The following is a 42460-nucleotide window of genomic DNA, read 5'->3' on the forward strand; positions in this document are numbered from 1 at the left end:
ACGTGGCCCACCCGGGCCTGGTCCGTGTCGACGGCGCCGCCGGGCACCATGCGCGGTGCGTGCGCGTCGCGGAGCTCTCTCTGGATGGAGTGACGGTCTGATGAGCCTGCTCGAGGTCGAGGGCCTCACGAAGTCGTTCAGCTCCGGCCGGGACTGGCTCGGCCGGCGTACGAAGTGGTCGCACGCGGTCAAGGGGGTGAGCTTCACCCTGGAGCGCGGTGAGTGTCTCGCGGTCGTCGGTGAGTCCGGCGCAGGCAAGTCGACGGTCGGGCGCATGGTGCTGCGCCTCATCGAGCCGGACTCCGGGTCGGTGACCTTCGACGGGATCGACGTGCTGGCCACGAAGCCGAAGCAGACGCGCGAGCTGCGCCAACGGATGCAGATGATCTTCCAGGACCCGTACAGCTCGCTCGACCCGCGAATGACGATCAAGGACGCGGTCGCCGAGCCGTTCCTCGTGCACACCGACAAGGACCGGGTCACTCGTGAGCGGGAGGCCGTCGAGCTGCTCGACAAGGTCGGCATCGGCTCGCGTTACCTGGGGCGCTATCCGGCGGAGCTGTCCGGCGGGCAGTTGCAGCGGGTCGCGATCGCCCGGGCGTTGACGATGAAGCCGAGCCTCATCGTCTGCGACGAGCCGGTCGCGGCGCTGGACGTGTCGGTGCGGGCACAGGTGCTCAACCTGCTCCGGGACCTGCAGGAGGAGCTGGGCCTGGCGTACCTGTTCGTCTGCCACGACCTGGCTCTCGTCGAGGTCATCGCCGACCGGGTCATGGTGATGGCCTCCGGTGAGATCGTGGAGACGGACACGACGGAGCAGATCTTCGCCAACCCGCGGCAGGAGTACACGAAGAAGCTGCTCGCGGCGATCCCCGTGCCGCTGCCGCGCGACAGGCAGGGCAATCGGCTCGTCGCGCCGGGAAAGGTGGGCTGAGCGGTGACCGGCGCGACGGGACCGACCCGGACGCAGCTGTTCGCGCGGTTCGCGACGACGCGCGACGAGGACATCCCCGAGTCGGTGCGCGAATACGGCAAGCTCGTCCTTCTCGACTCGCTCGTCTGCGGGCTGGCGGCGGTGCGGTTGCGGCGCAGCCGCATGGTCCAGCGGGTCGCCGCCCGGTTCGGCGGCCCCGCCGAGGCGACGGTGTTCGGGCTGGGGCAGCGGGTCGCGGCGATCAACGCCGCGCACGCCAACGCGGACATGATGAACGCGTTGGACGCGGACGACACCTTCTTCAACTCGGCGCACTTCGCGGTGTTCGGGGTCGCGGCCGGACTGGCCGAGGCCGAGCGGCTGCACGCCGACGGGGCGAGCCTGTTGCGCGCGAGCATCATCGCCTTCGAGATCAACGCGCGGCTGAACCTGTCGACCTCGCTGATGGCCTTCGAAGACGGGCAGTTCCGCTGGTCGCCGCTGTCGTCGCACGGGTACGCCTCGATGGGCACAGCCGCGGCGTGCGCCGTCGTCGGCGGCTGGGAGCCGGAGCGCCTGACCCACGCGCTCGGCCTGGTCGCCTGGCTGGCCCCGCCGGCCAAGAACTCCTACATGGCCGAGCGGCGCTCGTTCAACGCGTTCAAGTACGGCCCGTACGGCGCGATCGCGCACGCCGGGATGCTCGGCGCGGCGCTCGCCGAGGAGGGCTACACCGGCGACCTGGACGTGCTGGACCGCACCCCGGGCTTCATCGAGGCGATGGGCTTCCTCGGCGGTGAGCGGCACGAGATGGTGGCCGGCCTGGGGTCGACGTGGTGGATCAGCGAGACGTCGCTCAAGCCGTACCCGACGTGCCGGTTCACCCACGCCGCGCTCGACGCGATCCGCGCGTTCCCGGACACGCACGGGGTGCCGGTGTCGCAGATCGAGTCCATGGAGATCCGGCTGAGCCCGGCGGCCTACCGGACGTTGCAGTTCCGGGAGCCGGCCACGCAGATCCCGGACACGCTCGTCGCGCCGCTGGACGGTGCCTTCAACATGCCGTACGCCGCGGCGCTGGCGTTGCTCGGGCACGCTCCGGGGCCGCAGTGGTACGACCCGCAGCGGCTGGCCGACCCCGCGGTGTGGGACCTGGCGCGCCGGATCACCACGGCGCCCGACCCGGTCCTCGACGCCGAGTGGGAGGCCGACCTCAGGGAGCACCCGGGAGGTCAGATCCGCCGGACGCGGGGCGCGCTGACGATCCGGGCCGGCGGCCGGGAGTACGTCGTCGAGTCGGACTTCGCCCAGGGCGACCCGTGGGACGCCGCGACGCGGGCGGACTGGGACTTCGTGGTCGGCAAGCTGGCCACGTTCTGCGACGGGATCCTCGACGCGGGCACGCAGGAGCAGCTCGTCGAGGTGGTCCGGGGCATCGAGGACGTCGCCGACGTCGCCGGGACGCTGTCACCGTTGCTGGCCCGGGCGCGATGAGCCGGCGGGACAGGATCGGTGCGGAGACGAGGTCGTTCGCCTCGTACGGCCGGCAGTGGCTGATCGTGATCCGGGGGCCGCGCGGGATGGCGTTCGACCGGTTCCTGGTGCGCAGGACCGGGTTCTCGCTCGTGTCGTTGCAGTACGCGCTGGCGGGCCGGTTCCCGTACCACCCCACGCTGCTGCTGACGACGGTGGGCCGTCGGTCCGGGCAGCTGCGCGACGCGGCGTTGCCGTACGTGCCGCACGGGCCGGACCTGGTGGTCGTCGGCTCCAAGGGGGGCGGCCCCACGGACCCGGCCTGGGTGGTCAACGCGCGTCACCACGAACTCTGCTGGATCGTCCTGCGGCGCAGGACGATCGCGGTGCGGGCGCGGGTGACCGACGGGGAGCGCGACCCGGAGCTGTTCGCGCACGTCGTGGCGCAGAAGCCGAACGTGGGGCGGTACGCCGAACGGGCCGCGGGCTTCGGTCGGCAGATCCCGCTCGTCGTCCTGTCCGCCGTGTCGGGGGAGTCGCTCACCTAGCTAGGCGGAGGCGGCGTCGCCGGGCCGGACCAGCCCGCTCTGGTAGGCGACCACGACGAGTTGCGCGCGGTCGCGGGCACCGAGCTTGGTCATGGCGCGGTTGACGTGGGTCTTGGCGGTCGACGGTGACAGGTGGAGGCGGGCCGCGATGTCGTCGTTGGATAGGCCGAGGGCCACGAGTGCGACGACCTCACGTTCGCGGTCGGTGAGCGCGTCGAGCACGGTGGCGTCGGGCGGCGGCCCGGGTCTGCCGGTGGTGAGGAAGCGAGCGATCAGCGTCTGGGTGGCCTTCGGTGAGAGCAGGGCGTCACCGTTGGCGACGGTGCGGATGCCATCGAGCAACTCGTCGGGGGTGGCGCCCTTGCCGAGGAATCCGCTGGCCCCGGCGTGCAGCGCGCGCAGCACGTACTCGTCGAGCTCGAAGGTGGTCAGGATGAGCACGCGGACCCCGGCCAGGTCGTCGTCGGAGGTGATCAGGCTGGTGGCCTGGAGACCGTCGACGTCTGGCATGCGGATGTCCATGAGTACGACGTCGACGCGTGCGGTGCGGGCGAGTTCGACGGCTTCGCGGCCGGTCACCGCCTCGCCGACGATCTCGAGGTCCGGGGCGGACTCGATGATGCCGCGCAGTCCGGTGCGGATGAGGGCCTGGTCGTCGGCGATGAGTACGCGGATGGTCATGACATGCCTTCGGGCTGGGTGGGCGCGGGGAGCACGGCGCGGACGTGGAAGCGGTGGGGGGCGCCCGCTCCGGCGGTGAGGGCGCCCCCCACCGCCAGCGCCCGCTCGCGCATCCCGGTCAGCCCGTGGCCGATCTTCTCCGGCTGTGCCGTGAGGTCGCTGGTCGGGTTGCCGAGGTCGAGCACGATCGTGTCCGGTCGGTAGTCGATGCGCAGCTCGGCGGTGCCGCCGGTGCCGTGCTTGTGGGCGTTGGTCAGTGCCTCCTGCACGATCCGGTACGCCGCCTGGTCGACCGCCTCGGGCAGCGGGCGGGCCGAGCCGAGCTGGTGGAGGTCCACGCGCAGTCCCGCTGCGGCGAGTGAGTCCAGCAGCTCACCCAGCCGGGCCAGCCCCGGCACCGGGTCGGTGGGCGCGTCGGTTTCCCCGCTCTGGCGGAGCATGGACAGGATCATGGCCAGTTCGTCGAGCACGGTCTGGGCCGCCTGGCGTACGTGGCGTACCGAGGTTTCGGCCTGGTCCGGCCGGGTGCGGATGGTGTGACCGGCCAGGCCGGCGTGCACGTTGATGACGGCGATGTGGTGGGCGACGACGTCGTGCAGGTCGCGGGCGATGCGGATTCGTTCCTCGACGACCCGGCGGCGGGCCTCGTCCTCCCGGGTCTGTTCGGCTCGGCGGGCGCGTTCCTCGACGGCGGCGATGTACGCGCGGCGGCTGCGGGTGGCGTCGCCGACGGCGGCGGCCATCCCGATCCAGGCCACCACGCCGACGGAGGGGCCGAGCAAGCCCTCTCCGGACCAGATGATGATCGCCGCGTACACCGCGACGACGACACCGGCACTGGCCAGCCACGCGGTCGCCCGGCTGGTCCGGGTCGCCACGGTGTAGGCGGCGACGGTGGTCGCCAGGATGGCCGCTCCCAGGCTTCCGGTCCAGGCGGTGTGGCCGACCGCGAGGACGGTCGAGAGGGCGAGGACGGCGGGCGGCCAGCGCCGACGCAGCAGGACCAGCCCGAAGATGGCGGCGGCGACGAGGGCGTCGCGCCAGGTCAGCGCCCGGCCGGTGGTGTCCGGGTCGCCGACGACCACCGCGATCAGCGTCACGATCGCGAGCGCGGACGCGAAGAGCACGTCGAACAGGTTCGGGAACGTCGACGCGCCTGCGGTCGACGGCCGGGCGCTGTCCGGTTCGTCCACGAAGATCACGCTACCTGAGCCGGGCCGCCCCGGCGTCGGCCTCCAGCGGTATGTGTGCCTACCGCGGTCGTGGTAGCGGAGTGACCGCGGTTGGCCGATGTCAGCGACCGGCCGGCTTGCGAACCTTGGGACAAAAGGTCGGGGCACGCGAACCGTCGAAGCGCCCCGTTGGAGGAGAACCTGACATGTCGTTCCTCGCCCGGCTGAGCTTGAAGAACCGGGGGCTGGTCGCGCTCATCGCGATCATCACCCTGGGCTTCGGCGCGATCGCGATCCCCTCGTTGAAGCAGCAACTGCTGCCGTCGCTGTCGTTCCCGGCCGCGTTCGTGGTCGCACCCTTTCCGGGTGCCGCGCCGGACATCGTCGAAGAGCAGGTGACCAAGCCGATCGAGGGCGCCCTTCAGGGTGTGCCCGGGCTGGAGTCCATCACCTCGACCTCCGGCGAGGGCGCGGCGACGGTCACGGTGTCCTTCGAGTTCGGCACCCCGATCGACGAGATCACCAACAAGATCCAGACCGCGGTCAACCGGATCGACGCCCAGCTGCCCGAAGGGGTCGACCCGCAGGTGGTCGCGGGCTCGACCGACGACCTGCCGGCCATCGTCCTCGCCGCGACGAAGTCGGGCGACCAGGACGCCCTCGCCGCGCAGCTCGACACCATCGTCGTGCCCGCGCTTCAGGGCGTCGAGGGTGTCCGCTCCGTGGACGTCACCGGCGTCCAGGACAAGAACGTCACCATCACCCTGAACCCGCGCGAGGCCGGTCCGGCCGGGGTCAACGCCCAGACCGTGACGGCGGCGCTCAAGGCCAACGGCGTGTCGATCCCGGCCGGTACGGTCGACGAGAACGACGAGGCGCTGTCGGTGCAGGTCGGCGGGACGCTCACCGGGCTCGACGACCTGAGGAAGCTGAACGTCACGCCCGCCACCAGGCTCGGTGACGTGGCCACGGTCGCCCTCACCACGGTCGAGGCCACCTCGATCACGAGGACCGACGGCAAGCCCAGCCTGGGCATCCAGGTGACCGCCTCGCCGGACGGCAACGCGGTGCAGATCAGCAACGAGATCAGTAAAAAGCTCGCCGGTCTCCAGCAGCAGCTCGGCGGCGACGCGGCACTGGTGACGATCTTCGACCAGGCGCCGTCCGTCGAGAAGTCGATCAAGAGCCTGACCACCGAGGGCGCGCTCGGTCTGCTGTTCGCCGTGATCGTGATCCTGGTGTTCCTGCTGTCGGTCCGCTCGACGGTGGTGACCGCGGTGTCCATCCCGCTCTCCGTCGTCGTCGCGCTCATCGCCCTGTGGATCGGCGACTACTCGCTCAACCTGCTCACCCTCGGCGCGCTCACCATCGCGGTCGGACGCGTGGTCGACGACTCCATCGTCGTGCTGGAGAACATCAAACGCCACCTCGAGTACGGCGAGGAGAAGCGCACCGCCATCCTCACCGGCGTGAAGGAGGTGACCGGCGCGGTCGTCGCGTCGACCCTCACGACGGTCGCGGTGTTCCTGCCGATCGCCCTGGTCAGCGGCTTCGTCGGGCAGCTGTTCCGGCCGTTCGCGATCACGATCACCGTGGCGCTCCTCGCGTCCCTGGTGGTCTCACTGACGATCATCCCGGTCCTGTGCTACTGGTTCCTGCGCCCGCCCAGGCACGGCGTGAAGACCCAGGCGCAGGTCGAGGCCGAGGCGTTGGAGAAGGAGAAGCGCAACCCACTGCAGCGGGGGTACCTGCCGGTGATCCGCTTCGCCACCCGGCGGTGGTGGGCGACCGTGCTCGCCAGCGTGGTCATTCTCGGGCTGACCATGTTCGCCGGTAGCTTCCTGAAGACCAACTTCCTCGACCAGGAGGGCCAGACGGCGTTCCGGATCACGCAGGAGCTGCCGGTCGCGACCAACCTCGCCACCACCGACGCGGCGGCAAAGCAGGTCGAGGCCATCCTCGACCGGCACGACACCGTCAAGGCGTACCAGATGACGATCGGTTCGTCGGGCGGCATGGGCTTCGGCAGCGCCCAGTCGACCAACACCGCCGCCTTCGACGTCACCGCCACCGACGACGCCGACGTCGAGCAGCTCATGGAGGACCTGCGCGAGGAGACCGCCGCACTGGCCGACGCGGGCACGATCAAGGTCGGCTCCAGCGCCGGCCCGGGTGGCTCGACCGACCAGCTGGAGGTCGTCGTCCAGGCCAACCAGCCCGAGGACCTCGCCGCCGCGACCAAGCTGGTCGAGGACGCGATGAAGGGCACCGCCGGCATCGCCGACGTGGAGAGCAACCTCGCCGCGAGCGCGCCCCGGGTCGACGTCAAGGTCAAGCGTGACGTCGCCGGTCGGTACGGGTTGACCGACGCCGCCGTTGGTCAGATCGTCGCCGCCGCCGAGCGGGGACAGACGCTCAGCCAGCTCACCGTCGACGGTCAGCAGCGGGACGTCGTACTGCGCTCCGGCGCGGCACCGAAGAACATCGCCGAGCTCCGGGGGCTGCTCATTCCGGTGCAGGCCGCGTCGCCGCCGGGCGGCACGGGCACCGGCGCCGCCGCGCCGACGTTCGTCCGGCTCGACCAGGTCGCCGAGGTGACCAGGAGCACCGGACCGCTGCAGATCACCCGGATCGACGGCGAGCGCAGCGCGTCGGTCACCGGCCGGGCCACCGGCTCGGACGTCGGCGCCGCCTCCGCCGACTTGCAGAAGCGGCTGGACACACTCACCCTGCCCGCCGGTGCCACCTTCACCCTCGGCGGCGTCACCGCCGAGCAGACGGAGGCGTTCGGTCAGCTGGGTCTGGCCATGCTCGCCGCGATCGCGATCGTCTTCCTCATCATGGTCGCGACGTTCCGTAGCCTGGCCCAGCCACTGATCCTGCTGGTGTCGATCCCGTTCGCGGCGACCGGCGCGATCGGGCTGCTGCTGGCCACCGATACGCCGCTGGGCGTACCGGCGATGATCGGTGTACTCATGCTGATCGGCATCGTGGTCACCAACGCCATCGTGCTCATGGACCTGATCAACCAGTACCGCGAGCAGGGCATGAGCGTGCGGGACGCGGTGATCGAGGGTGGCCGGCGACGGCTGCGCCCCATCCTGATGACCGCCGTCGCGACGATCTGCGCGCTGCTGCCGATGGCGCTCGGAGTCACCGGCGAGGGCGGATTCATCTCGCAACCGCTCGCGGTCGTGGTGATCGGCGGTCTGATCAGCTCGACGCTGCTGACCCTGGTCCTCGTGCCGGCGCTGTACACGATGGTCGAGGGCCGCAAGGAGCGGAGGAAGCTCAAGCGGGAGGGCCGGCACGCCAGCCCCGAGCCGGCCCTGGTCGGGCAGCACGTCGACGACCCCCAGGTCGCCGGTACCCAGTGACCCGCTGACGGTGGGGCCCCTGTTCTCCGAAAGTGGCGGAGCAGGGGCCCCGCTGTCGTCCCGCGTCGCTGCGACGACCCCTCTCCGCCCGCAGACCGGCTCGGCGGCCACCACCGCCCCACCTCGGCCCCGCTCAGCCGGTCGTGAGGACGATCCGCCCGACGAAGTCGGAGGCCTCCAGCCGGTCGTGCGCGGCCGCGGCCTGTTCGAGCGGGTATATGGCGGCGACCGCGGGGGCGGCGGCGACGGCCGAGAGGGTGAGGGCCTCGCGTAGCTGGCGGGCCACCGCCTCGGGTCCGGGCCGGCCGATGCCGCGCAGCGTCCAGCCCTTGACCATGAGTCGACCCAGGTGCAGGTGGGCGTGGCTGTCGGCGGTGACGCCGCAGGTGACCAGCCGCCCGCCGGGGGCGAGGACCTTGAGCACGTCGGACCACAGGGTGCCGCCGACCGACTCGACGACGACGTCGGCCTCGCCGCCGGGCAGGGCGGCACGCAGGGACTCGACGACGTCGGGGCGGTAGTGGTCGACGACGTCGAGGGCGCCGAGGGCGCGTACGGCGTCAGCCTTCGCTGGGGCGCTGGTGCCGACGACGCGGGCGCCCAGGTGGTGGGCGTACTGGACGGCGAAGGTGCCGACCGCGCCCGCGGCGGCGACGACGAGGACCCGGTCGCCGGGGCGTACGCCGGCGAGGTTGACGACCGCGTCGTAGGCGGTGCGTCCGGCGGTGGGTACCGCCGCGGCCCGGACGGCGTCGAGCGCGGCCGGCCGCGGGAAACAGTGCGTGGCCGGGACGACGGCGAACTCGGCGTGGGTGCCGGTGGTCAGCCCGACGACCGCGTCGCCGGGAGTGAAACCGGTGACGCCGGGACCGGTCCGCACGACGGTGCCGGCGACGTCCCGGCCGAGGATCGCCGGCCCGGTGACCGCCATCCCGTGGGTGCCGCGCCGGATGTACGTGTCGACCCGGTCCAGGCTCGCCGCCTGGACCCGCACGAGCACCTGACGGGCGCCGGGCGTCGGGGCGTCGAGCTGACCGAGACGCAGGCTGTCGGGGGAGCCGGAGTCGACGACGTAGCTGGCGAGCACGGGGTTCCTCTCAGGGCAGGGCGAGGGTGGCGGAGGCGATGACGTGGTCGCCGAGGCTGTTGGTGCCGCGGACGTCGACGGTGACGTGCGTTCCCCCGGTGGCCCCGGGCGCCGGCTCCAGGCCGGTGACGACACCGTCGAGGGTGCAGGTGTCGCCGGGGTGGTTCTGCGCGGCGAGGCGGGTGCGGAAGTCGACGACGCGGGCCTCCGGCCCGGCCCAGTCGGTGAGGTAGCAGTTGACCAGCGCGCTTGAGCCGAGGATGTTCATGTAGACGTCGCGGGCGCCCCGCTCGAGGGCCGCGTCGCGGTCGAGGTGCACGTCGTTGAAGTCGAAGGTCGCGGTCGCCAGCGCCGCGATGGACAGCTGGGTGACGGGGACCGGCCAGGGGGCGAGGCGTTGCCCCGTGCTCACCTCGGCCCCGGTGCGGGTGCTGGTGCGGCGTTCGGGCCGCGGGGCGGTGAGTACGGGCAGGACCTGGCCGTCGCGGGTGCGCCGGTGGGCCACGACGACCGGCATGCCGTCGTGCACGAGGTCGGGGCGCAGGTCAACGACGTCCGCACTGAGCCGGGTCCCGTCGGCGAGTTCGGCGGTGCCGACGAGGTAGGGGCGCTCGTCGAGGGGGGCGGCGGCGTAGCCGGGTTGCAGGTGCGCGGTCAGGGTGCCGGTGCTGCCGGCGGGCGGCAGGTCGGTCGGGGCGGCACCGACCGGGCGCACCGGCCGGGCGAGGCGGTCCCCGGGCGTCGCCGGGACCTCGGCCCGGGTCGCCGGGTTCCAGCGGAGCATCCGCAGGACGACGCGGCCGACCGGCTCGCCGTCGAGGGTGCGGTAGTCGCTGACGAGGTCGACGAAGTGGCCCCGGCCGAGGCGGGTGGACTTCTCCGGGGAGACCGCACCGATGGAGGGGAACTGCTCGAGGTGGTCGCCGGGGCGCAGCGGGCGTACGTAGGTGTGCTCCGTCTGCACGGCGGCCACCGAGGTGAAGCCGCGCTCGGCGAGGACCTCGTTGACCCGGTCGAGGCTCTCGGCGTGGCGGTGGCTGCGCCGGTTGCCCGGCAGGGTCCACATGTTCAGCGAGGTCGCCGGGGCCACGATGCCGCCCCACGCGGAGCGGGCGGCCCACCGCGGGTCCTGGTAGGCGGGGTTCTCGTCGCCGACGGCGTCGCACCAGATGCGGATGGCCGCCTCGGTGATCGCGTCCTTGGCCCGGCGCGGCGGGTCGATGAGGCCGATCAGGGCGTCGAGTCGGGCGCGGAAGTCCGCGTCGCTGGCGGTCATGGGACTCCTTTGCGGACACGTATGTCAACCAAGCGCTTGCTTGACGCTAGTGCTGGTGCGGCCCTAGGGTCAAGGGTCAGCGCCCCACCCCGTGGAGAGGGCCGAGATGATCCCGAGCACCCCCGAGACCGCCACCCGCGCCTTCTTCTCCTTCCCGCAGGTGACCGACCCCGCCCGCCATCGCGACTACAACGCGTGGCACCAGCTCGACCACCGCCCCGAGAACCTCGCCCTGCCCGGCGTCGTCCACGGCGACCGCTGGGTGCGTACCCCCGCGTGCGAGCGGCTCGGCAGCTACCCCGACCTCGCCCTCGCCGGCAGCCAGTACATGGCGATGTACTGGTTCGCCGAGCCGGCCGCGGACTCGATCGCCGAGTGGAAGGACCTCGGCGACCGGGCGATCCACCAGGGCCGGCGTCCGGAGCTGGCCTGGACCGAACGGCCGATGACCCGGATGTTCCGCCCCGTCCGGGGCTACGTGGCCCCCCGGGCCCTCGTGACCCAAGCCGCGCTGCCGTTCCGGCCGCACCGCGGGGTGCACGTCGAGGTCAGCCGGATCGAGGCCGCCCAGCATCCCGAGGTGGCCGACCTGTCCCGGTTCGAGCACGAGAACCAGGTGCCCGACCTGCTCGCGCGTGACGGCGTCGCGGGCGTGTGGACCTTCCGCAGCGCCCCGAGCCGCGGTGACACCGACGGACCGGTCACGCGGATCCGTCTCACCTACCTCGAGGCCGACCCGGTCGAGTTCACCCGGGCCCTGGCCGCGGACCCGCTGCCCGCCCCGCCCGCGGCGCTCGCCAGCGCGGCCACCCCGCTGCTCACCGGGCCCCTGGCCACCATCACTCCCTGGGAGTGGGGCTGGTTCGACGAGCCGGCCGCCGGCGCGGACAGCGTGGCAAGGGCATGAGCGAGGCCACCGGCGTGACCGGCCTGCGCGAGCGCTACGGGCCCTGGGCCCTGGTCGTCGGCGGTTCCGAGGGGGTCGGCGCCGCGTTCGCCGAGCAGCTGGCCCGGGCCGGCCTCGGCATCGTGCTCGTCGCCCGCAGGCCCGAGGCCCTGGAGGCGGCCGCCAACCGGGTCCGGGCCCACGGAGCCCCGTGCCGAGTGCTCGCACTGGACCTGCTCGACGCGGACGCGACCGCCCGGATCGTCGAGGCCGTCGCCGACCTCGACCTCGGCCTGCTCGTCCTCAACGCCGGCGCGAACACGTACCGCAGCCGCTTCGTCGAGGCGGACCTCGCCCGGGTCCAGGCCGTCATCGATCTCAACGTCACCCGCCCGCTCGAACTCTGCCGTCAACTCGGTGCCCGGCTCGCCGCACGCGGCCGTGGTGGCATCCTCGTCGTCGGCTCCTCGGCCGGCTACCTCGGCCACGCCGACATCGGCGTCTACGCCGCGGCCAAGGCCTTCGCCCGGATCTTCACCGAGGGCCTGTGGCTCGAACTCGGGCAGGTCGGCGTCGACGTGCTGCACCTCGTACTCGGACTGACGGCCACCCCCGCCATGGAGCGGGCCGGCCTCGATTTGACCGGAGCGGCCGACCCGGCCGACGTCGCCGCCCAGGGGCTGGCAGCCCTGGGCGCCGGCCCGGTACACGTCGTGCGCCAGCAGGCCGAGGTTGCCGCGCGGCGCTCCGGCCCGGACCGGGCCGCCCTTGTCGCGGGCAACTACGGCGGGATGCGCGCGATGCTCGGCGAGTCGAGCCCCGACCCGGGCTGACGGCCCGATCCGGTGGCTAGGCACCCGGGCCGTCGGGCGGCCACGGGCGGCTGACCGGGTCGGACCCGTCGCGGGCTCCTCGCAGCGAGGCCTCGGGGAGCGGCCACTGTCCGGCGAGGTCGTCGACCCGCTGCCACTCCGAGACAGTCAGACGTTCCTGCACCCGCCACTCGCCCGCGCGCCGGGTGACGAGGTCGACGTAGCGGAACCCGCTCACGATGTTGCCGTGCGGCGGCTCCGACGCGCTGCGCTGCAACGCGATGCCGTACGTCTCGGCCCGGGCCCGGTCCGGGTCGGCCGGGTCGAGCTCGACCAGGACGTTCGTCAGGTAGTGCATCGTCATGGTGCGCCGCGCCACGAGCGCGAAGACCACGTCCAGCGTCGTGTCCCGGTCGGCCACGGTTCCGCCGAGGGTGATCCGGGCGTCCGGGTGGAAGGCGCTCGCGGCGAGGTTCCGGTCCATCCGGTCGACCCCGCGCGCGTAGCGCAGCAGGGCCCGCTCGACGGCCCGCTCGGCGAGCAGCGCGTCCAGCCCGACCGAGCCGGACGGTACGGACCGGGGCTGCTCAGACACCGAAGCCCCCGTCGACGTCCAGCTTCTGCCCGGTGACGAAGTTGGCCCGGTCGCTGGCCAGGAAGCAGGCGGCCTCGGCGACGTCGAGGGCGGCACCGAACCGCCGCAGCGGGGTCGAGGACCGGGCGACGGCCAGGGCGCGTTCGTCGAGGTCCCCCGAGGAGATGAGCCGTTCGGCCATCCCGTCGGTGAGCATGCCCGGCCCGACGCAGTTGAACCGGATGCCGAAGCGGCCCTCCTCGTTGGCGAAGGCCCGTACGAGCGCCTCGACCGCCGCCTTCGGCGCGGCGGAGAGGCCGTCGCGGACGGGGTAGCGCGCCGTCGCCGCGGTCGTGATCGCCACGACGTTGCCGCGGCTCTCCCGCAGGGCCGGCAGGCAGGCCGAGACCAGCGTGAAGAAGGCGGTCGTGTCGTTGGCCACCTGCGTGGCGAACTGTCCGGGGCTCACCGTCGACAGGTGCCGCATGGGCACGTGCGGCCCGGCCGCGTGCACGATCGTGTGCAGCGGACCGCGGCTTCCGACGAGTTCGGTCACGAGCGCGACGGTGGCCCCGGCGTCGGTGAGGTCGAGCTGGTGCGCCGAGTGCGTGCCGGACGCGACGGGCGGCAGTTCGTCGAGCACCTGCCGGGCCGCCTCCGCGTTGCTGCGGTAGGTGATCGCCACCGCCGAGCCCCGGCGGGCCAGCTCGAGGGCGACGACCCGGCCGATGCCACCGCTGCCGCCGGTGACGAGCGCGACACCGGTGCGGTGGGCGAAGTCGGCGGGCACGGGCAGCGCCGCCGCGGGTGTGGTCGGAGAGGACTGGTCGGTCACGACGAACTCCTGGAAGGGGGCGGTGGGGTCAGCAGGAGGCAGGAGGGGCCGGGCGGTCATGTCGCGGACAGCAGGGGGTCGCCGCCCCCGCGGCGCAACCGCACGAGCACCGTGGCCGCCGTCGCCAGGCACGCGGCGGCGTACAGCAGGAAGGCGGTCGCGGAGCCGAACCACGTGCTCAGCCCGCCGAGCAGGAGGGCACCGAACGGCATGCCGCCCCAGCCGAGGAAGTAGAGGCTCATCGCCCGGCCGCGCTGCGCGTCGTCGACGACCCGCTGGACGACCGTCTGCAGGATCACCATGGCGCCGATGCTGAACGAGCCGCACAGCAGCGCGGCCCCCGCGAGCACGGGCACTGTCGTCGCCACCCCGAGCAGTGCGGTGCTCACGGCGAGCAGGCCGAGGGTGACCGCGGCGTGCCACACGGTGGCGACGCGCCCGGAGAGCCGGGCCACGACGAGGACCCCGAGGAACGAGCCCAGCCCGGTCAGGGCCACGAGCATGGGGAAGACCGTGTCCGGGTGGTCCGAGGTCGAGGCTGCCCGGACGGCGAGCTGGGTCGTGAAGGCGCACCCGAAGAACGCGTTGACCCCGACGATGACCAGGCAGAGCGCGGCCGGGGGCCGCTCCCGGGCGTGCCGGATGCCGGCGCGGACCTGCGCGGCCAGGCTCTCGCGGACCGCGGGGGTGGCCGGCGGGACGCGACGGGTGCGGACCGCGATCGCGGCGGCGACCGCGGCGAGGCTGAGCGCCGCGTACATCACGAACGTGCCCAGCGGTCCCCAGGGCACGAGGATCAGCCCGGCGACCGCGGGGCCGATCGAACGGGCGAGGTTGAGCCCGGCGGCCTGGATCGGGACGGCGTGGCCGAGCGCCTCGGCCGGGACGGTGTTGGCCACGAGGGCCTGGGTCACCGGGGACAGGAAGCTGATCCCGGTGCCGGCGAGGAAGGCGAGCGTGAGCAGCACGGGCAGGTCGACGATCCCGGCCGCGACCGTCGCCGCGCAGATCCCGGCCAGGGCGCTGATCGACAGGAGCACGCCGATCTGCAGCCGCCGCCGGTCGTACGCGTCGGCCAGCACCCCGGCCGGGATGGAGAAGAGCGTGAACGGCACGAGCAGGCAGAAGAAGAGCGCGCCCATCGTCGCCGGGGTGCCGTCGACCTCGGTGAGCACCGACTGGAAGGCGATGTTGCAGCCCCAGTAGCCGGCCTGGGACAGCACCAGGGTCAGGAGCACGAAGCGGAAGTCTCGGAATCGCAGGGCCGAGAACATCGTCACGTCGTTCGCCATCCTTTGTCGTTTCCGGCACCCTACCAAGCGCTTGCTTGCATCGCCAGTGCCGGATGTGGTTTTCTGGCCGCACCACGAGTGAAAGGGCGTGTCGTGAGCGGCTTCTGCGTAGGACGAACGGTGATCGTTACCGGTGCGGGACAGGGGCTGGGCCGGGTCCACGCCCTCGAGTACGCCCGGCAGGGCGCCGACGTCGTCGTCAACGACATCGAGAGCAGCCGGGAGGCGGCCCAGGCCGTCGTCGACGAGATCCGCGCAGCGGGCGGTCGCGCGGTCGTCAGCACCGGCGACGTCAGCGACTGGGCCTACGGGGAGCGCCTCGTGCGTGAGACCGTCGAGACCTTCGGCGGGCTGCACACCCTCGTCAACAACGCCGGCATCAACCGCGACCGGATGCTTGTCAACATGAGCGAGCAGGAGTGGGACTCCGTCCTGCGGGTCGACCTCAAGGGCCACTTCGTCCCGATGCGCCACGCCGCCGCCTACTGGCGCGACGAGGCCAAGGCCGGCCGCCAGGTCGCCGCGCGCGTCGTCAACACGTCCTCCGGCGCCGGGCTCATGGGCAGCGTCGGGCAGGGCAACTACGGCGCCGCCAAGGCCGGGATCGCCGCCCTGACCCGGATCGCGGCCGTCGAGTGGGCCCGCTACGGCATCGTCGTCAACGCGATCGCCCCCTCGGCCCGTACCCCGATGACCGAGGCCGTCTTCGCCGAGGCGATGGCCGCCCCCGAGACGGGCTTCGACGCGATGGACCCGGCCAACGTCTCCCCCCTCGTGGTCTGGCTCGGTTCCGACGCCGCGCAGGCCGTCACCGGAGCCGTCTTCGAGGTAGCCGGCGGCGAGGTCTCGCTCGCCGACGGCTGGCGCCACGGGCTGGCCGCCACCAGGGGCGAGCGGTGGAAGCCGGAGGAACTCACCGCCGCGATCGCCGACCTCGTCGCCCGCTCCGCGCCGCCGACCCCCGTCTACGGCGCCTGACATGGCTACGGACGCGGCGCAGGCCACCGGCGCGCCGGTGAGCGACGAGCAGTTCCGGGCCGAGATCCGCGGCTGGCTCCACGACGCCCTCACCGGGCCGTTCGCCGAGGCCGTCGGCACTGGCGGCGAGGGACGCGAGCACGAGGCGCACGAACTGCGCCGCGAGTGGGAACGCCACCTGGGCCGGGCCGGCTGGATCGGCCTCGGCTGGCCCACCGAGTACGGCGGTCGCCCCGCGACCCTGGCCCAGCAGGTCATCTACCACGAGGAGTACGCCCGTGCCGGCGCCCCCGGGCGGCTCGGGCACATGTCCGAGCAGCTACTCGGCCCGACACTGCTGGCGTTCGGCACCCCGGAGCAGAAGGCGCGGTTCCTGCCCGGCATCACCAGCGGCGAGGACATCTGGTGTCAGGGCTACTCCGAGCCCGACGCCGGCTCGGACCTCGCCGGGGTACGCACCCGCGCCGAACGCCGGGGCGACAGCTACGTCATCACCGGGCAGAAGGTGTGGACCTCGCTCGCGCACCTGGCCGACTGGTGCTTCGTGCTGTGCCGCACCGACCCCGACTCGACCCGGCACGCGGGCCTGTCCTACCTGCTCGTGCCGATGGACCAGCCCGGCGTCACGGTGCGCCCGATCACCCAGCTGACCGGCACGAGCGAGTTCAACGAGGTCTTCTTCGACGGGGCCGTCGCCGCCGTCGAGCACCGCGTCGGCGCCGAGGGCGAGGGCTGGAAGGTCGCCATGGGCACCCTGGGCTTCGAGCGCGGCGTGTCCACCCTCGGCCAGCAGATCGGCTTCCGTCGGCGTCTCGACGCCGTCATCGCCCGGGCCCACGAGAACGGCGCCTGGCAGGAGCCGGCGCTGCGCGACCGCCTCGTCGAGGCCTACATCGGGCTCGAGGTGATGCGGCACTCGGCGGTGCGGCTGCTCGCGTCCGCCGGTGCGGGGCTGTCCGGCCTGGAGGCGTCGATCTCCAAGCTGCAGTGGGCCACGTGGAACCGCTCGCTGGGCGAGCTCGCGGTCGACGTCGAGGGCGCCGGGGCGCTGCTCACCGGGCCCGGGTACGAGCTGGACGACGCCCAGACCCACTTCCTCTTCAGCCGCGCCAACACGATCTACGGCGGCTCCAACGAGATCCAGCGCAACATCATCGCCGAGCGCCTGCTCGGTCTGCCCCGATGAGGTGAGGACGATGACCGAAGCGAGCGCCGGCCCCCCGCCCGTGGCCGAGGCGTTGCCGCCCGAGGCGGCCGAGGAGGTGGCCCAGGTCCGCGCCTCCGTCGCCGAGGTGCTCGACGAGCAGGCTGACCTGCGCCGCACCCACGAGCTCATGGTCGGGGCGCAGGGCCACGACCCGCGGCTGCACGAGTTGCTCACGGCCGAGCTGGGCCTGCTCGGCCTCGTCGTGCCGGAGCACCTCGGCGGGCTCGGCCTCGACGTGTCCGCCGCGACCGCCGTCATCGAGGAGCTCGGGGCCCGGCTCGTGCCCGGCGCGCTCGCGACGAGCCTCACCGCGATCCTCGCCGCCCGCGCCCTCGGCCCGAGCGCCGAGCCCCTGCTGGCGCGCGTCGTGGCCGAACAGCTGACCCTGGCCAGTGCCCTCGCCGAGGACGGCGCGGGCTGGGACCTCGGGCAGACCGCGACCCGGGCCACCGGCACCGGGGACGAGTGGGCGCTGACCGGTACCAAGACCCTCGTCGCCGGAGTCGAAGCCGCCCGGGTCGTCCTCGTCACCGCCCGGGACGGAGACGGCGAGCTCGGCGTCCACGCCGTCGACCTGGCCGCCGACGGGGTGGACGTGCGGACGCACATGACGCTCGACCAGACCCGGCGGCTGAGCACGGTGCACCTCCGCGAGGCCGCCGCCACCCGGGTCGACGCCCCCGGCGGCGAGGGGGCCCGGGTGCTGCTCGACCACGTGCGCGCCATGCTCGCGCTGGAGTCGGCTGCCGCCGCCCGCGCCTGCCTCGACCGCACCGTCGAGTACCTCAAGGTCCGCGAGCAGTTCGGCCGCCCGATCGGGTCGTTCCAGGCCCTCAAGCACCGCTGCGCCGACCTCGCCGTGGCGGTCGCCGGAGCGCGGGCCACGGCCGACCACCTCGTCACGACACTGCGCACCGGGGCCGCCACCCGCTCGCACGACGCGGCACTGGCCAAGCTCGTGTGCACCGACACGCTGATGACCGTCGCCGCCGAGGCGATCCAGTTGCACGGCGGCATCGGGTTCACCTTCGAGCACGACGCCCACCTGTTCTTCAAGCGCGGCAAGTCGGCCCAGCTGCTGGCCGGTTCCCCGGCGGCGGTTCGCGCCGAGGTGGCAGCGCTCGCCGGTCTCTGAACCGCCCGCCGACAGCGCATGACGAAGGGGTCCGCACCGGCCGGTGCGGACCCCGCTGTCGTACGTGCCCGGCGGGCTCAGCCGAGCGGACCGGTGCCGGGCGGCTGGGCGGCCAGGTGCCGCGCCGGGATCTCACCGCCACCGGCGACGACGATCTCCGTGCCGGTGACGTAGCCGGCCAGCGGCGAGGCGAGCAGCAGGCAGGCCGCGGCGATGTCGGCCGGGGTGGCCATCCGCCGCATGGGGATCGTCCGGGCCACGCGGTCCTGTCCCGCCTCGTCGCCGTAGTAGAGGTGCGACAGTTCGGTCTGCACGAGACCCACCGTCACCTGGTTGACCCGCACGGCTGGCGCGAAGTCGAGCCCGAGGCACCGGGTCAGCATCGTCAGGCCAGCCTTGGCGGCGGCGTACGCGGCGGTGTCCGGGGCCGGGTTGGTCCCGGCGACCGAGCCGATGTTGATGATCGTCCCGTTGCCCTGCCGCTGCATGACCTCGTTGGCCTGCTGGGCGACGTAGAACGGGGCGAGCAGGTTGAGCGTGACGATCGCCGAGACGAAGCGGGGGGAGACCGTCGCGGTGTCGGCGCTCGGCGCGCCACCGGCGTTGTTGACCAGGATGTCGAGCCGGCCGAACCGGTCCACCGCCGCGGCGACGAGGGCCCTGGCCTGTTCCGGGTCGCGCACGTCCGACTGGACGAAGTCGGGCGTGCGTCCGTCGACCTCGGGTAGCCGCTCGGGCTCGTTGCGGCCGCACACGAGCACCCGCGCCCCGGCCCTGAGGAAGGCGCGGGTGATCTCGGCGCCGATGCCACGGGTGCCTCCGGTGACGATGGCGACCTGGCCGGTCAGGTCGACGCCCTCAGGCGTGGTGGGGGACTGCGGCATCAGAGCCTCTCGATGATCGTCACGTTGGCCTGGCCGCCGCCCTCGCACATCACCTGCAGGCCGTAGCGGCCGCCGGTGCGTTCGAGTTCGTGCAGCAGGGTGGTCATGAGCCGGGCGCCGGTGGCGCCGAGCGGGTGGCCCAGGGCGATCGCGCCGCCGTTGACGTTGACCCGCTCCGGGTCGGCCCCCGTCTCCCTGATCCAGGCGAGCACGACCGAGGCGAACGCCTCGTTGACCTCGAACAGGTCGATGTCCTCGATCGACAGCCCGGTGCGCCCGAGCGCGTGGGCGGTGGCCGGGATCGGGGCGGTGAGCATCCACACCGGGTCGTCGCCGCGTACCGACAGGTGGTGGATCCGGGCGCGCGGGGTCACCCCGTGCTCGGCCACGGCCCGCTCGCTCATCACGAGCAGGGCGGCCGCGCCGTCGCAGAGCTGGCTCGCCGCGGCGGCGGTGACCCGGCCGCCCGGGGTGAGCGGGTGGAGACCGGCCATCTTCTCCAGGCTCGTGTCGGCGCGCGGACAGGTGTCGGTGTCGACGTCGCCGACGGCGCGGATCTCGCGGGTGAAGCGGCCCTCGGCGATGGCCCGCAGGGCCCGCTCGTGGCTGCGCAGGGCGAAGCGCTCCATGTCCTCCCGGCTGATGTCCCACTTCCCGGCGATCATCTCGGCCGAGCGGAACTGCGAGATCTCCTCGTCGCCGTAGCGCTCGCGCCAGCCGCTGGACCCGGAGAAGGGGTTGTCGAAGCCGTACTGCTGACCGGTGAGCATCGCGGCCGAGATGGGGATGGCGCTCATGTTCTGCACGCCTCCGGCCACGACGACGTCGTTGACTCCGGCCATGACCGCCTGGGCTGCGAAGTGCACCGCCTGCTGGCTCGAGCCGCACTGCCGGTCGACGGTGACCCCGGGTACGTGCTGCGGGAGGCCGCCGGCGAGCCAGGCGGTCCGGGCGATGTCACCTGCCTGTGAGCCGATGGTGTCGACGCAGCCGAACACGACGTCCTCGACGGCGTCGGGGTCGACCCCCGAGGAACTCATGAGGCTGGTGAGCGCGGCGGCGCCCAGGTCAGCGGAGTGGATGCCCGCGAGCGCGCCACCGCGGCGCGTGACGGGAGTGCGGACGGCGTCCACGATGTATGCCTCTGCCACCGGGTTCCCTTCCTGCGGATGCCTCGCCGGTCGGTGCCGGACGTCGGATCGGTCGAGTCTGCGCGGCTCGCTGACGGTGTAGCCGCCGTTGCCACGCTAGTCTAGCAAGCGCTTGGTTGGTAGTCTGTGATCCGCGCCAGACAAGTGACCGGCTCCGCGTGAGGAGATGTGCGTGAGTGACGTGTTGACCACGATCCCCGCCCTGCTACGGCGGGCCGCGCAGGACGCCGCCGAGATCGAGGCCCTGGTCGACGGTGACGTACGGATGACCTTCGCAGAACTCGACGCGGCCGTCACCCGGTTCGCCCGGGCCGCGGTCGCGCACGGCCTCGAGCCGGGGGACCGCGTCGTCGTCTGGGCCCCGAACAGCGCCGACTGGGTCGTCAGCGCCCTCGGCGTACTGGCCGCCGGTGGCGTGCTCTGCCCCGTCAACACCCGCTTCCGGGGAGCGGAGGCGCGGTACGCCATCGCCAAGGTCCGGGCCACGATGGTCATCCTCGACGACACCTTCCTGCGCGCCAACTACCTGGCCGCGCTGCGCGGCGACGGGCCACCACCGGCCGTCGGGCGCCCCGTGCCGCTGCTGCCCTCGGTGCGTACCGTCGTCGACCTGTCCGCCACCGCCGACCGCGAGCAGGCCGGTGACGGCGTGTGGTCCCTGGCCGGCTTCACCGCGCTGGCCGACGAGGTCGACCCCGCCGTCGTCGACGGACGGATCGCCGCCCTCGACCCCGCGGGCATGGCCGACATCCTGTTCACCTCGGGCACCACCGGCTACCCCAAGGGCGCGATGGTCTCGCACGCCTCGAACCTGCGCGTCGACCTGCAGTGGGCCCGGCTCGTCGGGCTGCGGCGCGGCGACCGCTACCTCATGGTCAACCCGTTCTTCCACAGCTTCGGCTACCGGGCCGGCATCCTCGCCTGCCTGCTCATGCGCGCCACGATCATCCCGGTCGCCGTGTTCGACGTCGAGGCCGTACTGCGTCTCGTCGAGCGGGAACGCGTCACCGTCTTCCCCGGCGCGCCCACCGTCTACACCTCCCTGCTCGAGCACCCCGACTTCGGCGCGTACGACGTCAGTTCGGTGCGCCTGGCGGTCACCGGGGCCACGATCGTGCCGGTGCCGCTGCTGCACCGGATGCGCGAGGAACTCGGCTTCCGCGACGTCATCACCGCCTACGGTCTGACCGAGACCTGCGGCACCGCGACCGTGTGTCCGCCCGACGCCGACATCGAGCGGATCTCGACCAGCTGTGGACGGGCGATCCCGGGCACCGAGCTGCGGATCGCCGGTCTCGACGGACGGGCGCTGCCGGCCGGTGAGTCCGGCGAGGTCCTCGTGCGTGGCTACAACGTGATGCTGGGCTACTTCGAGGACCCGGTCGCCACCGCACAGGCCATCGACGAGGACGGCTGGCTGCACACCGGTGACGTCGGCTGGGTCGACGAGGACGGCTACCTGCGCATCACCGACCGGATCAAGGACGTCTACATGGTCGGGGGCTTCAACGTCTATCCCGCCGAGGTCGAGCGCGTGCTGTGCGAGCACCCCGCGGTCTCCGACGCCGCCGTCGTCGGGGTCCCCGACGTGCGGATGGGCGAGGTCGGCAGCGCCTTCGTGCAGACCGTTCCCGACTGGGGTGGGGACGAGTCGGTGCTCGTCGACGAGCTCGAGGCGTGGTGCCGGGACCGGCTGGCCAACTTCAAGCGCCCCCGCAGCTTCAGCGTCGTTCCGACCCTGCCCCGGACCCCGAGCGGAAAGATCCAGAAGTTCAAGCTCACCGGGGCCAGCAGACCCGACACCCCCGACCAGACCTGACACCGACGGCACCGCCGTCACGGGCACCGGCCCGAAAATCGGAGGACACCATGCAGGACGCAGTCATCGTCGCCGCGGCACGCTCGCCGATCGGCCGGGCCTTCAAGGGGTCGTTGGCCTCGATGCGGGCCGACGACCTGGCCGCCCAGACGGTCCAGGCGGCCCTGGCCCAGGTGCCGTCGCTCGACCCGACCCAGATCGACGACCTCATGCTCGGCTGCGCGCAGCCGGCCGGCGAGCAGGGCTGGGGCCTCGGGCGCGTCGTCGCCGTCGAGCTCGGGCTCGACCGGGTCCCCGGGACGACGGTGCAGCGCTACTGCGCCTCGAGCCTGCAGACGACCCGGATGGCGCTGCACGCCATCCGTGCCGGTGAGGCGGACGTGCTCGTCTCCGCCGGGGTCGAGGTCGTCTCGCACTTCGCCGCCGGCAAGTCCGACGGCATGCCGGACACGAAGAACCCGATCTTCGCCGCGGCGGGGGAGCGCACCGCCGCCCGCGCCCAGGGTGGCGCCGGCCCGTGGACCGACCCGCGCGACGCGGGCGAGCTGCCCGACGTCTACGTCGCGATGGGCGAGACCGCCGAGAACGTCGCGAGCCACCGCGGGGTGAGCCGCGCCGAGCAGGACGAGTGGGCCGCCACGAGCCAGCAGCGGGCCCAGGCCGCGATCGAGTCGGGCTTCTTCGCCACCGACATCACGCCGGTGACCCTCGCCGACGGCACCGTCGTGGCCACCGACGACGGACCCCGCGCCGGGGTGACCGTCGAGTCGCTCTCCGGCCTCAAGCCGGTCTTCCGGCCCGACGGTACGGTGACCGCGGGCAACTGCTGCCCGCTCAACGACGGCGCGGCCGCCCTCGTCGTCATGTCCGCCCGCAGGGCCGCCGAACTCGGCGTCACGCCGCTGGCCCGGATCCTGTCCACGGGCGTCTCGGCGATCTCGCCGGAGATCATGGGGCTCGGCCCGGTCGAGGCCTCGAAGCAGGCCCTCGCGCTGGCCAAGCTCTCGATGGCCGACATCGATCTCGTCGAGCTCAACGAGGCGTTCGCCGCGCAGGTCGTCCCCTCGATCTGGGACCTCAAGGCGAATCCCGAACGGGTCAACGTCCACGGTGGCGCGATCGCCCTGGGCCACCCGTTCGGCCAGACCGGAGCGCGGATGACGACGACGCTCATCAACGGGCTGCGGGCCCGCGACGGCCAGTTCGGTCTCGAGACGATGTGCACGGCCGGCGGCCAGGGCATGGCGATGGTCATCGAGCGGCTCTCCTAGCGAGGTGGGACCGGATGCGGTATTCGCCGCAGCGATCTCACGGACGTCAGGGGCAGGCGTTCGACCTACGATGTGTCCCGGCTCGGGCCGCCTGCCCGTCGAGCGCGTTCAACTCCTTGGAGGTGCCGTGAAGCTTCTGCTGACGTCCGGCGGTGTGACGAACCCAAGCATCCACTCGGCGCTCGTGCAGCTTCTCGGTAAGCCGGTCTCCGAGTGTCGGGCCCTCTGCGTTCCGACAGCGCAGTGGGGTCACCCGATGTGTGGACCGGCATCGGTGCAGGGCTTCCTGGCCGCCGACCCCGCTTCCGATTGGCGGTACCTGTCCGGCCTGGGCTGGGCTTCGCTCGGTGTCCTCGAGCTCACGGCGCTGCCCGGCATCGGCGCGGAGCGATGGATTCCATGGGTCCGGGAGACCGATGTGCTGCTGGTCGACGGTGGCGACGCGACGTACCTGTGTCACTGGATGCGAGAGTCCGGGCTGGCCGATCTGCTGCCCTCGCTGCCCGACACCGTCTGGGTGGGGGTGAGCGCGGGAAGCATGGTGATGACACCCCGGATCGGGTCGTACTTCGTCGAATGGCCGTCGGCGCCGGACGACCGAGCTTTGGGAGTCGTCGACTTCTCGATCTTCCCGCACCTGAACCTCTTCCCCACGAACACCCTGGCCGACGCCGAGCGGTGGGCGGCCGACATAGGCGTCCCTGCCTACGCCATCGACGAACAGACGGCCATCAAGGTCGTCGACGGCTCCGTCGAGGTGATTTCTGAAGGGCATTGGACAAAATTCGGGTAATTGCCACTCGGCGGCCATCCGGATCTGCCGCCGTCCGAGCGCTCACCGTCGGCCACCTCGGTCAGTCCGTGGCGAGTGTCAGGTGCGCCGTCAGTCGACCATTACGGCGAACACCGACGACACCGGCACCGGCCCGGCACACCGGGAGTCGTTCGACCGGGCGCGGCTATCGCCCATGACGAAGACGGAGCCGGCCGGCACGGTGACCGCGGCGAACCTGCGCGGCCCGCAGTAGTTCGGGTTCGGCGGCTCGTCGAGCGACGCGTCCTCAGCCACATACGGCTCGGCCAGTGGCTTGCCGTCGACCGTCACCATGCCGGAGGTATCGCAGCAGGCGATGGTTTCGCCGCCAACCGCGACGACGCGTTTGAGCAGCGGCGCCTCACCGTCACCCCAGAGACCGCCGGGGGAACGGAACAGGACGACGTCGCCGCGCCGTGCCTCGTACGTGCCGGTGACTGTTCGTGTGGTGACAACCTGGCCGGCCTTGACCGTCGGCGCCATACTGACGCCGCCCTGGGTGAACTGTTCGGTGGCTCCCGTCTCGGTGGCGTCACCGTCGCCGCAGCCGGCAACAGCCATCACGAGAAAGAGCACCATCAGTCTGCGCATCCGACGGATCCTGCCAGAAGCAGCGGTGCCGTGCGGTCCGCCGGGCGCGGTGCCCCGGCATCGCTGCCCCAAGGTCACATGCGCTGTCATGCCGCGATCCGCGTGACGGCCCAGAGGCCAGGAGCCTCGCCGGCAGTTGCCCGCCGTGCAGGATCGGGCTGCCCGGCCGGCGGCAGGATGCCCAGTTCGCCGGCCCGCCGCGGGTGACGGGACCGGCGTCCGCAGAGTCGGCACGACGCTGTCGAGCTGCCCCACGCGTGCGACCGGCCGGCGGTCACACCCCTGCCCCGCCCGTAGGGGCAGCTCGACAGCGCGACTGACCCGGCACCGCACCGCCTCGCCGCCGGCAACGACCCACCTCCCCATCGACTCTCACTGGCGGCCCGGGATGGGGTCGGAGGTGCCGGGGTGGACGGGTCCGTGGCCGGCGCGGGTCAGCGCCGACGCAGCGCCGCCGCGAGGGACGCGGCCCGGCCGGCGACGGCGGCCGACTGCTCGGCGAACGAGGCCGCGGTGCGGTCGCCACCGCTCATCGCGCCCTGCGCGACCCTGGTGTGCACGCCCTCGACGATGCACGCGGTCTTCCACCAGTTGTAGGCGACGAAGTAGTCGATCCGGGCCAGGTCGGTGCCGGTGGCGAGGCAGTACCGGGCGAGCAGCTCGTCCCGGCTCGAGAAGCCGGGCAGGACCGTGGCCGGGTCGTGCAGCGCACGGGCCTCGTCGTCGGCCTGCGCCCAGTAGACGAGCAGTTGGCCGACGTCGGCCAGGGGGTCTCCGACCGTGGTCAGCTCCCAGTCGAGCACGCCCTGCACCCGCCACCGGGAGTCGAGCATGCAGTTGTCGAGGCGGAAGTCCCCGTGCACGATCCCCGAGCGGGACTGCTCGGGAGCCGCGGCCACGAGATGCTCGTACGCGGTCTGCAGGTCGGGCAGGTCTCGGATCCTGGTCCGGCGCCAGTTCCCGTGCCAGCGCCCGAGCTGGCGGGTGAGGTAGTCGCGGCGACGGGCCAGGTCCCCGAGCCCGATGACCTCCGGCTCCAGCCCGTGCAGGGCCACGAGGGCGTCGACGATCGTGGGACCGATGAGCGCGCGGTCGGCCTCGGTGGTGAGCCGCTCGACGTCGGCGGGGCTGCGCAGGATCGTGCCGTCGAGGTGTTCGAGCACGACGAGAGGGGCGCCGGCCACCTCGCCCGTCTCCTCGACGGCGAGCACTCGCGGTGCCGGAAGGTGGCCGTGCAGCCCGCGCAGGATCCGCGCCTCGCGCAGTACGTCGTGCGCGGTGGCCGGGTGGTCCCCGAGCGGTGGGCGTCGCAGCACGACGACGTGGCCGGCCGCGTCGGTGGTCCGGTAGGTGAGGTTGGAGCGCCCCCCGGCGATGAGTTCGTGTCGCAGGTCCCCCTGCAGCTCGGGCACGGCGCGGCCGAGCCAGGCGTCGACCCCCGCCGGGAGCCCGGCGGGTCGGGGCGTGCCGCTCGGGGTCGGACCGGTCCGGGCGTGACCTGCTGCCGTCATGGGAGCGCCTCCTCCTCGCCGCGGGCGAGAATCCCGTCGAGGTACACCGAGACGAGATCGTCGGCGAAGGTCGCCAAGGAGTACGACGGGGTCGGCTTGAACCAGCGGACCGAGAGCCACAGCGAGTCACGCAGCATGCCGTGCAGCACGCGCACCGGGATGTCGCTGCGGAAGTCGCCGCTGGCGATGCCGGCTTCCAGCACCTGGATCCAGGCCCGCTGGATCGACGTGGCCGACTCGCGGATGTGCTCGTAGCCCGCGATCGTGGGCAGGTAGGTGCTCGAGTTCTGGTAGATCTCGGTCGCGTGCGGGTGGGCCTCGATGTTGGCCAGCGAGCTCGTCACGAGCTTGCGTAGCTGGGCCGCCGGGCTCTCCCCGGACGCCAGCACCTTGGCGTAGCGGTCGGTCAGGTCGGTCAGGTAGTCCGAGATGATCGCGTCGACCATCTCGTCCTTGGACTTGAAGTGGTGGTAGAGGCTGCCCGAGAGGATGCCGACCGAGTCGGCGATCTCGCGGACGGTCGTGGCGCCGATCCCCTTGGCGGCGAACAGGTGCGCGGCGTTGTCGAGGATGACCGAGCGGCGGTCCTGGGTCGTCGTCATCTGGGATGCTCCCGGTTCCTCGAGCGTTGTCGGCCAAGCGCTTGTTTATACCACTCGACACCGCCTGCGGATGGTGGAGTCGAGGATCTTCCTTGACCGGAGGGGGCGCGGCGCCTATCGTACGGCCAACCAAGCGCTCGTTAGGCTACGTGGGTCCACGCTCCGGACCCGATCCGCCGAAAGGGGCTGCCCGCATGTCCGACCCGAGGACCGGTCCGATCCCCACCGTCCTGCCCGGCCGCGAACCCGTTCGTCCACCCGTCGCCAGCCCTGACGAGGGGGACGGCCTGCTGGCCGGCCGCGTCGTCATCGTCACCGGCGCCGCCAACGGGTTGGGGGCGGCGTACGCGCGCGGCATCGCCGCGGCCGGGGCCCACGTGGTCGCCGTCGACGTCGACGAGCAGGGACTCGAGCGGCTCGGCGGGCAGCTCGCGGCGGCTGGCGGCCGCGGCTCGATCAGGGTCGCCGACGTCGCGGACTGGGCGACCGCGCACGACCTCGTGCGTGACTGCCTCGCCGAGCACGGCCAGCTCGACGGCCTCGTCAACAACGCCGGCGTCTTCGCCATGGCGCACGCCGGCACCGAGTCCGAGGCCACGGTGCGCCGGATGCTCGAGGTCAACGTGCTCGGCACTGTCGCCTGGGGCGACGCCGCGATCGCGGCGATGCGCACCCAGGGCCACGGGGTCCTGGTCAACGTCACCTCGGGCGAGCAGATGGGCCGTGCCGAGACGGCCGTGTACGGGGCGACGAAGGCCGCGATCGCCACGCTCACCTACGCGTGGGCGGCCGAGCTCGCCGAGGCCGGGATCCGCGTCAACGCGATCTCCCCGAACGCGCAGACCCGGATGGCCGAGGTGCTCGAGCAGTTCCGCGGTGCCCCGAGCGGGCAGAACGCGGGGATCGCGCCCGAGGTCAACGTGCCGCTGCTGCTCTATCTGCTCTCGGACCTCAGCGCCGAGCTCACCGGCCAGGTGCTGCGCTCCAACGGTCCCGAGCTCATGCTGACGACCCACCCGGCGCTCGCCGACCCCGTGCTGCGGCACGCGTCGTGGACCCCGGAGCGGATCGCCGAGGCCGTCACGGCGCGGCTGCGGCCGCACCTGGCGCCCCTCGGGGTACGCCGGGTGCGCATCGAATACCTCGACTGACCCGACGTCCGACACCCGAACCCGACAGGGGCCCGATGTCCGCCACGATCAACCCGCTCTGCGTCAGCGGCATGGCCGCGATGTCCTGGGCCCTGCCCGGGGAGATCGCGATGTACCGGCGTACCGGCACCGAACTCGTCGGCCTGCAGTGCGGCAAGGTGGCCGCCTTCGGCGTGCCGGCCGTCGGCGACCTGCTCGCCGAGCACGACGTACGGCTCGGCTACCTCGTGCACAGCTTCACCGCCCATCCGGACGACGAGCCGGGCTGGGCACAGCAGGTCGCGGCGCTGCAGACCGGCGTCGTCGACGCCCGTACGCTCGGGGCCGACCTCGTCTACCTCACGTCGGGCCCCTCGGCGCACCTGACGTGGGAGGAGGCGGCTGACCGGTTCGCCGAGCGGATCACCCCGGTGGTGGCCACCGCCCGTGAGCACGGGGTGCGCCTCGGCGTGGAGAACACCCTGCCGGTCAGGTGCGATCTCAGCTTCACGCACACCGCGCGGGACGCCCTCGCCCTGGCCGACCTCTGTGGCGTCGGCATCTGCCTCGACCTCTACTGCTGCTGGCAGGAGCGCGGCCTGACCGACCTGGTCCGCGAGCGGGTCGGGCAGATCGAGATCCTGCAGGTGTCCGACTTCCGGGTCGGCACCTCGACCTTCCCGAACCGGTGGGTGCCCGGGGACGCCGACCTGCCGATTGCCGGCCTGCTGGGGAGCGTGCTGCGGGCCGGCTACGCCGGCATCGTCGACGTCGAGCTGATCGGCCCGGCCATCGAGGCCGAGGGGGCCGAGTCGGCGGTGACCCGCTCGATCACGTGGTTGCGCGAGCAGATCGCGGCGGCACGTCCCTGAGCGCTCAGGGCACGTCCGCCCACCGCGGCGCGCGCCTGGCGACGAACGCGGCGGCGCCCTCGGCGGCGTCCGGCCCGGCCAGCAGTTCGAGGGTCGCGAGTCGGTTGACCGCGGCGAGGTCGCCCGCGCGGGGGTCCAGGCTGAGGTGCATGAGCCGCTTGGTCGCCAGCACCGCCGCCGGCGAGTGGGTCGCGATCCGGGCGCCGAGCGCGAGCGCGCGCGGGAGGACCTCGCCGGCGGGGACCACGGCGTTGACCAGGCCCAGCTCGTGAGCCCGGGCCGCCGGAAGCGGGTCGGTCGTCAGCCCGAGCTCGAGGGCGACGGCCACCGGCAGGCGACGGGGCAGGTCGGTGCCGCCCTCGGAGGCGGCGATGCCGCGCCCCACCTCGGGCAGCGCGAAGTAGGCGTGCTCGGCCGCGACGACGAGGTCGCAGGCGAGGGCGAGCTCGAAGCCGCCGCCGACGGCGGGCCCGTTGACCGCGGCGATGACCGGCTTGCGGTAGCCGCCGCGCAGCAGCGTCAGCGGACTGCGGGCCACGTCGACCAGGCGACCCTCGGCTGCGGCACGCAGGTCCATCCCGGCGCTGAAGGACAGCTCGCCGGTCCCGGTCAGCACGACCGCGCGTACGCCCGGGTCCGCGTCGTAGCCGAGCAGGGCGTCGGTCATCGCCAGGAGGGTGTCGGGGTCGAGGGCGTTACGCACCTGCGGCCGGTTGATCCTGATGACACCCACCGCGTCGACGCGGTCGCACACCACCGTGCCCATCGTCCCACCCTCCTGCGCGTCAGGGTCTTGACCCGATCCCGATGGCTGTTAGTCTACCAACCAAGCGCTTGCTACGTGATGGCCCGGCCGCGAATGCCCGGCACGCGACTCGCCTTTCGCACCGCTCGCCACCGCGCTCGAGCAGTGCCCCGAGACGGAACGATGAGGGACGCATGGCCGACAAGACTCTGACAGCCCGCGATGCCGTGTCGCGGCTCGAACCCGGGATGACCATCGGCATCGGGGGATGGGGCTCGCGGCGCAAGCCCATGGCCCTCGTACGCGAGATCCTGCGCTCCGACCTCAGGGACCTGACCATCGTCAGCTACGGCGGGCCGGACGTCGGCCTGCTCTGCGCCGCGGGCAAGGTCAGGAAGGTCGTCTTCGGTTTCGTCTCGCTCGACAGCATCGCCCTCGACCCGCACTTCCGCGCCGCGCGGCAGCGGGGCGCCGTCGAGGTCGCCGAGTACGACGAGGGCATGCTCCAGTGGGGGCTGTACGCCGCCGGCATCCGCCTGCCCTTCCTGCCGACCCGCGCCGGGCTCGGGTCGGACGTCCTGAAGCACAATCCGGACCTCAAGCTCGTCCAGGACCCGTACGGCACCGAGCAGCTCGTGGCCATGCCGCCGCTGCGCCTCGACGCGGCCCTCGTGCACATGAACCGCGCCGACGCGCAGGGCAACGGCCAGTTCCTCGGGCCCGATCCGTACTTCGACGACCTCTACTGCCTCGCCGCCGACCAGGCCTTCATGTCCTGCGAGCGGATCGTGCCCACGGCCGAGCTGAGCGCCGCCGGGCACTCGGCGACCATCAAGATCAACCGCCAGCTCGTCGCGGGCGTCGTGGAGACCCCGAACGGCGCGCACTTCACCTCCTGCGCCCCCGACTACGAGCGCGACGAGGCCTTCCAGCGCGAGTACGTCAAGGCCGCCGGCGACCCGCAGGCCTGGGCCAAGTTCGAGAAGCGGTACCTGTCCGGTACGGAAGATGACTACCAGGCGGCCGTCGCCGCCCGAGCCGAGGAGGTCGCATGAGCAGCACCGTCACCGAGTCCGCGGACCAGCCCACGGGCAGCGCCACCACTGCCGACGCGCCGGTGACCCGGGCCGAGTACTGCGCGGTCGCCGTGGCGGACGCGTTCGCCGGTGACGGCGAGTCCATCGCCAGCGCGTTCGGCACGATCCCGGCCATCGGCGTCCGCCTCGCGCGGCTCACCGTCGCCCCCGACCTGCTGCTCACCGACGGCGAGGCCCACTTCGTCTCCGGCACCTGGCAGATCGGCGCGGACCCGCACGCCACCGAGGGCGTCGTCGTCGAGGGCTGGAGCCCGTTCCGTACGATCTTCGACCTCGTCTGGCACGGCAAGCGGCACGTCATGATGATCCCGGTCCAGATCGACGGGCACGGCAACACCAACATCTCGGCCATCGGCGACTACGCCCAGCCCAAGGTCCAGCTGCTCGGCGTGCGCGGCGCCCCCGGCAACAGCGTCTACCACCCGACCAGCTACTGGGTGCCCAACCATTCGACGCGCACCTTCGTCCCGACCGTCGACATGGTCTCCGGCGTCGGCACCGACAGCGCCCGCGCCGCCGGCCCGGCCGCGAGCGCGTACCACGATCTGCGCCGGGTCGTCACCAACCTCGCGGTCCTCGACTTCGGCGGCCCCGACGGCGCGCTGCGCCTGCTCAGCCTGCACCCCGGCGTCACGCTCGAGGAGGTCCGTGCGGCCACCGGCTGTGACCTGCACGTCGAGGGCGAGGTCCCGGCCACCCGCGAGCCGAGCGCCGAGGAGCTGCGCCTCATCCGGGAGGTCATCGACCCCCGCTCGCTGCGCGACCGCGAGATCCCGGCATGAGCGGGGCCGAGGGACCGCACCCGAGGCTGCGTACCCGGGCGACCGACCTGTTCGGGGTGCGGTATCCGATCGTCCAGACCGGCATGGGCTACGTCTCCGACGTGCGCCTGACCACCGCGACGGCCAACGCCGGCGGGCTGGGCATCCTCGCGGCCGGCCTGCTGTCCTACGACGAGCTCGTCGTGGCCATCGAACAGATCCAGGCTGGCACGGACGCGCCGTTCGGCGTCAACATCCGCGCCGACCAGCCCGACGTCGTCAAGCGCATCGACCTGCTCATCTCGGCCGGCGTCAAGGTCGCCTCCTTCGCGCTGGCCCCCAAGCGGGAACTCCTCGCCAGGTGCAAGGACGCCGGCCTCGTCGTCGTCCCGTCGATCGGCGCGCGCCGCCACGCCGAGAAGGTCGCCGCGTGGGGCGCCGACGCCGTCATCGTGCAGGGCGGTGAGGGTGGCGGCCACACCGGCGGGGTGCCCACCAGCCTGCTGCTGCCCCAGGTCGTGGACGCCGTCGACATCCCGGTCATCGGCGCCGGTGGCTTCTTCGACGGCCGCGGCCTCGTCGCCGCGCTCGCCTACGGTGCCGAGGGCATCGCCATGGGCACCCGCTTCCTGCTCACCAGCGACTCGCCGGTCCAGCCTTCGGTCAAGGACGTCTACCTGGCCAAGACGGTCAACGACACCGTCCTGACCCTGCAGGTCGACGGCGTGCCGCAGCGCGTGTTGCGCGCCGGAACGGTCGAGAGGCTGGAGCGCACCTCCGCCTCCGGCCGGCTGCTGCGGGCCGTGCGCAACGCCGTCGCCTTCCAGAAGCTGTCCGGCACGCCGTGGGGCGACATGGTCCGCGAGGGCCTGGCCATGCGCAAGGCTCACGACCTGACGTGGAGCCAGGTCGTCATGGCGGCCAACGCTCCGATGCTCTACCGGTCGGCCCTGCTCGAGGGCCGGACCGACGTCGGCGTCATGGCCACCGGCCAGGTCGTCGGACTCATCGACGACGTCCCGAGCGTCGCCGAGCTCATCGACCGCATCATCGACGAGGCCACCCGGACCCTCGACCGACTGGGCGTTCCCGCGCCGGTCGCGTCGGCCCCGGCCGCGCCCGAGGAGGACTAGTCATGGGAGCACTGCACGGACGGGTCGTCGTCGTCACCGGCGCCGGCCGTGGCCTTGGCCGTGAGCACGCGCTGCTCGCCGCCGCCGAAGGTGCCTCGGTCGTCGTCGCCGACACCGGCGCCGCCGCCGACGGCACCGGCAGCGACCCCTCGGTCGTCGAGGCCGTCGCCGCCGAGATCACGACCGCCGGCGGGCAGGCCGTGGCCAGCACCGCGGACGTCGCCACCACCGAGGGCGCCCGCGAGCTGCTCGCGCTCGCCCGCGACACCTACGGACGCGTCGACGGCCTCGTCAACAACGCCGGCATCCTGCGGGACCGGATGTTCGTGAACATGAGCGAGGACGACTGGGACGCGGTGATCCGTGGCCAGCTGCGCGCGACGTTCGCGCCGTGCCGGGTGTTCGCCGACCACTGGCGCACCGAGTCGAAGGCCGGCAACCAGCCGGTCGCCTCGATCGTCAACGTCTCCTCGACCTCAGGCCTCATCGGCGCCGTCGGGCAGACGAACTACGGCGCGGGCAAGGCCGGCATCGCCGCCCTCACCGTCATCCTCGCCCAGGAGATCGGCCGCTACGGCGTACGCGTCAACGCGGTCGTCCCGGTCGCGCGCACCCGGATGACCCAGGACCTGCCCGGCATCGGCGAGATCGTCGCCGCCCCGGCCGACCCCGCCGCGTTCGACGTCTACCACCCGGGCAACGTCTCCCCGCTCGTCGCCTGGCTGCTCACCGCCGGCGCGCCGGTGACCGGCGAGGTGTACTACGCCAAGGGTGGCGAGATCCGGCGCTTCGCGCCGTGGAGCTACGACTGGACCCTCGACAAGGGCGCCCGCTGGAGCGTCGAGGAGATCGCGAAGGAGATGGCCACCCGTGTCTGACACCGCCCACACCAGCGCCGCCGACTGGGCCGGCCCCGCCCACGGGCTGCTCTCCGGGCGCTCGGTGCTCGTCACCGCCGCGGCCGGCACCGGCATCGGCTTCGCGACGGCGCGCCGCGCCGCCGAGGAAGGCGCGCGTGTCGCCGTCAGCGACCGTCATGAGCGCCGCCTCGCCGAGTCGGTCGACGAGCTCGAACGCCTCACCGGGACCCGGCCGCTCGGGGTGCCCTGCGACGTCACCGACCAGGCTCAGCTCGACCACCTCATGGACACCGTCGCCGCCGAACTCGGCGGCATCGACGTGCTCGTCAACAACGCCGGCCTCGGCGGCACCGCGGCCGTGCAAAACATGACCGACGACCAGTGGGACGCCGTCCTGTCGGTGACCCTGACCTCGACGTTCAAGGCGACCCGGTCGGTGCTGCGGCACATGATCCCGGCCGGTAAGGGGGTCATCGTCAACAACGCCTCCGTCATCGGCTGGCGCGCGCAGAAGGGGCAGGCGCACTACGCCGCGGCCAAGGCCGGCGTCATGGCGCTGACCCGGTGTTCGGCTCTCGACGTCGCCGAGCACGGCATCCGGGTCAACGCGGTGTCCCCGAGCATCGCGGTGCACGCCCACCTGGCCAAGGTGACAAGCGACGAGCTGCTCGCCCAGCTCTCGGCCCAGGAGGCCTTCGGCCGGGCCGCGACGCCGTGGGAGATCGCCAACGTCATCGTCTTCCTCGCCAGCGACTACTCGTCGTACATGACCGGCGAGGTCGTGTCCGTGTCGAGCCAGCACCCGTGACCACCCGGTGCAGGCCGGCGACCCCCGCGCCGGCGCGCACCGACGAACGAAAGGAGCCCGTCGTGGCCAACCCCGACGCGCAGGGCGTCACCGGCGCCCCCTTCCGGCTCGATGTCGAGCGCGGCAAGATCCGCGAGTTCGCGCTGGCCACCGGAGCGGCCGACGCGGCCTACCTGCGGGAGGAGGACCCGGTCGTACAGCCGACGTTCCTCACGACGACCTTCTTCTGGCAGGGCGAGGACGCCAACCCGTGGTCCGCGGTCGAGCTCGACCAGCAGCGCGGCCTGCACGCCGAGCAGCAGTACACCTTCTTCGGTGAGCCGCCTCGCGCCGGCACCAGGCTCACCTGCCAGTCGCGCATCGGCGAGATCTACACCAAGGTGGGGCGCCGCGGCGGTGAGCTGACCTTCGCCGTGATGTACACGGACTTCCGCGACGAGACCGGCCGTCTCGTCGCCCAGGCCAAGCTCACCGGTGTCGAGACAGCCCGCCCGCCGGACACCGGGGCCGCGACGCAGGACGGAGCCTCCGCATGAGCGACACGACCGCCACCACCCGGCCCGGCACGACCGAGGTCAGCCTGCCCGTCCCGGCGGCCCCACCGGCGCGTACCCACGGCCCGGTGACCCGCACCGACTTCGTCCGCTACCAGGGCGCCTCGGGTGACATGAACCCGATCCACCACGACGAGGTCTTCGCCCACGCCGCCGGGTTCCCGAGCCCCTTCTCGGTGGGTATGTGGCAGGCCAGCCTGCTCGGCACCTACGCCACCGACTGGCTCGGCGGCCCTCACGTGCGGGACTTCCGCATCCGGTTCCTGGCCCAGGTGTGGCCGGGCGACACCCTCACGCTCGTGGGCGCTCCGCTGCGCACCTACGTGATCGAGGGTGAGGACGGTCGTGAGGGCCGCGTGGACGTCGAGCTGACCTGCCGGCGCCAGACGGGCGAGACGGCCGTCACCGCGTGGGCGACGTTCGTGCTGCCCGATACCGCCCCCGACGCCGCGACACCCGGGACCGGCGAGCAGCCCGAGACCACCGAGGAGCAGGGATGACCCCCACGACCCACCCGTCCGTGACGACGACCACGCACCCCGACGGGATCGCCGAGATCGTCGTGGACAACCCGCCGGTCAACGCGCTGCCCGTGGCCGGCTGGTTCGCACTCGCCTCCGCCCTCGACGCCGCCGGTGCCGACGAGTCGGTGCGGGTCGTCGTGCTGCGCGCCGAGGGCCGTGGCTTCAACGCCGGCGTCGACATCAAGGAGATGCAGCACACCGAGGGCTTCACCGCGCTGCTCGGCGCCAACCGCGGCTGCTACGCCGCGTTCAAGGCCGTCTACGAGTGCCCCGTCCCGGTCGTCACCGCCGTCAACGGCTTCTGCCTCGGCGGCGGCATCGGCCTGGTCGGCAACTCCGACGTCATCGTCGCCTCCGACGACGCCACCTTCGGCCTGCCCGAGGTCGACCGTGGCGCCCTCGGTGCCGCCACCCACCTGTCCCGGATGGTGCCCCAGCACCGGATGCGCGCCATGGTCTACACCTCGGCCACGGCCACCGCCCAGGAGCTGCACGCGTACGGCTCGGTCCACAGCGTCGTACCCCGCGCGCAGTTGCGCGCGGCGGCGTTCGCCGTCGCGACCCAGATCGCCGGGAAGGACCCCGTCGTCATCCGGGCCGCCAAGGCCTCGCTCAACGGCATCGACCTGTGGGACGTCAACCGCAGCTACCGCTTCGAGCAGGGCTTCACCTTCGAACTCAACCTCACCGGGGTCGCCGACCGGATCCGCGACGAGTTCGCCGGCACCGACAAGGCGGCGCGCCCGGGCAGCGAGGGCTGAGCCGTGCGTGCGATGGTGGTCCGTGAGCTCGGTGGCCCCGAGGTGCTCACGCTCACCGACGGGCCGCAGCCGCGGCCCGGCCCGGGGCAGGTGCTCGTCGACGTCGTCGGCGCCGGGGTGAACTTCCCCGACGGTCTCATCGTCGCCGGCACCTACCAGACCAGGCCGGAGCTGCCGTTCGTGCCCGGCTGCGAGGTCGCCGGCACGGTCGCGGCGCTCGGCGCCGGGGTGACCGGCCCGCCCGTCGGCACCCGCGTCACCGGCTTCTGTGGCATCGGCGGCTACGCCACGCAGGTGCTCGTCGACGCCCGCATGGTCCACCCGTTGCCCGCGGGCGTCGACCTCGTCGAGGCCAGCACGATTCCCGTCGTCTACGGCACGTCCTACCACGGGCTCGTCGACCGGGCCGGCCTCGCCGCCGGCGAGACGCTGCTCGTGCTCGGCGCCTCCGGCGGCGTCGGCCTCACCGCCGTGCAGATCGGCAAGGCCCTCGGCGCGACCGTGATCGCCGCCGCGTCGAGCGAGGACAAGCGCGAGCTGTGCCTGGCACACGGGGCCGACCACGCCATCGGCTACGACGACCTGACGGCGACGGTGCGCGAGCTGACCGGCGGCGCCGGTGTCGACGTCGTCTACGACCCCGTCGGCGGCGACGCCGCCACCGCGGCGCTGCGTACCCTCGCGTGGGCCGGGCGGTTCCTCACCGTCGGCTACGCGGCCGGCGACATCCCGCAGGTCAAGCTCAACCGGCTGCTCCTCACCGAGGGCGCGGTGCTGGGGGTCCTCTGGGGCGCCTGGGCCAAGCGCAACCCGCAGGCGAACGCCGCGAACATGACGACGCTGCTCGGGTGGATCGCCGCCGGCCGGCTGAGGCCACACGTCAGCGAGGTCCTCCCGCTGGAGGAGGCGGCCCGCGCGCTCGGCGCGGTGCTGAACCGTGGCGCCCGCGGCAAGATCGCCCTCCGGATGAAAGCAGGCAGGGAATGAAGGTGGCTGACGCGAGCGAGCTGACCCAGATGGATCTCGGCCCCGGACCGCGCTCGCGCGAGCTGCTCGCGACGTTGCGCACGTTCATGGCCGAGCACGTCTACCCCGCCGAGAAGGTGTACGCCGCCGAGCTCGGTGCCGCGGCCCGCGAGAACGGGGGAGTGTCCCACGTCCTGCCGCCGGTCGTCGAAGAGCTGAAGGAGACGGCGCGCAGGCTGGGGCTGTGGAACCTCTTCCTGCCTGACCTGTCGGGCCTCACCAACCTCGAGTACGCCTACCTGGCCGAGGAGACCGGACGCTCGCCCTACCTCGCCCCCGAGGCGCTCAACTGTGCCGCGCCGGACACGGGCAACATGGAGTTGCTGCACATGTTCGGCACGCGCGAGCAGAAGCAGCGGTGGCTCACCCCGTTGCTCGCCGGCACCATGCGCTCCGGCTTCGCGATGACCGAGCCGGACGTGGCCTCCTCCGACGCACGCAACATCGCCACCTCGATCGTGCGCGACGGCGACGAGTACGTCGTCAACGGACGCAAGTGGTGGACGACCGGCGCGGCGGACCCGCGCTGCGACATCCTCGTGCTGATGGGCAAGACGGACCCGGAGGCAGCCGTCTACCGGCAGCAGTCCATGCTTCTCGTGCCGGTCGACACCCCCGGGGTGACGATCGTGCGCTCGCTGCCGATCTTCGGCTACCACGACCAGCACGGCCACTGCGAGATCCGGTTCGACGACGTACGGGTGCCGGTCACGAACCTGCTCGGCGGCGAGGGCGACGGTTTCGCGATCGCCCAGGCCCGCCTCGGCCCGGGCCGCATCCACCACGCGATGCGCTGCCTCGGCATGGCCGAGCGGGGCCTCGAACTCATGGTGCGCCGGACGATGGCCCGCGAGGCGTTCGGCGGCCCGCTCTCCGAGCAGGGCGTGGTGCGCACCTGGATCGCCGAGTCCCGCCTGGAGATCGAGCAGGCCCGCCTGCTCGTGCTCAAGACGGCCTGGCTCATCGACCGGGTCGGGGCCCAGGGCGCGGCGACCGAGATCGCCGCGATCAAGGTCGTCGCGCCGCGGGTCGCCCGCAACGTGCTGGACCGCTCGATCCAGGCACACGGCGGCGGTGGGGTCACCGACGACTTCCCGATCGCCCGGATGTGGGCCAGCGCCCGGATCCTCGGCATCGCCGACGGCCCGGACGAGGTGCACCTGCGCACGGTGGCGCGCACCCAACTACGCCGCTACCGGGACACGGCGCCGACGGGCGCCGCCGAGACGGGGGAGGGCTGAGATGGACCTGACCTGGTCGGCGCAGGACGAGCAGTTCCGGGCGGAGGCCCGCGACTGGCTCGCGACGAACGTGCCGCGGCAGCCGCTGCCCTCCGGGGACACCGCGGCGGGCTTCGCCGCCCACCTGGAGTGGGAGCGGGCGCTGCACGCGGACCGGTGGTCGGTCGTGTCGTGGCCCGAGGCGTACGGCGGCCGCGAGGCCTCGATATGGCAGTGGCTCATCTTCGAGGAGGAGTACTACCGGGCCGCTGCGCCGCAGCGGGTGACGCAGAACGGCATCTTCCTGCTGGCCCCGACGATCTTCGAGTTCGGCACGAAGGAGCAGCAGGACGAGCTGCTGCCGCGGATGGCGGCGGCGCGGGACCTGTGGGCCCAGGGCTGGTCGGAGCCGGGCGCGGGCAGCGACCTGGCGGGGATCCGATCCCAGGCGGTGCGGGACGAGCAGGCCGGCGGGTGGCGCCTGAGCGGGCAGAAGACGTGGTCGACCCGGGGCGCGTTCTGCACCCACCTGTTCGGGTTGTTCCGCACCGACCCGCAGGCCGCGCGGCATCGGGGACTGACGTACTTCCTCGTGCCGCTGGACACCCCGGGCGTGACGGTGCGCGGGTTCGACCGGCTCGACGGCGACGAGGGATTCGCCGACGTGTTCTTCGAGGACGCGTTCGTGCCGGACTCGGCGGTTCTCGGCGGCGTCGACCAGGGCTGGTCGGTCGCGATGTCGACGACCGGGTCGGAGCGGGGCCTGACGCTGCGCTCGCCGGGGCGTTTCCTCAAGGCGGCCGACGCGCTCGTGGCACTCGCAGGCGACCGGGCCGAGGCGGCGACCGATCTGCTCCGCGACCGGGTGGCGCGCTCGTGGATGCAGGCGCACGCCTACCAGCAGTTCACGCTCGCGCAGGTCACCGACATCGTCGAGGGGCGCCCGGCCGGCGCGCGGTCGAGCCTCAACAAGGTCTTCTGGTCCGAGCTGGACATCGCGTTGCACGAGACGGCGCTGGAACTGCTGGGTCCGGACGCGCTCGTCGACGGCCCCTGGACCCGCGGCTACCAGTTCTCGCTGTCGGGCCCGATCTACGCGGGCACCAACGAGATCCAGCGCAACATCATCGCCGAGCGCCTGCTCGGTCTGCCGAGGAGGTGACCAGGCGTGCGTTTCGCTCCGAGTGACGAGCAGCGTGAGCTCGCGGCGGTCGTCCGTCAGGTGCTCACCGAACGGTGCCCGCCGGCGACGGTGCGCGCCGGAGCCGGGTCGGCGCAGGTGGCCTCGCTGGCCGAGAGCCTGGCGGGCCTCGGCGTGGCGGGGCTGCTCGTGACCGAGGACGACGGGGGGCTGGGCCTGGACGAGAACCATCTCGTGTCGGTCTTCGAGCAGATCGGGTACGCCGCCGCTCCGCTGCCGCTCACGGCGACCCTGGCGGTGGCTCCGGCGGTGCTCGTCTCGGGCGCCCCGGATTTGCTGGCGGGCCTGGTCGGGGGGTCTCTGACGGTCGGTGCCGACCCTGCGGCGACCGGGCGGGTCGCGTTCGGTTCCGGTGTCGACGTGGTGCTGAGCGGCGGCTTCGGCGGGACCGGTCGGATCGAGGTCTTCGACGTGTCCGAGGCGACGGCCTCGGCGTCGCCGTCGGTGGACTTCGCGCTGGACCTGACCGGGTACGCGGACGCGCGGCTCGTGGCGACCGTGGACGACCCGCAGGTGGTGAGGCTGGCCTGGGAGCGGGGAGTGCTGGCGGCCTCGGCCGAGCTCATCGGGCTGTCCCGACGGATGCTCGATCTCACGGTCGAGCACGTGCGCACCAGGGAGCAGTTCGGGGTGCCGATCGGCAGCTTCCAGGCGGTCAAGCACCACCTCGCCACGGCGCTGCTGCAACTGGAGTTCGCGGCGCCGGTGGTGGCGACGGCCGGGTTCGAGCTGGCCGCAGGCGTCCCGGGCCGGCTGCGTTCACTGGCGACGGCCAAGGCGTTGGCGTCCGAGGCGGCGCACGTCGTGGGCCGGGCCGCCCTGCAGTGCCACGGCGCGATCGGCTACACGACCGAGTACGACCTGCAGCTGTTCCTCAAGCGGTCGTGGGCTCTGGAATCGTCGTGGGGCAGCTCCGCCTGGCATCGGGCGGCTCTGCTGGCGGACCTCGGTGTCGGCCTGACCGGCGCGCGCCCCGCGTCCTGACCGCTTGCCCGGCAGGCCCGCACCGGCGGCCCACGACCCTCACGATGTGCACCCGAACCGGGGCGAGAAGGAGATCCAGATGAGCGAGACCAGCGACGCGGCGGTGGAGGTCGTCCGGTACGAGACGCGGGGGCCGGTGGCCGTCGTGACGATGAACCGGCCGGAGTACCGCAACGCGCAGAACTCGGCGATGACCTATGCCCTCGACGACGCGTTCTACCGCGCGGCCGCCGACGACGAGGTGAAGGTCATCGTCCTGGCAGGTGCGGGGAAGCACTTCTCGGCCGGCCACGACATCGGCACGCCGGGCCGTGACATCGACTCGTCGTTCGACCGGCGGGCCGGCCTGTGGTGGGACCATGTCGGAAAGGCCGGAGTGGACAGCAGGTTCGCCCGGGAGTCCGAGGTGTACCTCGGGATGTGCCGCCGCTGGCGTGAGCTGCCCAAGCCGATGATCGCCATGGTGCAGGGAGCGTGTGTCGCCGGTGGCCTCATGCTCGCCTGGTCATGCGACCTGATCGTCGCTTCGGACGACGCGTTCTTCGCCGACCCGGTCGTGCGCATGGGGATCCCCGGGGTCGAGTACTTCGCCCACCCGTGGGTGCTGGGTCCGCGGTTCGCCAAGGAGTTCCTCTTCACCGGCGACCGGATGCCGGCGGCGCGCGCGGCCGAGCTCGGCATGGTCAACCGGGTCGTCGCCAGGGACGATCTCGAGGCGGAGGTCATGGGGCTCGCCGCACGGATCGCACAGATGCCGCGGCTGGGTCTTGCACTGACCAAGAAGGCGGTCAACCAGGCCGAGGACCTCATGGGCCTGCGGGCCGGGATGGATTCGGTGTTCGGGCTGCACCACGCGGCCCACGCGCACAACGCCGAGGTGGGCAACGATCCCCTCGGTGGCCAGGACGCCCGGAGCATGCGTGACGCCGCGAGAAGGGAAGAGGCGCGATGAACATCGTCGTACTCGTCAAGCAGGTGCCTGATTCGGGCGCGGACCGCAGCCTGCGTACTGACGACAACACTGTCGACCGCGGTTCGGCGAACAACGTGATCAATGAGATGGATGAGTACGCCATTGAGGAGGCGTTGAAGGTCAGGGAGGCTCACGGGGGTGAGGTCACGGTTCTGACGATGGGTCCGGATCGGGCGACGGAGTCGATCCGTAAGGCGTTGTCGATGGGTCCGGACAAGGCGGTGCATGTGGTGGACGATGCGCTGCACGGGTCGTGTGCGGTGGCCACGTCGAGGGTGCTCGCTGCTGCGCTCGGTCAGTTGAACGCGGATCTGGTGTTGTGTGGTAGTGAGTCGACTGATGGTCGGGTGCAGGTGTTGCCGCACATGATTGCTGAGCGGTTGGGTGTGGCGGCGTTGACGGGTGCCCGCAAGTTGACGGTTGATGGTGTGACGTTGACGGTGGAGCGGCAGACGGAGGAGGGCTACGAGGTGGTGACCGCCACCGCTCCTGCTGTGGTGTCGGTGTGGGACACGATCAACGAGCCGCGGTATCCGTCGTTCAAGGGCATCATGGCGGCGAAGAAGAAGCCGGTGCAGACGCTGTCGTTGGGTGACCTGGGTGTCGCCGCGGGCGAGGTGGGTTTCGAGGGTGCGACGAGTGCCGTGTTGGAGCACAGCAGGCGTCCGCCGCGTTCGGGTGGTGCGAAGGTCACCGATGAGGGCGAGGGCGGCGTGAAGTTGGTCGAGTTCCTTGCTGCCGAGAAGTTCGTGTGAGGGGTTGGGTCATGTCTGAGGTTCTCGTCGTCGTCGAAGCCACTCGGGAGTTCGGCGTCAAGAAGGTCACTTTGGAGATGCTCACCCTCGCTCGGGAGTTGGGTACGCCGAGTGCGGTGGTGCTCGGTGGCCCTGGTGCCGTGGAGGCGTTGAGCGCCAGGTTGGGT

The 42460-nt window shown here is 72.5% G+C and carries 42 protein-coding genes and 1 pseudogene (1 of these 43 running past the window's edge); 30 read left to right on the top strand and 13 right to left on the bottom strand.

Going from position 1 to position 42460, the window contains the following annotated elements; genetic code table 11:
• The 4 genes in view from ABZ809_RS08325 to ABZ809_RS08340 are tightly spaced (at most 3 nt apart) and all read left to right on the top strand, a layout consistent with a single transcriptional unit that may run on beyond the window.
• On the top strand, positions 1-101 hold the final stretch of the coding sequence (locus ABZ809_RS08325; protein ID WP_357561774.1) for an ABC transporter ATP-binding protein. The gene continues 967 nt to the left of window position 1, outside the view; only the last 101 of its 1068 coding nucleotides appear in the window; its start codon lies beyond the left edge, outside the window; its stop codon occupies positions 99-101.
• Positions 101-934 (top strand): ATP-binding cassette domain-containing protein, encoded by an 834-nt coding sequence (locus ABZ809_RS08330; protein ID WP_357561775.1) that lies wholly within the window; start codon positions 101-103, stop codon positions 932-934. The genes ABZ809_RS08325 and ABZ809_RS08330 overlap by 1 nt, the downstream gene beginning before the upstream one ends.
• A gap of 3 nt (positions 935-937) precedes the next feature.
• Positions 938-2407 carry an MmgE/PrpD family protein gene (locus tag ABZ809_RS08335; protein WP_357561776.1) on the top strand — a complete coding sequence of 490 codons (1470 nt, stop codon included), beginning with the start codon at positions 938-940 and terminating at the stop codon, positions 2405-2407.
• Positions 2404-2934 (top strand): nitroreductase/quinone reductase family protein, encoded by a 531-nt coding sequence (locus tag ABZ809_RS08340; protein ID WP_357561777.1) that lies wholly within the window; start codon positions 2404-2406, stop codon positions 2932-2934. The genes ABZ809_RS08335 and ABZ809_RS08340 overlap by 4 nt, the downstream gene beginning before the upstream one ends.
• Here the strand turns inward: ABZ809_RS08340 and ABZ809_RS08345 are convergent, their stop codons facing one another.
• Together ABZ809_RS08345 and ABZ809_RS08350 are read right to left on the bottom strand one after the other, a co-directional pair.
• Positions 2935-3615 carry a response regulator transcription factor gene (locus ABZ809_RS08345; protein ID WP_357561778.1) on the bottom strand — a complete coding sequence of 227 codons (681 nt, stop codon included), beginning with the start codon at positions 3613-3615 and terminating at the stop codon, positions 2935-2937. It abuts the gene before it with no gap.
• A complete protein-coding gene (locus ABZ809_RS08350; protein WP_357561779.1) occupies positions 3612-4808 on the bottom strand; it encodes a histidine kinase in 1197 nt (398 codons plus the stop codon). The genes ABZ809_RS08345 and ABZ809_RS08350 overlap by 4 nt, the downstream gene beginning before the upstream one ends.
• A gap of 185 nt (positions 4809-4993) precedes the next feature.
• Between ABZ809_RS08350 and ABZ809_RS08355 the strand changes: the two genes are divergently transcribed.
• Positions 4994-8164: an efflux RND transporter permease subunit gene (locus ABZ809_RS08355; protein ID WP_357561780.1), complete on the top strand. Its 3171-nt coding sequence runs from the start codon at positions 4994-4996 to the stop codon at positions 8162-8164.
• 133 nt (positions 8165-8297) lie between these two features.
• Here ABZ809_RS08355 and ABZ809_RS08360 read toward each other — a convergent pair whose 3' ends face one another.
• Positions 8298-9251 (bottom strand): zinc-binding dehydrogenase, encoded by a 954-nt coding sequence (locus tag ABZ809_RS08360; RefSeq protein WP_357561781.1) that lies wholly within the window; start codon positions 9249-9251, stop codon positions 8298-8300.
• 10 nt (positions 9252-9261) lie between these two features.
• Positions 9262-10527 (bottom strand): MaoC family dehydratase N-terminal domain-containing protein, encoded by a 1266-nt coding sequence (locus ABZ809_RS08365; protein ID WP_357561782.1) that lies wholly within the window; start codon positions 10525-10527, stop codon positions 9262-9264.
• Positions 10528-10633: 106 nt separating this feature from the next.
• On the opposite strand from ABZ809_RS08365, the gene ABZ809_RS08370 reads away from it, so the two are divergent.
• Positions 10634-11434, top strand: coding sequence for a hypothetical protein (locus ABZ809_RS08370; RefSeq protein WP_357561783.1), 801 nt, complete (start codon positions 10634-10636; stop codon positions 11432-11434).
• Entirely contained in the window at positions 11431-12246 is an 816-nt protein-coding gene (locus ABZ809_RS08375; RefSeq protein WP_357561784.1) for an SDR family NAD(P)-dependent oxidoreductase, read from the top strand. Before ABZ809_RS08370 ends, ABZ809_RS08375 begins: the two co-directional genes overlap by 4 nt.
• A 16-nt stretch (positions 12247-12262) precedes the next feature.
• On the opposite strand, the gene ABZ809_RS08380 is transcribed toward ABZ809_RS08375, so the two are convergent.
• The 3 genes from ABZ809_RS08380 to ABZ809_RS08390 are packed head-to-tail and all read right to left on the bottom strand — an operon-like array spanning position 12263 to position 14926.
• Entirely contained in the window at positions 12263-12820 is a 558-nt protein-coding gene (locus ABZ809_RS08380; protein WP_357561785.1) for a nuclear transport factor 2 family protein, read from the bottom strand.
• Positions 12813-13634, bottom strand: coding sequence for an SDR family oxidoreductase (locus ABZ809_RS08385; protein ID WP_357561786.1), 822 nt, complete (start codon positions 13632-13634; stop codon positions 12813-12815). The genes ABZ809_RS08380 and ABZ809_RS08385 overlap by 8 nt, the downstream gene beginning before the upstream one ends.
• Positions 13635-13690: 56 nt before the next feature.
• Positions 13691-14926, bottom strand: coding sequence for an MFS transporter (locus ABZ809_RS08390; RefSeq protein ID WP_357561787.1), 1236 nt, complete (start codon positions 14924-14926; stop codon positions 13691-13693).
• A 93-nt stretch (positions 14927-15019) separates the two neighbouring features.
• Between ABZ809_RS08390 and ABZ809_RS08395 the strand changes: the two genes are divergently transcribed.
• Genes ABZ809_RS08395 through ABZ809_RS08405 form a run of 3 tightly spaced genes read left to right on the top strand, consistent with a single transcriptional unit; the run spans position 15020 to position 18246 of the window.
• Positions 15020-15904, top strand: coding sequence for an SDR family oxidoreductase (locus ABZ809_RS08395; protein ID WP_357561788.1), 885 nt, complete (start codon positions 15020-15022; stop codon positions 15902-15904).
• A 37-nt stretch (positions 15905-15941) separates the two neighbouring features.
• Complete coding sequence (locus tag ABZ809_RS08400) at positions 15942-17090, top strand: acyl-CoA dehydrogenase family protein (RefSeq protein ID WP_357561826.1); 1149 nt, start codon at positions 15942-15944, stop codon at positions 17088-17090.
• 10 nt (positions 17091-17100) lie between these two features.
• Positions 17101-18246, top strand: coding sequence for an acyl-CoA dehydrogenase family protein (locus tag ABZ809_RS08405; RefSeq protein WP_357561789.1), 1146 nt, complete (start codon positions 17101-17103; stop codon positions 18244-18246).
• 77 nt (positions 18247-18323) lie between these two features.
• On the opposite strand, the gene ABZ809_RS08410 is transcribed toward ABZ809_RS08405, so the two are convergent.
• Both ABZ809_RS08410 and ABZ809_RS08415 read right to left on the bottom strand, forming a co-directional pair.
• Entirely contained in the window at positions 18324-19130 is an 807-nt protein-coding gene (locus ABZ809_RS08410) for an SDR family oxidoreductase (RefSeq protein WP_357561790.1), read from the bottom strand.
• Positions 19130-20281, bottom strand: coding sequence for an acetyl-CoA C-acetyltransferase (locus ABZ809_RS08415; RefSeq protein WP_357561791.1), 1152 nt, complete (start codon positions 20279-20281; stop codon positions 19130-19132). The genes ABZ809_RS08410 and ABZ809_RS08415 overlap by 1 nt, the downstream gene beginning before the upstream one ends.
• Before the next feature lie 181 nt (positions 20282-20462).
• On the opposite strand from ABZ809_RS08415, the gene ABZ809_RS08420 reads away from it, so the two are divergent.
• The 3 genes from ABZ809_RS08420 (at position 20463) to ABZ809_RS08430 (ending at position 24164) form a co-directional block, all read left to right on the top strand.
• Positions 20463-22100: an AMP-binding protein gene (locus tag ABZ809_RS08420; protein WP_357561827.1), complete on the top strand. Its 1638-nt coding sequence runs from the start codon at positions 20463-20465 to the stop codon at positions 22098-22100.
• Positions 22101-22150: 50 nt separating this feature from the next.
• A complete protein-coding gene (locus ABZ809_RS08425; RefSeq protein WP_357561792.1) occupies positions 22151-23371 on the top strand; it encodes an acetyl-CoA C-acetyltransferase in 1221 nt (406 codons plus the stop codon).
• 127 nt (positions 23372-23498) lie between these two features.
• Positions 23499-24164, top strand: a complete 666-nt coding sequence (locus ABZ809_RS08430; protein ID WP_357561793.1) for a Type 1 glutamine amidotransferase-like domain-containing protein — start codon at positions 23499-23501, stop codon at positions 24162-24164.
• 90 nt (positions 24165-24254) lie between these two features.
• Here the strand turns inward: ABZ809_RS08430 and lepB are convergent, their stop codons facing one another.
• The 3 genes from lepB to ABZ809_RS08445 form a co-directional block, all read right to left on the bottom strand.
• A complete protein-coding gene (gene lepB, locus ABZ809_RS08435) occupies positions 24255-24776 on the bottom strand; it encodes a signal peptidase I (protein WP_357561794.1) in 522 nt (173 codons plus the stop codon).
• Between the two features lie 434 nt (positions 24777-25210).
• Positions 25211-26287 (bottom strand): phosphotransferase family protein, encoded by a 1077-nt coding sequence (locus tag ABZ809_RS08440; protein ID WP_357561795.1) that lies wholly within the window; start codon positions 26285-26287, stop codon positions 25211-25213.
• Positions 26284-26889 (bottom strand): TetR/AcrR family transcriptional regulator, encoded by a 606-nt coding sequence (locus tag ABZ809_RS08445; RefSeq protein ID WP_357561796.1) that lies wholly within the window; start codon positions 26887-26889, stop codon positions 26284-26286. The genes ABZ809_RS08440 and ABZ809_RS08445 overlap by 4 nt, the downstream gene beginning before the upstream one ends.
• 194 nt (positions 26890-27083) lie before the next feature.
• Here ABZ809_RS08445 and ABZ809_RS08450 point away from each other — a divergent pair, with 194 nt between their 5' ends.
• Together ABZ809_RS08450 and ABZ809_RS08455 are read left to right on the top strand one after the other, a co-directional pair.
• Positions 27084-28040: an SDR family oxidoreductase gene (locus ABZ809_RS08450; protein WP_357561797.1), complete on the top strand. Its 957-nt coding sequence runs from the start codon at positions 27084-27086 to the stop codon at positions 28038-28040.
• A gap of 35 nt (positions 28041-28075) precedes the next feature.
• Positions 28076-28891: a sugar phosphate isomerase/epimerase family protein gene (locus ABZ809_RS08455; protein WP_357561798.1), complete on the top strand. Its 816-nt coding sequence runs from the start codon at positions 28076-28078 to the stop codon at positions 28889-28891.
• 4 nt (positions 28892-28895) lie between these two features.
• Here ABZ809_RS08455 and ABZ809_RS08460 read toward each other — a convergent pair whose 3' ends face one another.
• Entirely contained in the window at positions 28896-29657 is a 762-nt protein-coding gene (locus ABZ809_RS08460; RefSeq protein ID WP_357561799.1) for an enoyl-CoA hydratase-related protein, read from the bottom strand.
• A gap of 173 nt (positions 29658-29830) precedes the next feature.
• On the opposite strand from ABZ809_RS08460, the gene ABZ809_RS08465 reads away from it, so the two are divergent.
• The 15 genes and pseudogenes from ABZ809_RS08465 to ABZ809_RS08535 all read left to right on the top strand — a co-directional run.
• Positions 29831-30691 carry a CoA-transferase gene (locus ABZ809_RS08465; protein ID WP_357561800.1) on the top strand — a complete coding sequence of 287 codons (861 nt, stop codon included), beginning with the start codon at positions 29831-29833 and terminating at the stop codon, positions 30689-30691.
• Entirely contained in the window at positions 30688-31515 is an 828-nt protein-coding gene (locus ABZ809_RS08470) for a CoA-transferase (RefSeq protein ID WP_357561801.1), read from the top strand. Before ABZ809_RS08465 ends, ABZ809_RS08470 begins: the two co-directional genes overlap by 4 nt.
• Complete coding sequence (locus tag ABZ809_RS08475) at positions 31512-32627, top strand: nitronate monooxygenase (protein WP_357561802.1); 1116 nt, start codon at positions 31512-31514, stop codon at positions 32625-32627. Before ABZ809_RS08470 ends, ABZ809_RS08475 begins: the two co-directional genes overlap by 4 nt.
• Before the next feature lie 2 nt (positions 32628-32629).
• Positions 32630-33505, top strand: coding sequence for an SDR family NAD(P)-dependent oxidoreductase (locus ABZ809_RS08480; RefSeq protein ID WP_357561803.1), 876 nt, complete (start codon positions 32630-32632; stop codon positions 33503-33505).
• The gene (locus ABZ809_RS08485) at positions 33498-34295 is read left to right on the top strand and encodes an SDR family oxidoreductase (RefSeq protein WP_357561804.1); all 798 of its coding nucleotides are present in this window, start codon (positions 33498-33500) and stop codon (positions 34293-34295) included. The genes ABZ809_RS08480 and ABZ809_RS08485 overlap by 8 nt, the downstream gene beginning before the upstream one ends.
• Before the next feature lie 62 nt (positions 34296-34357).
• The gene (locus ABZ809_RS08490) at positions 34358-34831 is read left to right on the top strand and encodes a MaoC family dehydratase N-terminal domain-containing protein (protein ID WP_357561805.1); all 474 of its coding nucleotides are present in this window, start codon (positions 34358-34360) and stop codon (positions 34829-34831) included.
• Positions 34828-35349: a MaoC/PaaZ C-terminal domain-containing protein gene (locus tag ABZ809_RS08495; RefSeq protein WP_357561806.1), complete on the top strand. Its 522-nt coding sequence runs from the start codon at positions 34828-34830 to the stop codon at positions 35347-35349. The genes ABZ809_RS08490 and ABZ809_RS08495 overlap by 4 nt, the downstream gene beginning before the upstream one ends.
• Positions 35346-36134 carry an enoyl-CoA hydratase family protein gene (locus tag ABZ809_RS08500; RefSeq protein WP_357561807.1) on the top strand — a complete coding sequence of 263 codons (789 nt, stop codon included), beginning with the start codon at positions 35346-35348 and terminating at the stop codon, positions 36132-36134. The genes ABZ809_RS08495 and ABZ809_RS08500 overlap by 4 nt, the downstream gene beginning before the upstream one ends.
• A 12-nt stretch (positions 36135-36146) precedes the next feature.
• The gene (locus tag ABZ809_RS08505; RefSeq protein ID WP_357561828.1) at positions 36147-37121 is read left to right on the top strand and encodes an NADPH:quinone oxidoreductase family protein; all 975 of its coding nucleotides are present in this window, start codon (positions 36147-36149) and stop codon (positions 37119-37121) included.
• Positions 37122-37150: 29 nt separating this feature from the next.
• A complete protein-coding gene (locus ABZ809_RS08510) occupies positions 37151-38401 on the top strand; it encodes an acyl-CoA dehydrogenase family protein (RefSeq protein ID WP_357561829.1) in 1251 nt (416 codons plus the stop codon).
• Between the two features lies 1 nt (position 38402).
• A complete protein-coding gene (locus ABZ809_RS08515) occupies positions 38403-39542 on the top strand; it encodes an acyl-CoA dehydrogenase family protein (RefSeq protein WP_357561808.1) in 1140 nt (379 codons plus the stop codon).
• A 6-nt stretch (positions 39543-39548) separates the two neighbouring features.
• Positions 39549-40565: an acyl-CoA dehydrogenase gene (locus ABZ809_RS08520; protein ID WP_357561809.1), complete on the top strand. Its 1017-nt coding sequence runs from the start codon at positions 39549-39551 to the stop codon at positions 40563-40565.
• A gap of 79 nt (positions 40566-40644) precedes the next feature.
• The gene (locus ABZ809_RS08525) at positions 40645-41517 is read left to right on the top strand and encodes an enoyl-CoA hydratase (RefSeq protein WP_357561810.1); all 873 of its coding nucleotides are present in this window, start codon (positions 40645-40647) and stop codon (positions 41515-41517) included.
• The gene (locus ABZ809_RS08530) at positions 41514-42293 is read left to right on the top strand and encodes an electron transfer flavoprotein subunit beta/FixA family protein (RefSeq protein WP_357561811.1); all 780 of its coding nucleotides are present in this window, start codon (positions 41514-41516) and stop codon (positions 42291-42293) included. Before ABZ809_RS08525 ends, ABZ809_RS08530 begins: the two co-directional genes overlap by 4 nt.
• A gap of 11 nt (positions 42294-42304) precedes the next feature.
• Positions 42305-42460, top strand: a pseudogene (locus ABZ809_RS08535) (electron transfer flavoprotein subunit alpha/FixB family protein); the annotation flags it as partial.

This window comes from Micromonospora sp. NPDC047074, from assembly GCF_040643815.1.
Classification (GTDB): Bacteria; Actinomycetota; Actinomycetes; order Mycobacteriales; family Micromonosporaceae; genus Micromonospora.

Coding starts and splice junctions, on each gene's coding strand:
- ABZ809_RS08405 (WP_357561789.1), top strand. CDS start 17,101: ATGACCGAAGCGAGCGCCGGCCCCCCGCCCGTGGCCGAGGCGTTGCCG.
- ABZ809_RS08495 (WP_357561806.1), top strand. CDS start 34,828: ATGAGCGACACGACCGCCACCACCCGGCCCGGCACGACCGAGGTCAGC.
- ABZ809_RS08465 (WP_357561800.1), top strand. CDS start 29,831: ATGGCCGACAAGACTCTGACAGCCCGCGATGCCGTGTCGCGGCTCGAA.
- ABZ809_RS08390 (WP_357561787.1), bottom strand. CDS start 14,926: ATGGCGAACGACGTGACGATGTTCTCGGCCCTGCGATTCCGAGACTTC.
- ABZ809_RS08525 (WP_357561810.1), top strand. CDS start 40,645: ATGAGCGAGACCAGCGACGCGGCGGTGGAGGTCGTCCGGTACGAGACG.
- ABZ809_RS08470 (WP_357561801.1), top strand. CDS start 30,688: ATGAGCAGCACCGTCACCGAGTCCGCGGACCAGCCCACGGGCAGCGCC.
- ABZ809_RS08440 (WP_357561795.1), bottom strand. CDS start 26,287: ATGACGGCAGCAGGTCACGCCCGGACCGGTCCGACCCCGAGCGGCACG.
- ABZ809_RS08365 (WP_357561782.1), bottom strand. CDS start 10,527: ATGACCGCCAGCGACGCGGACTTCCGCGCCCGACTCGACGCCCTGATC.
- ABZ809_RS08355 (WP_357561780.1), top strand. CDS start 4,994: ATGTCGTTCCTCGCCCGGCTGAGCTTGAAGAACCGGGGGCTGGTCGCG.
- ABZ809_RS08505 (WP_357561828.1), top strand. CDS start 36,147: ATGGTGGTCCGTGAGCTCGGTGGCCCCGAGGTGCTCACGCTCACCGAC.
- ABZ809_RS08510 (WP_357561829.1), top strand. CDS start 37,151: ATGGATCTCGGCCCCGGACCGCGCTCGCGCGAGCTGCTCGCGACGTTG.
- ABZ809_RS08450 (WP_357561797.1), top strand. CDS start 27,084: ATGTCCGACCCGAGGACCGGTCCGATCCCCACCGTCCTGCCCGGCCGC.
- ABZ809_RS08330 (WP_357561775.1), top strand. CDS start 101: ATGAGCCTGCTCGAGGTCGAGGGCCTCACGAAGTCGTTCAGCTCCGGC.
- ABZ809_RS08515 (WP_357561808.1), top strand. CDS start 38,403: ATGGACCTGACCTGGTCGGCGCAGGACGAGCAGTTCCGGGCGGAGGCC.
- ABZ809_RS08345 (WP_357561778.1), bottom strand. CDS start 3,615: ATGACCATCCGCGTACTCATCGCCGACGACCAGGCCCTCATCCGCACC.
- ABZ809_RS08530 (WP_357561811.1), top strand. CDS start 41,514: ATGAACATCGTCGTACTCGTCAAGCAGGTGCCTGATTCGGGCGCGGAC.
- ABZ809_RS08425 (WP_357561792.1), top strand. CDS start 22,151: ATGCAGGACGCAGTCATCGTCGCCGCGGCACGCTCGCCGATCGGCCGG.
- ABZ809_RS08455 (WP_357561798.1), top strand. CDS start 28,076: ATGTCCGCCACGATCAACCCGCTCTGCGTCAGCGGCATGGCCGCGATG.
- ABZ809_RS08480 (WP_357561803.1), top strand. CDS start 32,630: ATGGGAGCACTGCACGGACGGGTCGTCGTCGTCACCGGCGCCGGCCGT.
- ABZ809_RS08500 (WP_357561807.1), top strand. CDS start 35,346: ATGACCCCCACGACCCACCCGTCCGTGACGACGACCACGCACCCCGAC.
- ABZ809_RS08410 (WP_357561790.1), bottom strand. CDS start 19,130: ATGCCGCAGTCCCCCACCACGCCTGAGGGCGTCGACCTGACCGGCCAG.
- lepB (WP_357561794.1), bottom strand. CDS start 24,776: ATGCGCAGACTGATGGTGCTCTTTCTCGTGATGGCTGTTGCCGGCTGC.
- ABZ809_RS08445 (WP_357561796.1), bottom strand. CDS start 26,889: ATGACGACGACCCAGGACCGCCGCTCGGTCATCCTCGACAACGCCGCG.
- ABZ809_RS08370 (WP_357561783.1), top strand. CDS start 10,634: ATGATCCCGAGCACCCCCGAGACCGCCACCCGCGCCTTCTTCTCCTTC.
- ABZ809_RS08375 (WP_357561784.1), top strand. CDS start 11,431: ATGAGCGAGGCCACCGGCGTGACCGGCCTGCGCGAGCGCTACGGGCCC.
- ABZ809_RS08340 (WP_357561777.1), top strand. CDS start 2,404: ATGAGCCGGCGGGACAGGATCGGTGCGGAGACGAGGTCGTTCGCCTCG.
- ABZ809_RS08475 (WP_357561802.1), top strand. CDS start 31,512: ATGAGCGGGGCCGAGGGACCGCACCCGAGGCTGCGTACCCGGGCGACC.
- ABZ809_RS08460 (WP_357561799.1), bottom strand. CDS start 29,657: ATGGGCACGGTGGTGTGCGACCGCGTCGACGCGGTGGGTGTCATCAGG.